The organism is Bacillus sp. 7884-1 (genome assembly GCF_002272245.1).
Classification (GTDB): Bacteria; Bacillota; Bacilli; order Bacillales; family Cytobacillaceae; genus Neobacillus.
Genome location: NZ_NPDD01000091.1, coordinates 1 through 50136 on the forward strand (window position 1 = coordinate 1; position 50136 = coordinate 50136).

49 protein-coding genes, 2 pseudogenes and 2 other annotated features are annotated in these 50136 nt (G+C 38.6%); of the genes and pseudogenes, 10 read left to right on the forward strand and 41 right to left on the reverse strand.

Features of this window, described 5'->3' with window-relative positions; all coding sequences use genetic code 11:
• Window positions 1-58: 58 nt before the first annotated feature.
• Window positions 59-223: pseudogene (locus CHI06_RS31070) on the forward strand (pentapeptide repeat-containing protein); the annotation flags it as partial.
• Window positions 224-392: 169 nt separating this feature from the next.
• On the opposite strand, the pseudogene safA reads toward CHI06_RS31070, so the two are convergent.
• The 4 genes and pseudogenes from safA to nadB all read right to left on the reverse strand — a co-directional run.
• Window positions 393-540: pseudogene (gene safA, locus CHI06_RS31075) on the reverse strand (SafA/ExsA family spore coat assembly protein); the annotation flags it as partial.
• A gap of 160 nt (window positions 541-700) precedes the next feature.
• The gene (gene nadA / locus CHI06_RS11925; RefSeq protein ID WP_095248775.1) at window positions 701-1798 is read right to left on the reverse strand and encodes a quinolinate synthase NadA; all 1098 of its coding nucleotides are present in this window, start codon (window positions 1796-1798) and stop codon (window positions 701-703) included.
• A gap of 2 nt (window positions 1799-1800) precedes the next feature.
• Window positions 1801-2649, reverse strand: a complete 849-nt coding sequence (gene nadC / locus CHI06_RS11930; protein WP_095248776.1) for a carboxylating nicotinate-nucleotide diphosphorylase — start codon at window positions 2647-2649, stop codon at window positions 1801-1803.
• Entirely contained in the window at window positions 2618-4195 is a 1578-nt protein-coding gene (gene nadB / locus CHI06_RS11935) for an L-aspartate oxidase (RefSeq protein ID WP_306453810.1), read from the reverse strand. The genes nadC and nadB overlap by 32 nt, the downstream gene beginning before the upstream one ends.
• A 118-nt stretch (window positions 4196-4313) precedes the next feature.
• Between nadB and CHI06_RS11940 the strand changes: the two genes are divergently transcribed.
• Window positions 4314-5444 carry an IscS subfamily cysteine desulfurase gene (locus CHI06_RS11940; RefSeq protein WP_095248778.1) on the forward strand — a complete coding sequence of 377 codons (1131 nt, stop codon included), beginning with the start codon at window positions 4314-4316 and terminating at the stop codon, window positions 5442-5444.
• Window positions 5445-5488: 44 nt separating this feature from the next.
• Window positions 5489-6028 carry a transcription repressor NadR gene (locus CHI06_RS11945; protein ID WP_095248779.1) on the forward strand — a complete coding sequence of 180 codons (540 nt, stop codon included), beginning with the start codon at window positions 5489-5491 and terminating at the stop codon, window positions 6026-6028.
• A gap of 33 nt (window positions 6029-6061) precedes the next feature.
• On the opposite strand, the gene pheA is transcribed toward CHI06_RS11945, so the two are convergent.
• From pheA to CHI06_RS11995, 10 genes are all read right to left on the reverse strand, one after another.
• On the reverse strand, window positions 6062-6916 hold the full coding sequence (pheA, locus tag CHI06_RS11950) for a prephenate dehydratase (protein WP_095248780.1): 855 nt from the start codon (window positions 6914-6916) through the stop codon (window positions 6062-6064).
• Between the two features lie 46 nt (window positions 6917-6962).
• Window positions 6963-7418: an ACT domain-containing protein gene (locus CHI06_RS11955; RefSeq protein WP_095248781.1), complete on the reverse strand. Its 456-nt coding sequence runs from the start codon at window positions 7416-7418 to the stop codon at window positions 6963-6965.
• A 90-nt stretch (window positions 7419-7508) separates the two neighbouring features.
• On the reverse strand, window positions 7509-8798 hold the full coding sequence (obgE, locus tag CHI06_RS11960; RefSeq protein WP_095248782.1) for a GTPase ObgE: 1290 nt from the start codon (window positions 8796-8798) through the stop codon (window positions 7509-7511).
• A 43-nt stretch (window positions 8799-8841) separates the two neighbouring features.
• Window positions 8842-9372 carry a sporulation initiation phosphotransferase B gene (locus tag CHI06_RS11965; protein WP_095248783.1) on the reverse strand — a complete coding sequence of 177 codons (531 nt, stop codon included), beginning with the start codon at window positions 9370-9372 and terminating at the stop codon, window positions 8842-8844.
• A 213-nt stretch (window positions 9373-9585) separates the two neighbouring features.
• Window positions 9586-9879: a 50S ribosomal protein L27 gene (gene rpmA / locus CHI06_RS11970; protein WP_095248784.1), complete on the reverse strand. Its 294-nt coding sequence runs from the start codon at window positions 9877-9879 to the stop codon at window positions 9586-9588.
• A 12-nt stretch (window positions 9880-9891) separates the two neighbouring features.
• Entirely contained in the window at window positions 9892-10221 is a 330-nt protein-coding gene (locus CHI06_RS11975; protein WP_095248785.1) for a ribosomal-processing cysteine protease Prp, read from the reverse strand.
• A 15-nt stretch (window positions 10222-10236) separates the two neighbouring features.
• Complete coding sequence (gene rplU, locus CHI06_RS11980; protein ID WP_095248786.1) at window positions 10237-10545, reverse strand: 50S ribosomal protein L21; 309 nt, start codon at window positions 10543-10545, stop codon at window positions 10237-10239.
• Window positions 10546-10557: 12 nt separating this feature from the next.
• Window positions 10558-10639, reverse strand: a sequence feature (ribosomal protein L21 leader region).
• 48 nt (window positions 10640-10687) lie between these two features.
• Window positions 10688-12148: an Rne/Rng family ribonuclease gene (locus CHI06_RS11985; protein ID WP_095248787.1), complete on the reverse strand. Its 1461-nt coding sequence runs from the start codon at window positions 12146-12148 to the stop codon at window positions 10688-10690.
• A 45-nt stretch (window positions 12149-12193) separates the two neighbouring features.
• On the reverse strand, window positions 12194-13060 hold the full coding sequence (locus CHI06_RS11990; RefSeq protein WP_095248788.1) for a M50 family metallopeptidase: 867 nt from the start codon (window positions 13058-13060) through the stop codon (window positions 12194-12196).
• Window positions 13053-13844, reverse strand: a complete 792-nt coding sequence (locus tag CHI06_RS11995) for a M23 family metallopeptidase (RefSeq protein ID WP_306453811.1) — start codon at window positions 13842-13844, stop codon at window positions 13053-13055. The genes CHI06_RS11990 and CHI06_RS11995 overlap by 8 nt, the downstream gene beginning before the upstream one ends.
• 173 nt (window positions 13845-14017) lie before the next feature.
• On the opposite strand from CHI06_RS11995, the gene CHI06_RS12000 reads away from it, so the two are divergent.
• The 3 genes from CHI06_RS12000 (at window position 14018) to CHI06_RS12010 (ending at window position 16804) form a co-directional block, all read left to right on the forward strand.
• Window positions 14018-15802: a spermidine synthase gene (locus CHI06_RS12000; RefSeq protein WP_095248790.1), complete on the forward strand. Its 1785-nt coding sequence runs from the start codon at window positions 14018-14020 to the stop codon at window positions 15800-15802.
• Window positions 15803-15947: 145 nt separating this feature from the next.
• Entirely contained in the window at window positions 15948-16328 is a 381-nt protein-coding gene (gene speD, locus CHI06_RS12005; protein ID WP_095248791.1) for an adenosylmethionine decarboxylase, read from the forward strand.
• 29 nt (window positions 16329-16357) lie between these two features.
• Window positions 16358-16804: a hypothetical protein gene (locus tag CHI06_RS12010; protein ID WP_095248792.1), complete on the forward strand. Its 447-nt coding sequence runs from the start codon at window positions 16358-16360 to the stop codon at window positions 16802-16804.
• A gap of 232 nt (window positions 16805-17036) precedes the next feature.
• Here the strand turns inward: CHI06_RS12010 and minD are convergent, their stop codons facing one another.
• The 19 genes from minD to CHI06_RS12105 all read right to left on the reverse strand — a co-directional run bounded on the left by minD (window position 17037) and on the right by CHI06_RS12105 (window position 34416).
• Window positions 17037-17840 carry a septum site-determining protein MinD gene (gene minD / locus CHI06_RS12015; RefSeq protein WP_095248793.1) on the reverse strand — a complete coding sequence of 268 codons (804 nt, stop codon included), beginning with the start codon at window positions 17838-17840 and terminating at the stop codon, window positions 17037-17039.
• 1 nt (window position 17841) lies between these two features.
• Window positions 17842-18522, reverse strand: coding sequence for a septum site-determining protein MinC (gene minC / locus CHI06_RS12020; RefSeq protein ID WP_095248794.1), 681 nt, complete (start codon window positions 18520-18522; stop codon window positions 17842-17844).
• A 124-nt stretch (window positions 18523-18646) separates the two neighbouring features.
• A complete protein-coding gene (gene mreD / locus CHI06_RS12025) occupies window positions 18647-19165 on the reverse strand; it encodes a rod shape-determining protein MreD (RefSeq protein ID WP_095248795.1) in 519 nt (172 codons plus the stop codon).
• On the reverse strand, window positions 19162-20049 hold the full coding sequence (gene mreC, locus CHI06_RS12030) for a rod shape-determining protein MreC (RefSeq protein WP_095248796.1): 888 nt from the start codon (window positions 20047-20049) through the stop codon (window positions 19162-19164). Before mreC ends, mreD begins: the two co-directional genes overlap by 4 nt.
• A 40-nt stretch (window positions 20050-20089) precedes the next feature.
• Window positions 20090-21112 (reverse strand): rod shape-determining protein, encoded by a 1023-nt coding sequence (locus CHI06_RS12035; RefSeq protein ID WP_095248797.1) that lies wholly within the window; start codon window positions 21110-21112, stop codon window positions 20090-20092.
• Between the two features lie 156 nt (window positions 21113-21268).
• Window positions 21269-21958 (reverse strand): RadC family protein, encoded by a 690-nt coding sequence (radC, locus tag CHI06_RS12040; protein WP_095248798.1) that lies wholly within the window; start codon window positions 21956-21958, stop codon window positions 21269-21271.
• Window positions 21959-22002: 44 nt separating this feature from the next.
• Window positions 22003-22572, reverse strand: coding sequence for a Maf family protein (locus CHI06_RS12045; RefSeq protein WP_095248799.1), 570 nt, complete (start codon window positions 22570-22572; stop codon window positions 22003-22005).
• Window positions 22573-22802: 230 nt separating this feature from the next.
• Complete coding sequence (locus CHI06_RS12050) at window positions 22803-23879, reverse strand: SPOR domain-containing protein (protein ID WP_095248800.1); 1077 nt, start codon at window positions 23877-23879, stop codon at window positions 22803-22805.
• A gap of 115 nt (window positions 23880-23994) precedes the next feature.
• Window positions 23995-24420, reverse strand: coding sequence for a type II secretion system protein (locus CHI06_RS12055; protein ID WP_095248801.1), 426 nt, complete (start codon window positions 24418-24420; stop codon window positions 23995-23997).
• 38 nt (window positions 24421-24458) lie between these two features.
• Window positions 24459-25241 carry a hypothetical protein gene (locus CHI06_RS12060; RefSeq protein ID WP_095248802.1) on the reverse strand — a complete coding sequence of 261 codons (783 nt, stop codon included), beginning with the start codon at window positions 25239-25241 and terminating at the stop codon, window positions 24459-24461.
• A complete protein-coding gene (locus CHI06_RS12065) occupies window positions 25238-26014 on the reverse strand; it encodes a PilN domain-containing protein (RefSeq protein ID WP_142300953.1) in 777 nt (258 codons plus the stop codon). The genes CHI06_RS12060 and CHI06_RS12065 overlap by 4 nt, the downstream gene beginning before the upstream one ends.
• The gene (gene pilM, locus CHI06_RS12070; RefSeq protein WP_095248804.1) at window positions 26011-27006 is read right to left on the reverse strand and encodes a type IV pilus biogenesis protein PilM; all 996 of its coding nucleotides are present in this window, start codon (window positions 27004-27006) and stop codon (window positions 26011-26013) included. Before pilM ends, CHI06_RS12065 begins: the two co-directional genes overlap by 4 nt.
• 16 nt (window positions 27007-27022) lie before the next feature.
• The gene (locus tag CHI06_RS12075; RefSeq protein WP_095248805.1) at window positions 27023-27775 is read right to left on the reverse strand and encodes a prepilin peptidase; all 753 of its coding nucleotides are present in this window, start codon (window positions 27773-27775) and stop codon (window positions 27023-27025) included.
• Entirely contained in the window at window positions 27775-28233 is a 459-nt protein-coding gene (locus tag CHI06_RS30920; protein WP_095248806.1) for a prepilin-type N-terminal cleavage/methylation domain-containing protein, read from the reverse strand. Before CHI06_RS30920 ends, CHI06_RS12075 begins: the two co-directional genes overlap by 1 nt.
• 140 nt (window positions 28234-28373) lie before the next feature.
• The gene (locus CHI06_RS12085; protein ID WP_095248807.1) at window positions 28374-29579 is read right to left on the reverse strand and encodes a type II secretion system F family protein; all 1206 of its coding nucleotides are present in this window, start codon (window positions 29577-29579) and stop codon (window positions 28374-28376) included.
• Complete coding sequence (locus CHI06_RS12090) at window positions 29572-30621, reverse strand: type IV pilus twitching motility protein PilT (protein ID WP_095248808.1); 1050 nt, start codon at window positions 30619-30621, stop codon at window positions 29572-29574. Before CHI06_RS12090 ends, CHI06_RS12085 begins: the two co-directional genes overlap by 8 nt.
• Window positions 30622-30633: 12 nt before the next feature.
• On the reverse strand, window positions 30634-32295 hold the full coding sequence (locus CHI06_RS12095) for a GspE/PulE family protein (RefSeq protein ID WP_095248809.1): 1662 nt from the start codon (window positions 32293-32295) through the stop codon (window positions 30634-30636).
• 18 nt (window positions 32296-32313) lie between these two features.
• Entirely contained in the window at window positions 32314-33615 is a 1302-nt protein-coding gene (locus CHI06_RS12100) for a VanW family protein (RefSeq protein ID WP_095248810.1), read from the reverse strand.
• Window positions 33616-33639: 24 nt separating this feature from the next.
• Window positions 33640-34416: a hypothetical protein gene (locus CHI06_RS12105; protein WP_095248811.1), complete on the reverse strand. Its 777-nt coding sequence runs from the start codon at window positions 34414-34416 to the stop codon at window positions 33640-33642.
• A gap of 265 nt (window positions 34417-34681) precedes the next feature.
• On the opposite strand from CHI06_RS12105, the gene CHI06_RS12110 reads away from it, so the two are divergent.
• Genes CHI06_RS12110 through CHI06_RS12120 form a run of 3 tightly spaced genes read left to right on the forward strand, consistent with a single transcriptional unit; the run spans window position 34682 to window position 36958 of the window.
• Window positions 34682-35122 (forward strand): type IV pilus modification PilV family protein, encoded by a 441-nt coding sequence (locus tag CHI06_RS12110; protein WP_142300954.1) that lies wholly within the window; start codon window positions 34682-34684, stop codon window positions 35120-35122.
• Between the two features lie 7 nt (window positions 35123-35129).
• Window positions 35130-35606 (forward strand): prepilin-type N-terminal cleavage/methylation domain-containing protein, encoded by a 477-nt coding sequence (locus tag CHI06_RS12115; RefSeq protein ID WP_095248813.1) that lies wholly within the window; start codon window positions 35130-35132, stop codon window positions 35604-35606.
• A complete protein-coding gene (locus CHI06_RS12120) occupies window positions 35606-36958 on the forward strand; it encodes a hypothetical protein (RefSeq protein ID WP_095248814.1) in 1353 nt (450 codons plus the stop codon). Before CHI06_RS12115 ends, CHI06_RS12120 begins: the two co-directional genes overlap by 1 nt.
• A gap of 93 nt (window positions 36959-37051) precedes the next feature.
• Here the strand turns inward: CHI06_RS12120 and CHI06_RS12125 are convergent, their stop codons facing one another.
• The 4 genes from CHI06_RS12125 to CHI06_RS12140 form a co-directional block, all read right to left on the reverse strand.
• Window positions 37052-38767, reverse strand: coding sequence for a sensor domain-containing diguanylate cyclase (locus CHI06_RS12125; RefSeq protein ID WP_179292608.1), 1716 nt, complete (start codon window positions 38765-38767; stop codon window positions 37052-37054).
• Between the two features lie 70 nt (window positions 38768-38837).
• Window positions 38838-40160, reverse strand: a complete 1323-nt coding sequence (locus CHI06_RS12130) for a bifunctional folylpolyglutamate synthase/dihydrofolate synthase (protein ID WP_095248815.1) — start codon at window positions 40158-40160, stop codon at window positions 38838-38840.
• 72 nt (window positions 40161-40232) lie between these two features.
• Window positions 40233-42878 carry a valine--tRNA ligase gene (locus tag CHI06_RS12135; protein ID WP_095248816.1) on the reverse strand — a complete coding sequence of 882 codons (2646 nt, stop codon included), beginning with the start codon at window positions 42876-42878 and terminating at the stop codon, window positions 40233-40235.
• Between the two features lie 54 nt (window positions 42879-42932).
• Window positions 42933-43170, reverse strand: a binding site (T-box leader).
• An 89-nt stretch (window positions 43171-43259) separates the two neighbouring features.
• Window positions 43260-44582, reverse strand: a complete 1323-nt coding sequence (locus tag CHI06_RS12140; RefSeq protein WP_095248817.1) for an O-antigen ligase family protein — start codon at window positions 44580-44582, stop codon at window positions 43260-43262.
• A 229-nt stretch (window positions 44583-44811) separates the two neighbouring features.
• Here CHI06_RS12140 and CHI06_RS12145 point away from each other — a divergent pair, with 229 nt between their 5' ends.
• Complete coding sequence (locus CHI06_RS12145; protein ID WP_095248822.1) at window positions 44812-45009, forward strand: hypothetical protein; 198 nt, start codon at window positions 44812-44814, stop codon at window positions 45007-45009.
• Between the two features lie 18 nt (window positions 45010-45027).
• On the opposite strand, the gene ysxE is transcribed toward CHI06_RS12145, so the two are convergent.
• From ysxE to hemB, 4 genes are all read right to left on the reverse strand, one after another.
• Complete coding sequence (gene ysxE, locus CHI06_RS12150) at window positions 45028-46065, reverse strand: spore coat protein YsxE (protein ID WP_095248823.1); 1038 nt, start codon at window positions 46063-46065, stop codon at window positions 45028-45030.
• 85 nt (window positions 46066-46150) lie between these two features.
• Window positions 46151-47209 carry a stage VI sporulation protein D gene (gene spoVID / locus CHI06_RS12155; RefSeq protein WP_373558146.1) on the reverse strand — a complete coding sequence of 353 codons (1059 nt, stop codon included), beginning with the start codon at window positions 47207-47209 and terminating at the stop codon, window positions 46151-46153.
• Between the two features lie 521 nt (window positions 47210-47730).
• Window positions 47731-49017: a glutamate-1-semialdehyde 2,1-aminomutase gene (gene hemL / locus CHI06_RS12160; protein ID WP_095248819.1), complete on the reverse strand. Its 1287-nt coding sequence runs from the start codon at window positions 49015-49017 to the stop codon at window positions 47731-47733.
• Window positions 49018-49046: 29 nt separating this feature from the next.
• Window positions 49047-50027, reverse strand: a complete 981-nt coding sequence (hemB, locus tag CHI06_RS12165) for a porphobilinogen synthase (protein WP_095248820.1) — start codon at window positions 50025-50027, stop codon at window positions 49047-49049.
• Between the last annotated feature and the right edge of the window lie 109 nt (window positions 50028-50136).

The following is a 50136-nucleotide window of genomic DNA, read 5'->3' on the forward strand; positions in this document are numbered from 1 at the left end:
TTCTTTGATTGGTGCTTTAACTGGTGCTTCTTTGATTGGTGCTTTAACTGGTGCTTCTTTGATTGGTGCTTTAACTGGTGCCTCTTTAATTGGTGCTTCCTTAATAGGTACTTCTTTTACTGGAATTTCTTTTACAGGTTTTTCTTTAGCTGGTACTGGTACCGGTACTGGTACTGGTACTACTTTAATTGGAGCTTCTTTTTTAGGAACCTCTTTTATTGGAGCTTCCTTTATGGGAGCCTCCTTCTTTGGAGCGGTTTTGATCGGCATTTCTTTTGGTTTCTCTTTGGTAAACGGTTGCCCAGCAATCGGCATTTCTTTCTTGGCGCCTAAGTTGATTGTGGCCCCCGGCTTTGTTCCCATAGGCGCTTCTTTTTTAATATTTCCACCTGAAGTTGGGACTTTTATTTTCATACCGGGCATAATCATATCAGGGTTGCTGAGCTGTGAATTCATCTTTTTCAGCTCTTCAAAATTCACGCCGTACTTCTTGGCGATTTTCCAAAGAGTATCCCCTTTCTGTACGATATGGATCTTCACTCTGATTTCCCTCCTATGCATAAGTCCATATATTCTATGTGATGATAGGCAAAGTGCTAACATTCTTCAGAAAAACTTATGCTTTTTTTCCACAAAATATGAATCAACCCTTCAAATATAAAAATAGATGCAATTTTTAAAAATTGCATCTACCCTATCTTTATGCGTTTTGTAACATACGATCAAGCGATAATTTTGCATTTTCGGCAATTTCCGGAGCTACTTTAATCGTGTTATTTGTATTTTCAAGTGTATCTAAGCTCCAGACTAAATGCGGCAGGTCGATTCGATTCATCGTTAAACAAGGACACATTTGCGGATTTAGCGAGATAATTTTTTTATCAGGATGATTGTTAATTAGACGATTGACGAGATTCATCTCGGTTCCAATCGCCCACTCAGAACCTGGCTCCGCTTTTTCAATCGCATTAATAATATAACTTGTTGAACCAGCCATATCAGATAATTCCACGACTTCACGACGGCACTCAGGATGAACAATAATCGTCATGTTCGGATATTGGCTGCGTGTATCATGGATATTCCGAACCGTAAAGTTTTCATGGACCGAGCAATGCCCTTTCCAAAGAATAACTTTTATTTTTGAAGTGTCACCTTCGTATTCAAGTTTATTGGTAATTGGATTCCAAACAGCCATCTCATCTAAACCAATACCCAAGTCATAAGCGGTATTTCGACCTAAGTGCTGATCCGGTAAAAATAAAATCCGTTCTTTTTGGGTGAACGCCCACTTTACCATTGTATCTGCATTAGAAGAGGTTACGCACGCACCGCCATGAGCACCAACAAATGATTTAATCGCAGCCGTAGAGTTAACATAAGTTAATGGAAGAATACTATCACCAAAGACTCCCTGAAGGATTTCCCATGCTTTTTCAGTCTGCTCAAGGTCTGCCATGTCTGCCATTGAGCAGCCTGCACGCATATCTGGGAGAATAACCTTTTGGTTTTCATCTGTTAGAATATCAGCCGTTTCCGCCATGAAATGCACGCCGCAGAAAACAATAAATTCTGCTTCTTTATTTTCAGCCGATAATTGAGCAAGTTTTAAAGAATCACCTGTTGCATCAGCAAACTGGATGACTTCATCTTTTTGATAATGATGTCCTGGAATAAAAAGTTTTGAGCCTAATTTGTTTTTCACTTCGATTACTCTAGCTTCTAACTCTTCCTTTGACATTTGTTTGTATTTTTCAGGAATCATCTTATTCTTTTGCATGGCCGCTAAAATACTCATCTTTATTCCTCCCCTTTGCTCCAGAGAACTTTGACGCTTATATCAAGTGCTTTATAGGAATGTGTTAAGGCTCCTAATGAAATATAGTCAACCCCTGTATCACGATAACCAGCTAAATTGGACAATTGAATACCCCCAGAAGCTTCTGTAATGAAACCTGCTGGAACTAACTTAATTAGTTCTTTAATTTCATCTGGAGTACGATTATCAAACATAATCACATCGGCACCAGCACTGACAGCTTCCTTAACCTGAGCTTCCGTTTCAACTTCGACTTCCACCTTCATCATATGACCAGCTTTTGCACGTACCGTTTCAACTGCATGTGAAATAGAGCCGGCAAAAGAAATATGATTATCTTTAATCATGATTCCATCGTATAAGCCGAAACGATGATTGTAGCCCCCACCCTTGGTAACGGCATACTTTTCAAGCATTCTTAAACCGGGTGTCGTTTTACGGGTATCACATATTTTGGTATGACCACTGTCAAGTGTTGAAACAGCATCTCGGGTCAGCGTGGCAATTCCACTCATTCTTTGGATTAGGTTAAGAACCACTCTTTCCCCTTTTAGCAAATCAGATATCCTCCCAGAGGCTGTTGCAAGCTTTTGGCCGTATTCAATGTTCTGACCATCTTTTACAAAGACCTTTGTTTCAATATCATTATTTAAAAGCTTAAAACCCGTTTTAATAATCTCTTCTCCACAGAATATTCCATTATCCTTTGAAAGAAAAACAATTTCCCCTTTTGTATCATCGGCAAAAATTAAATCGGATGTAATATCCTGTTCCCCAATATCTTCAATAAAAAATTGCTCAAGTAGCGAGCGCAGTTTCAATGTGTTCATGGTTTCTCTCCATTTCCTGGCTATTTGTATGAGTAATGGTCCTATTTAACCAATGTAGATTATCTTCCACTGGGTAATCACTTCGATAATGACCGCCACGGCTTTCTGTTCGCTTCAAAGCAGATTCAGTAATTAAATTCGCTGTGATAAGCATGAAAATCTTTGTCATCTCTTCAAAAGAATAGGCGTCAAGATTATCGATTTGGTGGACATTAAAACGATTTAACCAAGCTTTTTGTTTTTGAAGATTAACAGCATCTCGAACAATTCCAACCCGCTCCATCATACAATCCTTTATTTGCTGGATGTCTGGTAAGATTACTTTTTCTTTTGGAATAAAAGGAGCTGTGTGTACTTTACCATGGACTTCTTCGGATGCTGACTCATTTAACCATGTAGATAACTTTTCTCCCATATATAAACCTTCTAATAAAGAATTACTTGCCAGACGGTTAGCACCGTGCAAACCTGTACAGGCAGCTTCACCGATCGCGTATAATCCATTTATTGAAGTCCGTCCTGTTAAATCTGTTTTGACTCCACCCATTAAAAAATGACTGCCGGGTGCCACCGGAATTCTTCCCGCTGATAACTGAAGTCCATTTTCCTCGCAAATGGAGGTAATCGAAGGAAAACGTTCCTTAAAGTTTTCTATATTACTAATATCTAAATATACATTGCAGCCATTAGTAAGATATTCATAGATTTTCTGCGAAACAACATGCCTTGGTGCAAGGTCTTTAAGCAGATGTACACCTTCCATGATTGGGCTGCCGTCATCGGTAACAAGGATGGCACCTTCTCCGCGAACCGCTTCTGAAATTAACCCTTTTGTTTCACCATTAAGATATAGTAGTGTTGGATGGAATTGAATAAACTCCATATCAACAATCTCAGCTCCTGCTCGATAGGCCATTGCAATTCCATCGCCGTTGACTGTTGGGGCATTTGAAGTATAGGTGAATAATTGTCCACAACCGCCCGTTGCTAGAATGGTATTAGTGCTGTAGTAGTACTTTATTGTGCCATCTTGTTCCTTCGCTTTTACACCAATGCAGCGATTCTTGGAATCAATCAATAATTCATATGCAAATACATCCTCATCAATGGTGACATTATCCTTCATCCTGCTGATAAGAAACTCAACCACATTTTTACCTGTCGCGTCTCCGCCGCCATGAACAATTCGCTTTTCGCTATGTGCCCCTTCCATCCCTAAAAGCAATTCACCGTTTGGATTTTTATCAAAAACAGATCCTTGTTCAGAAATGAACTTAATTAGCCCAGGTGCAGCATGAATGATTTGTTCGACTGCTCCTTGATTATTGTGATAACTTCCCGCTTCAAGCGTATCAGCAATATGTTTAGCAGGATGATCATGCTCGCCAATAGCCGCAGCAATACCGCCTTGAGCCAGATAAGAATTCGCTGTTCTAACTTTTCCCTTTGTGAGTATCCTCACATTTAAATCCTTATTTAAAAGCGAGGCTAACTGCAGTGCAGCAATCCCACTTCCTAAAATTAATACATCATTATTTGTCATCATATTGCCTCCTGGATTAACAGGTGTCTTGACATCTATATTTACATAGAATTAAACTAAATACAAGAATTTTTTTAGCGTCAGCTATCCATATTCAAAAATACTAATATTGGAGATTACTATGATATATTTTGATTTTGCTGCCACCACTCCGTTAGATCCTGAAGCTGCAGAGGTGTTTGTACAGGCTTCAACTGAGTATTTTGGGAATTCCAGCTCGCTCCATGATATCGGAGGACAGTCACAGGACTTACTAGAGAATTGCCGTGAAGAGCTTGCAAATCTTTTAGGAATTAATAAAAAAGGGCTGTACTTTACAAGTGGTGGTTCAGAGGGGAATTTTCTAGCCATTGAAGCCCTTCTTTCAGCACCGAAAAAAACTGGAAAGCATATTATTGCTGGGTTGGCTGAGCACTCTTCTATCCATGGAGTTCTCAACAGGCTAGATGGTTACAATATTACCTTTTTACCCCTTAATTCTTCCGGTCTTATTGATGTTGAAGAATTGGAGCGCAGCATTACTCCAGAAACCATTTTAGTGACCGTACAGCATGTTAATTCGGAGATTGGAACCATTCAGCCAATTGAAGAAATAGGGAGAATTTGTCTGGAGCATGACATCCATTTTCACAGCGATTTTGTTCAATCTTTTGGTAAAATTAATTTGCGAAATATTCCCCAGCTCGTTAGCAGTTTTTCGTTCTCTGGCCATAAAATTTATGGTCCAAAAGGGGTTGGCGGTGTTTATGTAGACCCTGCTATTTCCTGGAAAGCATTTTTTCCAGGCAGCTCTCATGAAAAAGGATTTAGACCAGGAACTTTGAATGTCCCGGGGATTGCAGCGATGACGGCGGCGGCTCAAAAAATAAATGACCGGATGGGGAAGAATCACGATAAATATTTAGAGCTACGAGCTGCTTTTATGGATTCGCTTAAGCCTATTAAGGACTTTGTACATGTCCATCAGGCGGAGTCTGTGTCACAATTACCTTCAATAATAGGTTTGCGGATTTCTGGGATAGAGGGCCAATGGATGATGTTAGAATGTAATCGATATGGGTTCGCGATTTCAACCGGAAGTGCCTGTCAAATTGGCATGCAGTCTCCAGCTAAAGTGACACTAGCATTAGGATTAAGCACACAGGAGGCAAAGGAATTTATCCGGATTTCGTTTGGAACTTCAACCAAGAGGGAAGATGTAATTAAGCTTGGAGAAACTATTGTAGGTATCGTAAATAAATTTAAACTATAGAAACTGTGCTAAAATATAGAAATAGGAACACCTAGGAGGTAAATATGGCTGAGCAAAAAAAAATATTAGGCGATGAAAGGAGAGCTTTCATTTTAGAGCTGCTTAAGGACAGTCCAGTGCCGCTTACAGGAAGTGAGTTAGCAACAAGAACAAATGTAAGCAGACAGGTCATTGTTGGGGATATTACGCTCCTGAAAGCAAAAGATGAGCCGATCATCGCAACAAGCCAAGGCTATTTGTATTTTAAGCAAAACACAGGCGCACCATTATACGAACGGACCATCGCCTGCAGGCACATACCAGGCGACACGGAAAAAGAGCTAAATTTACTCGTCGATCATGGTGTATTGGTAAAGGATGTAAAAGTTGAACATGCGGTCTACGGAGATTTAACTGCGTCTATTATGGTATCCAATCGCCAAGAGGTCAAACAATTTATGGCTAACATCCAAACGACAAAGGCCTCGTTACTATCGGAGTTAACGGGAGGCATTCATCTCCATACAATTGCGGCATCCACGGTGCAAACCTTGGACAAAGCTGAAGTTGCTTTGAAGGAAGCTGGCTTTTTAATTGAATACTAAATACGAAAAAGTACCGAGCATATGCCCGGTACTTTAGTTTAATTCAACCATTTTAGATGGGTAGCTTCCTAGTAATGTAACCCCGCAGCCTAGTGCTTCAAGCTCTGCCATTGCGCCTGGTATCAATACCTCGTCCAGCTTCATTTCCAAATCAATAATGAAAAAATAATTACCTATTCCAGTTTTCATCGGTCTTGATTCAATCTTAGACAGGTTTATTTTTCTCCAAGCAAAAGCAGATAGGACCATATGCAGCGTTCCGGCTTTATCGGTTGGAAGTGTGACCATCAGGGTTGTTTTGTAATGGGATGAACCGCTAAGCTCCTCATAATCCAGCCCCTTTTCTGATAAAACGAAAAAGCGGGTATGGTTATGATCAAAGTCATGAATATTACGTTGAACAATCGATAAACCATATTCTTCTGCAGCCAATTCATTTGCTATGGCGGCAACATTCAATTCAGGGTGGTCCATCACCATTTTCGCTGCAGCAGCCGTGGAACTGATGCTCTCATGAGGAGTTCCGAGAAACTGAGTATGTAAAAATTTATGGCATTGGGCAATCGCATGGGAGTGACTGTACACCTTCTGAACATTCTGCCAATTTTCTCGATTATCAGGGTGCACCATTAAATGTTGCTTGATTGGAATGGTAATTTCTCCAACAATCGGCAATTGCACCACATGGGTTAAGTAATCTATTGTTATATTTACTGTTCCTTCAAGGGTATTTTCAATTGGAACAACCGCAAGGTCTACTTTTTCACTGACAACTGCATCCATGGATTCAGGAATCGTTCGGTACGGTTCAAGTTCAAATCCACGAAAAACCTTCTTCACTGCTAATTCAGTGAAAGTTGCCTTTGGTCCTAAAAAACCAATTTTCATGATTTCTCACACTCCCTAACAAAAATCTCTCTTGAGCTGCTATTCTTTATGCACCTGTTCCAAGCACTTCTACTTTTTCTACAAATTCAAGCTTGCGTAATTCCGAGAGCAGCTCATCTATATCCGTAGAAATATCGGTTGTGTTTAGCGAAAGTGTAACATTTGCTCTTCCTTGCAGCGGTATAGTTTGATGGATCGTCAACACATTGCATCCAGAAGAAGCAACTACACCCAGCAGCTTAGACAATGTTCCTGAACGATCTTCGAGATGGAAAAACAGTGTTACTAATCGTTCCTTTACCACTGTTGAAAAAGGAAATACAGTATCCCTATATTTATAATAGGCACTTCTGCTTAAGTCCACCTGTTGAACCGCATCCCAAATAGACTCTGCCTTGCCCCTTTCCAGCATTTCTTTTACATCAAGTGTTTTCTTCATGGCTTCAGGCAAGACGTCTTCTCTTATTAAATAAAATTTCTTATCAAATTTTTCATTTTTCATCTCTATACCCCACCTGATCCAAAAGCCTAAGCGCCCATTTGAGACGTATCTGGGCGCTTCAGCTAGAATTCCCCAAATTCCTTTTATTCCCTATTCAACAAATTCAAATTCGAATTCTAATAATTTAACAGTATCCCCATCTTTTGCACCTTTTTTCCTTAAGGCCTCGTCTACCCCTAGACCACGAAGCTGTCTTGAAAAACGGCGAACAGATTCTTCCGTTTGGAAATTGGTCATCTTAAACAGTTTTTCAACTTTTTCTCCTGAAATTACAAACGCTCCATCTGGTTCTCTTGTAATATAGAAGGCCTCAGGATCTGCCTCATGCTTGTAAAGAACTCGATTAACACCTGTATCTTCTTCTTCATGATCAAGAGGAAATTCTGGAGTTTGCTCGATTTTGTCTGCAATTGCAAATAATAGCTCTCTCAAGCCTTTTCTTGAAAGTGCAGAGATCGGGAAGATCGGGAAATCCTCTTCAAGCTGCTCTTTAAACTTTTTCAGATTCTCTTCCGCATCCGGCATGTCCATTTTATTGGCAACAATAATTTGTGGACGCTCGGTTAAGCGGAGATTATATTCTTCTAACTCTTTATTGATGGTTAGATAATCCTCATAAGGATCGCGGCCTTCTATTGCAGCCATATCAATGACATGAACGATTACTCGTGTCCGTTCTATATGCCTTAAGAATTGATGGCCAAGTCCAACACCTTCACTTGCACCTTCAATCAGCCCTGGAAGGTCTGCCATTACAAAACTTCTGTTATCCTCTGTTTCAACCATTCCAAGGTTTGGAACAATCGTAGTGAAATGATACTCAGCGATTTTTGGCTTTGCTGAAGAAACGACTGATAATAAAGTTGATTTTCCAACACTAGGGAATCCAACAAGTCCAACGTCAGCAAGCAGCTTTAATTCTAGAATAACATCGCGTTCTTGGCCTGGTTCGCCATTCTCAGCAAGCTCTGGCGCAGGATTTGAAGGGGTCGCGAAACGGGAATTTCCTCTTCCACCTCGTCCACCTTTAGCAATAACGGCACGTTGACCATTCTCAACAAGATCGGCAATGACCTCTTTTGTTTCTGCATCCATTACGACTGTGCCTGGTGGTACCTTAACAATCATATCTTTCGCATTTTTACCGTGCTGATTTTTGGACATGCCATGCTCACCACGCGGGGCTTTCCAATGGCGTTGATAACGGAAATCCATTAACGTACGCAAACCCTCATTTACTTCAAAAACAACATTGGCACCTTTACCACCGTCTCCGCCAGCAGGTCCGCCCATTGGTACATATTTTTCACGGCGAAACGCGACCATTCCGTTACCGCCGTCTCCACCTTTTACGTATATCTTCGTTTGATCGACAAACATGTGAATCCTCCTGATTTGACTGATAAACGAATGGAAAACAAGCTTATACCATCGACATAAAGACTTCTAAACCCAATTCGTTTTCTGAGAATTCCTTAACTACACACTGTATTTCAGAGGAGTTCAGGAATTGTTCAATCAGTTCTTTTTTTATTATTATTCCGCTAAAATCAAAAAAGAAACGAACTCCTTCTGATTGCGGTTGAATTGTTATTGATAAATGATTTTCCTGAAATGCCTCAATCGCTTGATCTAAGCAAATAAAGAAGGATTTTGTCCAATTTGACAGAATGTCATCATTTATTTTCACAGCTTGAAAGTCAGTAAGGACCTCATATTCTAGCTGAAACAAATGATTTTCCCAATTTGATTTTAAGAGCAAGGAAGAAAACTTTGGCAAATGAAAATTAGAGAGGTTTGACTCATGCTGTGCCTCAATTACAATTTCATTTATATATTCTTTTGCCCGGTCAATTCTATTTAAATCCAAGTTGCCTTTGATTAACTGCAGCCTATTCAGCCAATCATGCCGTGAGTGCCGCAGCACTTCAACGATATCCCATTCTTTGTCCATAATCGCACTCCTAGCTAGGGTCTCGTAAAACTATTTGATGTTAGTATATCAAAAAAGTTCACATGAGTAAGCAATTTTGCGTGAATGTTTTCCAATTGAGGTATTATGAGGCTTTTCCTAGGAGGTCAAATTAGAGTTTATTATTGGATATTTTTCCCTATATAGTTAAAAAAGAAAACTCTAACCAATCAGGTTAGAGTTTTCGCTGAAAGCTTACGCTTCTTGAGCTACTGGATAAACGCTCACTTTTTTACGGTCACGACCAAAACGTTCGAATTTCACAACGCCGTCGATTTTTGCAAAAAGAGTGTCGTCTCCGCCACGGCCTACGTTTTCACCTGGGTAAATCTTTGTACCGCGTTGACGGTAAAGGATTGAACCACCAGATACGAATTGACCATCTGCACGCTTAGCGCCAAGGCGTTTTGCTTGAGAGTCACGGCCGTTTCTAGTCGAACCTACTCCCTTTTTAGATGCAAACAACTGAAGATCTAATTTTAATAACATTTATTCCACCTCCTACTTTTTGAAGGTAATTTTTATGTGCTTCCCGTATTCTTCTTCAATCGTCCGTAATGAAACGATCATACCTTCTAGAAGGAGTTGTACTTTCTCATTTATGTCTTCCGTAAGTTTTTCTGGAACAACACAGCGGAGAAAGCCATCTCCATGCTCAATCTCTGGAGTGACACCAGTTAAGGCGTGCACCGCATTGATTGCGCCGACGGATACTGCGGATGCGCCTGCACAGACGATATCCTTTCCCCGGTCAGCGAAAAATGCATGACCACTTATCTCAAATGATTGAATCGATTCGGATTCAGTACGATTAATTGTAATAGATATCATCTATTGACCAACACCTTACGCGTTGATTGCTTCAATCACAACTTTAGTGTATGGCTGACGATGACCTTGCTTTTTACGGTTGTTTTTCTTCGCTTTGTATTTGAAAACGATGATTTTCTTAGCGCGACCTTGTTTTTCAACTTTAGCTGTAACAGTAGCACCTGGAACGACCGGGCTTCCTACTTTTACATTTTCACCGCCAACAAAAAGAACCTTATCAAATGTAACTGTTGATCCTGCTTCAGCGTTAAGCTTTTCAATGTAAATAGCTTGACCAGCTTCAACTTTGATTTGCTTACCACCTGTTTCGATAATTGCGTACATAACTGCACCTCCTTATAAACTCAGACTCGCCATATACAGGCGCAAATGCATAAGCATCCAGCTTAATACCTGTCCTGTGCGGTTGTAGCACGGGTGCTACAAACATAACATTGAAAATTTTATCATGATATAGGCGTTAGTGTCAATAGGGTTCGCCAGCTTTTTGTGCTATCTCTGCATGATTCCCAAATTGTTTTACTACATAGTAATGAGAGACAGATGACTGGATTAAAAAATACACTTTGAATTTCAGCCATACTTCTAACATATCAAGATGTGGTGCGATTTCATCTTTTACAGGTTGTGTTGTTTCAACTAATACTGCTTCAGCATCTGAATTGCGGTTTTCTAATAACTCACGTTCTAGGCGGAATGCTATCGTCTCTGCACTTAAGATTCTTCCTGTCCCAACGCAAACAGGACATTTTTCCTGAAGGGCTTCTGAAAGTGAGACCTTTGTTTTCTTCCTGGTCAGCTGCAGGATTCCAAGCGTTGTAAAACCAATTATCTTAGTCCTAGTACTGTCCTTCTGAAATTCTTCCTCTATCGTTTCTTGGATGTAACGTTTTTCTTTTTCATTTTGCATATTAATAAAGTCTATCAGGACAATCCCGCCGATATCGCGTAGCTTTAACTGGCGGGCAATTTCGATGGCCGCAAGTGTATTTGTTTTTACCACAGTATCCTGATAATCGTTTTTACCGGAAAACTTCCCCGTATTGACGTCAATAATCGTTAAGGCTTCCGTCTCGTCAAAAATTAAATAGGCTCCATTGTCGAGCCAGACAATTCTCTTAAGTGCTTTGTCAATTTCATGCTCAATTCGATGGTGTGCGAATATATTTTCTTTTCCATTATAATAGGTAATTCTTAAATTAGGATTTCTTGATAGTATTAATTTTTTTAAGGAAAGATCATCAATAATTACTTCACCAGATGCCATCCCAGTAATCGAATCAAGAACTAGTTGTGTAAAGGTATCTTTTTGAAATAGTACTCCAGGCTTTTTAAGAGATGCAGCTTTTTCCAATAGTTCTGTATACTGTCTTCGTAAGCTGTTTAGTTCATTCTCCATTTCCTCTTGGGTTGCGGAAGTACTGGATGTTCGAAAAATTAGTCCTTCATCTTCCCTTTTTAATTTCATGCCAACACTACGGAGATTTTCCTTTTCATCTACAATTTTTTTAGAAACTGCCACATAGCGTCCTTGTGGCATATAAATAAAATTGTCTCCAGTTAGCTCAATAATCCCTGTGACTCTAGCCCCTTTAACTCCAGTCGCATCCTTATCCACTTGCACTATTAACTTTTCTCCCTGATGCACAAAGGATGATACACTTTTCTTCTCTTTATCGATACTGCGTTCAGGGGATAAGACAAATGAAGCAAGTACATCACGATGCAAATAGGCATTTTTCTCCTCGCCAATATCGATAAATGCCGCGTTCATACCCTTCAGAACCTTGGTTACGGTCCCATAATAAATATTACCGACCAAAGATCGCTGCTCTGGTCGGTCAAAAATAATCTCTTCAACTGTATTATCATGAACAAAAGCAAATCTCTTTTCTCTCGACACTGCATTTACAATTAACTTTTCCAAACCAACATCCTCACTTTTCTTGCTAATTGACTCTATTATACCTAATTAGTAAGAAAAGAGAAGGTCACTGATTTTATCAGTTAACCGTTTTTCAGTAAAATAGGCATGTAGTAGTTCATTTTCGTCTAACATCCCTTTTTCTTTACCATCACTCTCGATGATAATCGGGTGCTTGCAGCCTCGTTGAAATTTTTCCAATACATCTATTAGCAAGTCTTGCTCATCCGCCTGAATTGGTTTCAGAGCTTGGAGATCACTCTTTTTCCCATAGTAACGCTCGAGTAAAAACCTCATAAAAATATATCGTCGCTGTTTCCACTCATGGTATAGAGAAAACAGTAAAAAGCCTACGATTATCCAGACATTTATTTGCTTCGGAGCGGCTAGGAGTGTAACCACCGAAAAGATTCCAACGCTGAAAAAAGAAATGATTAGGGTTAACCGGTGAGCTATGGGGAACGATTTTTTCAAGGAAAGTAGCATGAAAATAAGCTTTCCGCCATCTAGCGGCCAGACTGGAAACATATTGAAGATAAAGATCATAATGTTGTAGTTGATAAATAATAGAAACAAATCCCCAGACATTAAATCAAAGGAAAATAGTGCGTAAGCTACTGCTACCATCCAGATGTGCTGAATAGGTCCTGCGAGAACAACAATAGCCTCTTCCTTTAATGGTCGGTTTCCATGTTCCTCCATTTCAGCCACCCCTCCAAAGGGGAGGAGGGTGATTTTTTTAATTCTCCAAGAAAAAAAAGAAGCCGCAGCAGCATGCCCCATTTCGTGAACAAAAATGATGGCGATTAACAGGCAGAGCTCGAGGAAATGTGCTGTGGCAATTGATATCGCGATGACAATCCATAACAAGGGATGGATATATACATGTTGTAATAAATAAATGACTCTATTCAAAGCGTATCACCTGTATCGGGTCGATAAAATCATCGCCTTTTTTTATAGAAAAATAATACCTTCCCTTCGTTTTGTCTTCACCCGTTGATTCTGAGGCAGTGCCCACGACAGTTTCAGTTTCAATAAACTCGTATAAACTAACCTTAATGTCATCGAGATTACCATAGGTGGACTGTGTTTGGTCTGCATGCTGGATAATGACGGTTTTACCTGTATCTTCCTTAACGCCCGCAAACATGACATTTCCCTCTTTCATCGCTTCAACGGTTGCGCCCTTTGTTGTTTCGATCATGATTCCCTGTCCATTTTTCTCGAAATTTTCGAGGACTTTCCCTGAAAAAACAGGAATATCATTGTCTTTCTCAACTACGTTATTCGTTCCTTGTTTATCTTCTTCCGCAAACGGCAGGAGGGCTAAGGGTTTACCAAATTGATCTTCGTACCATTTTGATACTGTGGCAAATTTAAAATCCTGCTCCATTGTTTTCAACACAAAGTCCTTTGCTGGAGCAAAGGTTGCTGTGTTTTCTCGAAACATAATGGCAATCACGAGAAATAAAACAGCGGAAGCCAAGATCTTAAAGATGAAAACTTCCTTTTTAAATAAAGGATGTATGGCATCATCCTTACCTGGGTCATAGGAGGAAAAATTGTTAAATCCATATTTTTCATCGTCCCCCGGCCAACTTATTTCTCTTTCAGGACCTTTTTCTGATGAACCACCATTTTCTCTTTTTCGCTTTGCGATTCGTCGTCGTATTTCTTCAGGAGTAGACCGCATCATACCCACCAACCTTTAGACAGCTTTTTGTACAATTCTATGTGGTTGTCCTACAGAGTATGACTTTTGGGGAAATTTTTTAAAAGATTTTGGCTTTATAGATTTGTGGATAAGCCACACACTTTAATTGCTTATCCATATAATAGCTGTAAGTTAATAAATAGAGGTGAATAATTTTGTCAACCAGTGACAAACATGAGACTTTTCGTGGTGATGTTTACGATTTAATTGAGTTACAACAATTATTAAAGGCCCCTCACAAAATTCTCTTTAAGGGTAAGAGTCCATACCAGGACGTCCTCTTGATAGAATCGAAGAATATACGGTTATACCTGAACGATCAATTAGTATGGAATTCACTGGATGAGCGAATCTATCATGAAGCTCTTGTCCATCCAGCTTTTGGTTTTTCAGACAAGCACGAACGTGTCTTAATTATCGGGGATGAATGCGGTTTGGCTTTGCGCGAAGTTCTTAAATATCCTCAGGTATGCCACGTAAGTCGAGTGTCCCTATCACCAGCAACCCTTTTTGCTGCCCAGAAAACACCTGAAATCTCCGAAATTAATGGTGGTTCATGTTTCGATAAACGTGTTCATAACATTCATAGCAGTCTACAAGATTTTCTAATGAAAGAAAAGCAGCAATTTGATGTGATAATCACAAATCTTCCTGATCCCGAAACCAAGGAAAATAGCAAGCTGTATTCAAAAGAATTCTTTAGAAAATTGTCCACTCTCCTAACCGACAGTGGAATATTGGTTACCAACTCCGCATCGCCTGAAGACACTCCGGTGGTATTCTGGAGTATTGATAAAACATTACAAAGTGCTTCACTTCATACCCTCAGCTATCATGTCAATGTTCCTTGGTTTGGAGATTGTGGATTTCATCTCTCTGGGAAGAAATTTATAAAATGGAATGAAGAGAAAAAGCCGTGTGTTCAAAATCATTCTCTCCCTGAAAATCTAAAAACATGGTTTACTTTTTCGCAGCGGGTGAAGTCAGTAAAAAAACAAGCAGGTGTTAACTCCATAAAATCATTAAACCTATACAAACTTTATTCAGCAAGTTCTCCGAATAAAGAGCAAGACCCAGGAGACACGCAAGAACTTCATCATCTGCTCTCCAATTCCCACCGTATCCTATACGAAGGTGGAGCAAAGGGAGATCATGTACTGGTTTTGGAGGCAAGAGATGTTCGGCTATATCTAGACAAGCAACTTCAATTTAGTTCATTAGATGAACAAATTTACCATGAGGCTCTTGTTCATCCAGCCCTTTCAATGGTCCAAAAACGGGATCGTGTGCTAATTGCAGGTGGCGGTGATGGGTTTGCTATTCGTGAAGTACTTAAATACCCAGACGTGAAGCATATTGACCTGGTGGACCTTGACCCTTTGATGATTCATATGGCCAGTCATATCCCGGAGGTTGTTTCACTTAATAAAGGCGCCCTTAATAACAGACGGGTATCCGTCCATCAAAAGGACATCCAGGTATTTCAAAAAGAACAAAAGGAACAGTATGATGTCATCATTGTGGATTTACCAGATCCGGGCGATAAAATATTGAGCCAATTATATACGGTAGAATTTTTCAGCCAATTATCCACTCTCTTAACTGAAGAAGGCATTCTTGTCTGTCAATCTCATTCACCAGAGTATGCTCCATTTGTATACTGGAGCATCGGATTAACACTTAGGGGGACTGGTATGCATATCCGGAGCTACCATACCGAAGTTCCTTCATTTGGAGATTGGGGGTTTCACCTGGCTTCTAAAAAGGCACTGCAAGTGCTGAATAAAAAAATATCTGTCCCGTGTCAAACACTCCCTGAAGATTTGTCCAGTTTATTTGTCTTTCCATCTAAGTTCCGTTCAGTCCGGGAGAATTCTCATATGAATACCCTGTCTAACCTTAAATTACATGAAATATATAAACATGAACTGCGAAATTAACATGCTCTAAAAATAGGCTCTACTCTTTATGAACTGCTTAATGAGTAGAGCACCAATTATTATTTCTATAAAATATGGACAACCGTACAATTTATTTTTTATAAATCCCATACCATAAAAGGAAAACGGAGGGAATGATGAGACTTTGACGAAAGAAGGAAAGCATATTATCATTGATGCTTTTGAGTGCAATTCTACCCATTTAAATGACATCAATTTTTTAGAAGAAATGTGTAAAAAAGCTGCTCTTGATGCAGATATGGAGATTTTATACTCTTACTTCCACCAATTTCATCCACAAGGTGTAACAGGGGTGCTGGTTTTATCCACATCTCATTTATCCATTCATACATGGCCAGAAGAGAGGTATGTGTCATTAGATTTTTATACCTGTGGAACGCTGGAACTTACACCACAGGTTGAATTTCTTATTAAAGAGTTGTCATCAAAGCAAGCCATGGTCTACTCCATTTCTCGAGGCGTATCATATCCTCAATCGATCAATTGTGAAGAATTAGGCAGTTGATATTGCCTATTTAACCAAGGTGGAAATATATGAGAACCAAAAACGTAAAGCCATTTACCTATGGATCATTATATAAACAAGACACCCCTGATGGGAAAATTATTCCTCTAACGACTGGGAACCTAATAGATTTTACAATAGCAGGGCCCTACCAAAATACTAGACCAGATATTGCTGCGAATTCAATTACAGTTTACAAGTCAGGTGTATATCAAATCACTGCAGATGTATCCGTTATTCTGGAAGAAGACCAATCGGTGGTGTTCAACATTATCCGTCTACCTGATGGGTCCGACCCACTGATAGGTTCTACCTTTGAGGCAAACGGGATAAGCACCGTAACAGGAATAAATGTGCAGGCTTACTTGTATGCCGGGGAAGCAATTGGAATATTTATTGCTGATGCGTATGCTCCTAGAGGTAGACTGCCACGATATAATAGAGCCGCACTTACCGTACATTTACTTGGATATTAAAAGATTCACGTGGAGAACTTACAGATGATAAAAAAAGCTCGTCCACTTGCTATTTGGACCTTTTTCATGAGGTTATGGACCTTTTTCATGTGGTTTTGGACTATTTCCAAGAGGTTTTGGACCTTTTCCATAATGTTTTGAACTATTTTTATTAGGTTCTGGACAATTAGACATATATTACCAAATCACCACGTAAAAAAGCCTATCCACACCAGGTGGATAGGCTTTTTTATTATCTAACACCAAAAAACTGTTTAATTTTCCCAAACACACTCTTGTTTTTATCTTCTAACGGCTGCAATGGAATGGATTCCCCTAGAATACGTCTAGCAATATTTCGGTAAGCGATGGACGCTTTACTATTAGGATTCAAGGCAATCGGTTCGCCGTGGTTAGATGCTTTTATGACTTCCTCGTCATCTGCGACGATTCCAATTAACTCAATGGATAAATGTGTGGTAATTTCATCTACATCCAGCATATCGCCGCTCTTCATCATATGATTTCTGATCCGGTTAATCACTAATTTAGGTGCCTCAACGGTTTTAGCCTTTTCAAGAAGTCCAATGATTCTATCAGCATCACGGACAGCTGAAACCTCAGGTGTGGTGACAACGATTGCACGGTCAGCCCCGGCAATGGCGTTTTGGAAGCCTTGCTCAATTCCTGCAGGGCAATCAATAATGATATAGTCATAGTCTTGCTTAAGTTCATTAATTAGTTTGTGCATTTGTTCTGGCTTAACAGCTGACTTATCAACTGTTTGAGCGGCTGGCAGCAAATACAATAAATCTTCGAATCTCTTATCCTTTACGAGTGCTTGGTGGATTTTACATCTTCCTTCTACTACATCCACAAGATCGTAAATAATTCGATTTTCCAGCCCCATTACGACATCTAAATTGCGAAGGCCAATATCTGTATCTACTAAACATACTTTTTTTCCTTGAAGGGCCAATGCTGTACCTATATTAGCAGAAGTCGTGGTTTTTCCGACGCCGCCCTTACCGGATGTAATTACTATTGCCTCTCCCACATTAATGTCCCCCTTCTAATCTCGTTAAATTAGGCCTTAAATTTATTAAAACTTGCAATCTATCTACGATGATTTGATGGTTATCGTCGATGTACGCACATTCCATTTCACGTTTTTCATTATTTTGAGCGTTATCAGGGGCACGGTTTAGACAGTCACTAATCCTTAGCTGTGATGGCTTCATGCTAGATGCGGTAATAACCGCTTGATCATTACCAAAAACGCCTGCGTGCGCTATACCCTTTAAAGATCCCATGATAAAAATATTGCCGCCAGCTATCACAGTTCCACCTGGATTTACATCGCCAATGAGCAGTAAATCTCCTGGAACTTCTAAAACTTGTCCTGAACGGATGATACGAGCAACGGTAACGACTTCGTTTTCCGCTTTAAGCTTATCTACTTCTGCTCGTGTGACGACATTCGATTCAATTTTATCAACCACTAAATTCTTTTTCTGACGGATAAGGTCTCTTATTTCTTCAAGCTGAGCGTCTGTCAAATACCTGTTACCCACATCCACTTTAACAGGTGTTAATTGACTCTCAGCTTGAGTTCTTTGATTTTCTGATAGTTTTTCATCGAGCTCTTTTTTCAGCTCATAATAGGAACAGCTATCGTCAAGATGAAGGACAATTCCATCCTTCGTACCTTTAATCGTAACATTTTGTCGCTTTTTCATGGAGAAAACTCACCTCAAATAATAAGAACCACATGCGTGCCAAATAATCTATCCAAAGACACACTTCTATTATACAATTCGACACGCTTTGTGTATTCTCCTTTTTTAAAAAGAAATACAAAAATCATTCATCTCGCAAGCTTTCCGCAAAACTTTCAAAATGACGCTTGAACGGGTAGGCCGCAATCAAAAGAAAGACTGCATTTAGAATGAGGGAAGGATAAAAACGCATCTCCATATAACTCATGAATTCAAGAGTAGTGATATGGATTAAAAAGTCCATTTCATAAACTCCTAATTCAAGTAAGGCAATCCCTACTAAAGATACTAAAAATGCGACAATTATATTGGTCTGCAGCACATGCATAATTTTTGAAATAAGGTACGCAATGAATGGAAATAAGAATAGATAAATACCAATAATCTCGATCCAGACAATATCAAATAGCAGACCAAAAATGGCTGCATAAATGATTCCATATTTTCTGCTTGTATAAATGGTTAGAAACAATATTCCTGCGAATAGAAAGTGAGGCGCTAAAATGTAGTTGTGCCCGAAAACCTCTGGCGGGATATATTGGACGAATAAACTCTCTAATAAGAAAAGGAATAGAAACAAAAGAGGAAGTAGGAATTTCTTCACAAATCCTCCTCCTTCCCTTCGCCTTCGCCCATATCCGTTACATTAGGCTGAGCCATTGATCGTGTGATCACGATGATATTTTCCAAATCATAAAAATCCGCACCCGGTTCGACTAACGCCGTTTGATTCAATCCATATTGGTCTGGCTTTACCTCAATGACTTTCCCAATTTGCAAGCCCTTAGGAAAGACTCCACCTAAGCCGGAGGTGATGACATTTTGCCCTTTTTTTATTTCCACCCCTGAAGGGATCGCTTTTATTAACAACGCTTTTTTCTCTTTATCGTAACCTTCAACCAGTCCAAACACATCCGTCTCGCCTTGGACGATTGCAGAAATCCGATTTTTTGGATCCATTGCACTTAACAATTGAACCGTTGAACTAAATTGATTGACTGTTTTTACCTTGCCAATTAAGCCATGGGCAGTGACAACCGCCATATTTTTCTTAATTCCATTTGTTTTTCCTTTATTGATAATAATCATTTCATGCCAACGATCAGGGTTTCTACCTATTACTGTTGCCTGTAAAGGTTCAAAATCACTCAGGGTTTCTTCTTCACCAAGAATATCACGCAGCTCATTATTGTCCTTTTCAAGCTCATGTACCTGTGCTTCAAGGCTAACAAGCTTCTCTAGCCGTGATTTTAATTCTTTATTCTCTTCATATGTATTTTGCAAGTCCTGAAGATTTTCAAAGAAACCTGCAACTAAATGAGCAGGCTTTGAAACCAGGGATTGAACCAAGCCGGCAGTATCCTTTAAGAACTGCTCCGGCCAGGATAGTTTACTTCTCTCCCTTAACGAAAACCCAATCAATGCCACGAGAACAATAATGCTTACCAGCAAAACGATCAATCGTTTATTCAAAAAGAACTGTGGCATGATTATACACCTCTATTTTTATATACTTAGTGCTCTATAGTTATCTTGATTCTTTTGCTTTGTTTTTGAATAGTTGGATATGGTCTAGGGCTTTTCCAGTACCGATAGCCACACAATCAAGTGGATTTTCTGCAATAAGAACAGGCATATTGGTTTCTTCACTTATCACCTTGTCCAGATTTCGAAGCAGTGCTCCTCCGCCTGTTAAAACAATTCCACGGTCCATAATATCTGCAGCAAGCTCTGGTGGTGTTTTTTCTAATGTGTTTTTTACAGCCTCTACAATTGCGTAGACTGTATCTTTTAAAGCAACACCGATTTCCTTCGCTGTGATTTCAATCGTTTTCGGCAAACCAGTTAATAAGTCACGACCGCGGATTTCCATATTTTCGATTCCCTCAGGGTCACCTGCAGAACCAACTTCCATTTTAATGGCTTCCGCTGTACGCTCACCAATCATCAAGTTATAATTTTTTCGGATAAAAGAAACGATTGATTCGTCCATTTCATCCCCGGCCACGCGAATTGATATGCTCGTAACGATACCGCCTAAAGAAATAATTGCTACCTCCGTAGTACCGCCGCCAATATCGACCACCATACTGCCCGTTGGCTCCCATACAGGAAGGTTTGCTCCAATGGCCGCAGCAAATGGCTCCTCAATCGTATAGGCATCCTTAGCACCTGCTTGACGTGTTGCATCTATTACAGCTCTTTCCTCAACAGCGGTTATCCCTGATGGTACACAAACCATTACATAAGGCTTACCTGAGAAAATGCTCTTACTTTTTAACGCCATCCGGATATGGTGTTTCATCATCGCAGCTGTAATCTCAAAGTCCGCGATGACACCATCCTTCATTGGTCTCATTGCGACCACATTTCCTGGTGTACGTCCAATCATGTTCTTGGCATCATTACCAACTGCCACAATCGACTTCGTGTCTGTCTGCATAGCCACAACAGATGGCTCTCTTAATACAATTCCTTTACCTTTTACATAAACAAGGGTATTTGCGGTTCCCAAGTCAATCCCAAGGTCTCTTGTCCCAATTCCAAACATAGTTGTATCTCCCTTTCTGATACGAAAATTGCTAAAGGTAAGTGAATATACCTTCAAATCATGTATTTTTCTAGTAAAATTTATATAGTAATCACGAAAGATGTCCTAAAAAATCATAAACATTATTATATCCCAACGACCTAAAAAATCATAGTATTATAAATATCCTTTTTCCTTGAGAGAGACAAATTTATTTTCGCCAATGATGAGGTGGTCGAGGACGTCGATGCCTATCATTTTTCCGCATTCCACAAGCCTCTTTGTGACCTCGATATCCTCACGGCTCGGCGCCGGGTCGCCTGAAGGGTGATTATGGAGGCATATGATGGAGGCGGCTGATCTTTTTAGGGCCTCACGAAACACCTCTCTAGGGTGTACGATCGAGGCATTTAAGCTTCCAATAAAGATGGTTTGTTTATGGAGCACTTGATTTTTTGTATTTAAATATAAGCAAACAAAATGCTCTTGTGATAAAAAGCGCATGTCGTTCATCACATAGTTGGCGCCATCTTCAGGTGAGCGTATCACATAGCGATCTGTATAATTAAGGTTGGCAATCCTTCTGCCAATCTCAACAGCAGCTAGAACTTGAATGGCCTTTGCCTGACCGATTCCCTTAATTTCCGTCATTTCTTCTAACGTGGCTGCTTTTAAAAGCCGTAAACCTTCAAAATTTGTAAGCAGCCGGTTGGATAATTGTAAGACACTTTCATCCTTTGTACCAGTTCTAAGCAAAATTGCAATGAGTTCGTGGTTGGATAAACTCTCAGGACCATTTTGTATAAAACGTTCTCTAGGTCTTTCATCTTGAGGAAAATCACGGATCATTAATGAATTAGTCGACATTCTATTTCCTCCCTATTTTAGGGAGTTAATGAACTATCTAGTTGTTACGACAACTGGTAGCCTAGCCTTTTCAACTCACGATAGGTCTTTGAGACAGGCAGGCCGACAACCGCAAAATAGTCTCCATTAATTTTTTTGACAAGCATGCTTCCCAGCTGCTGAATACCATATGCACCTGCTTTATCAAGCGGTTCACCACTTTGTACATAGAAATTGATTTCTTCGTCCGTTAACTCCCAAAACCAAACTTCTGTTCTTTCGAAAAATCGAGCGGTTCCATTTGGAGACAAAATGGATACACCTGTGTAAACATCATGCCTTTTTCCAGAAAGCAATTTTAACATTTCTCTGGCGTCTGCTTCGTCAGTCGGCTTTCCTAAAACCTGACCATCCGCAACCACAATCGTGTCGGAACCAATAATAAAAGCATTCGGGTTTTCCTTAAAAATAACCTGTGCTTTTCGCTCGGCAAGATCCATCACTACATCCTCTGGAGAAAGCGTTGGATCAAAGCTTTCATCTACTTCACTGCTTGAGATTGTGAATGTTAATCGGAGGTTTTCTAGAAGTTCTTTTCGCCGTGGAGAAGAAGAGGCTAAAATGAGGTTCTGCATACAATCACCTTACCTTTTGCATCAATTAGGGAGATACATGTTAATCCTATCAGAATTTGTTGAAGCAAACAATTTTTATATTAATAAAGTTCGAAGAAATTTGTCAGATTATGCAAATTATACCTTTGATTTAAGTTCAGAATATTTTGGTTTTATTAGAAAAAGCCTGTCCAATTTAGACAGGCTTACTTTATTAAAATAATTTCCCGGAAAATATCAGCTTTTGTCGACTACATGGAATAATAAATGCTTAAAAAGTTTAATAAATGCTGCTGGGCTTCAATTAAACTATCTTCGTTCTTCTTTTCTTGAAAGGCTTTGACTTTATCAAGTGCACTTGATAATTCCTCGTTTAGATTCTTTACCTTATCATTTTTCAGGTCTGAGGATTGTTTCAATTGCTCACCTAAACTCGTGACTTCTTTACCAGCTTCAGATGATATACTTCCAGAAACAATGGCATTGGATGTGACCTTTGAGAGCTGTTGATAGATAGCTGGAGCAGCCTCTAAAAACCCTTTTTCACTTACATTTATATCCGACACTGTCTTTTCAGCAATGGGGATTTGTTTTGGTAGAACGTCATCAAAGCCATTCGCTTCATAATGACTTTCCATTTGTTTTGCTGTTTCAATCGAGTCTGCCACACCTAAAAACATAAATTCTTTATCATTCAAAGTTAGTGTTTGAGCTGGTGCACCTTTGCCTTTCGCCTCGTTTGCTGCCCCTGACGCTGCATCTTTGGAAGAGAAGGCACCACCTTGAACAATATACGCAGTTTGAGCACCTATGACAATAGAACTACTCTTCCCTCCGGTTGTTTCTGAACTTTTATCCGACCCCTTTTCTTCGACTGCAGGTTCAGTTACAGCTGGTTTACTATTTTCAGATATAACCAGCTTAAGCATTAAAACCCCAAAGCTCGTCCCAATCAAGATAGCAAAAACTGCCGTTACTAAGATGGATTTAAAAACTCCACCATTCCGCTTAGTTGAAAACGTTGAGAACGAAACAGGCTTCTTTTTCCCACCTTTTTTCGGATTCTGGCTGCTGACAACTTTATATTCCTTGATGTCATTATCTGAGGATTCAGGAATAATCCAATCAAAGCTTTCATCAATCGACTCCTTGGCGGCAGCAGTCTCTAGGAAACCATCCTGCCCGCTACTATCCTCATCGATCGTTATCACTTTAGTAAAAGAATCCTTACTAGATTCTTGATCCTTCTTTACGGGTTCATCTGAAAAGGTTTGGGTTTCTCCATTTAACTTTATTTTGATGGTGTTGCCACGATTCGGCTTGTCCACTAACTTGTACTCCTTCCTCTACCAATAGCAATTTCCCCCATCCTATCACAAAGACAAAAAAAAATAACAAGACTTTTGTCGTCTTGTTATACAATGCTTTCGCCAATTTTTTTACTTATTTTATTTTTATATGTTCTACTGAGATTTTGTCAATCTCAGAGCAGAGGTTTCGGTTTTCTCCATCTAAACAAACTTTAGTAATTTTCCCCTTAGTTACTTGAACATAAGTTTCCTCTGATGGAGATAATACTTTACCTGTATAAGGATCGTGGAATTCATTAATAAAATTTAATTTATATAATTCCTTATAAGTGATTTGAGTTAGGCTGTTTCTATCCGCAACTTTTTCATCATTAAGATATAAATCAGCTGCTTGTACAATTGTTAATGCATTATTAACAAATGTCTTATCTTTTGATTTAGCGATTACATTCGAAATCGAAAGAAGTCCAATTGATGCAATAAAGCCTAGGATAACAATTACTGCCAGCACTTCTACAAGTGAATATCCTTTTTCATTAAAACAACTTATTTTTTTCATGTAAAAATCCTTTTACTTGGAATTAAGAAAAGTAATTTCTAATTATTTTCTAATACATCTGAAAATGCGCTTAGTGGATTTTTCTTGTTAGCTGGTCCTGGTGCATCAATCTTCGGCAAATCAGCAATTAAATCATTCAAAGTAGGCAGATAATAGGCAGAAACAGATAGACTGTAACTTAATTTATCTGCTGCTGGCTCTTTTTCCAAACTAGTAATTTCCTGGCCGCCACTATAGTTAATAGATTCCACTACAACAATCCTGTTCAAAGACTCAAGAGTACTAATAAACTTTTCCAAGTCTTCATATGTTGGTGATTCGACATTCAAGCTAATGGTTAGCTTCTTTAAACCAGTGACGGTATTTGCCATTTGTGCTTCTTTTTCTGCCTCAACTTCCTGTACAGTCTTGACCTCTAGTGATTCATCAGTGCTAGTTTCACCATTCGAGGCGGAATTTTCTTGTACAGGTGGTGCAATCGTAACATCAACGTCTTTAGAGAAGCTCATAGATTTAACCAAACTATTTGAAACGTTTTCTGCTCTTTCAAGATCCAAGATAAACTGCTCTTGAAGTGGAGTGACAGGTACCTTCTTTTGTAGTTCTCTAGTATCTTCTACAACCTTATTCGTTTCATCTGTTTTTTTCTCTATAATGCCATCCAAAAGCTTTTGTTCTGATTGAAGTGACTGCTCTTTCATTTCAAGGTCAGACTTCAAAGGTGAGAGCATTATGAATTGAGCAATCGCAATGAGTAATACAACTAGGAGAATGCCGACCAACAGTATCAGCTTTTCTTTTTTTGAAAGTTTAAGCTTCATGATGCTGTCTCTCCCTCCTCATCACTGTTACCTTTGTTTAGAAGCTGTTTAATAGTATCTTTTGTAAATTTAACCTCGAACTGACCTATATATCTTGGAACATATTTATTAGTTGGAACGGCAACCTTAGTTGTTTCTGTATCACTTGTTCCCGTCGGATTAGCCGGGGTAAAGATAAATCTGGTTGGATCATTCGGGTCTATAGTAACGATAAAGCTATCATTAATATTCGGCTGGTTATTTTCAGTTTGAGTACCAGTGGCATTAGGAGCTGGTTCTTTCGCTTCTTCCACCTCTTGAGCATTTAATGAGCTGAGACTAGCTTCATTAATCCAATCAGATTCATTTAAATTATCAAGGAAGTAAGCAGCCTCCCTAGCACTATCAAATTGAACTGAAAGTGAAACCGTTCCTGCTTCAGTATAGCTAAAGGATTGAATAAAACCTCGTTCAGGTAATAAACCTGTTAAGTGCTGCATAACAGGAACTGTTTGTATTGGATAATTATTTGCCCAATCCACTGCACTTTTTAGTACGGTTATAGACATCTGTGATTCATTTTTGCCAATATTTTTTTGCTCAATTTCAGCAAGCTTTTTAGTCGATGATATTTGTTCTTCTACAGCAGAAATATCAGACTTTACTAATTGGATTTGCCAGAAATAAACTCCTCCAACTAATAATAATACTGCAACAAAACTTACTAACATAATCACTAAACTCTTTTTACCACGTTCTTTTTGGGGAAGCAGGTTAATTTCTACTAGCATCATTTCACCTCTTTTAAAGCGAGACCTAAAGATAATAATAGATTAGCCGGTACGCTTCCTGTTTTACCATTACCATCTGCTTCCTGCTCAATTCTCTCAACAGGAATATCAAATCTTTCGTTCATTTCATCAAAAATCGCTTCTAGCATTGGATGGTCACCGTTTAAAAGAAACTTGGTAACATCCTTTTTTTCATTTGATAGTGTATAGCGATAAAAATCCACCAGCTTGTTGATTTCATTCAAAATATCTTCAATCTGCATCGCTAACTCTTCCGTTTCACCAGTGTATTTAAATAGCATGGTGCCGGCAATGTCTTGTTTGATTTCCCATTTTTCCATATCAAAAGGTAATGGAAACTGTCGCATGACTAAGGGAACGGTTTCTTCAAAGATGCACAAATTAACACTTGTTAAGTCAAACTGCACTGTAAACAATACTTCATTTTCTCTTGCTAATTCTAGTTGATGATATAAACGATACAGTGCAAGCGGAGAAATTTCTGCTGCAATTGGTTTTAGCTTAAGACTAGAGAATAATTCTGCATATTCCATTACATATTGTTCCGGGGCAGCAAACAAAAGTAAATCCTTTGTTTTCCCGTTATTAGCAAGTGGAAAATAATCAAAGACTGGTTCTTCAAATGGTAAATGAATACTCGATCCAAGTTCCAAATACAGATATCCCTTGATTTCATCATCTTGAATATCAGCAGGAATAGAGACTTTACGAATGATTACAAGTGGATCGGGGACAATGAAGCGCACCTGACGACCTTTTATTTTCCATTCATCAATACACTCTTCGAGTATATTCGCTAGCGAATCAATATCAGTAATCTTCCCATCGGTTATTAAACCTGGGGGAAGGAAGCGTTCGCACCATTTTTGTGCAGCAGGGGGGTTCGCTTGTTTTAATTCAACGAAACGAACCGAATGATCATTTACTACTAGGTTAACTATTCGATTTTTTGATGAAAAGAGGGAAAATGCCATAATAATTACCCCTTGCTTAAAAAGCTGTATTAAGAAACTGTAAGTATAAATCGATGAGTTCCGAACCCCAATAATAAGCCGTCAATGTCCCGGCTGCAATAAATGGTCCGAACGGAATCGGCTGTTTTCTTTTTACAATTTTAAAAAGAAGCGCCAAACCGCCAATGACGGCTCCAAATAATGTAGAAAAAAAGAAGGATAAAAGTACTAGTTTAAAGCCTAATACGAAACCGAGTAACGCATAAAGTTTAACATCACCAAAGCCCATTCCACCTCTACTTACCAGTGCAATGACAAGTAGGAGAACAAAACCAGTAACGGCACCTAATAGGCTGTTCCACCATGGTGTGAGTGGGATAAAAATCCGTTCCAATAAAAAAATCCCTGCAAACCAGATTAAGATCTTATCAGGGATGATCATATAGTGAATATCAGAAACAACAATTATGATAAACATTGAAATTAGTGTTAATGCTATTACTAATTCTCCGGACCATCCAATCACAAGTGGAGCTGTTGCAAACAATATGCCAGTCAGTAATTCAAAAAACGGATAGATAGGAGAAATCCGCGACTGACAGCCGCGGCATTTCCCTTTTTGGAGCATATATGAAATTACAGGTATAAGTTCATATGATCTCAATTGATGCCCACAGGATGGACAAGCCGACCGAGGGGTAACAATAGAGTGTTTTAATGGTACTCGAAGACCAATCACGTTATAAAAGGAGCCTAAGAGTAAACCATAGATTAATAATAAAATGAACATTACTTGGCTATTTCAATAAGTTCTTGTTCAGTTTTTCCATTTTCATCTGTTGTACCATCAGCTAATTTAAGTTTCGAAGAATCGTGTGATGTTAAATTATAATCGAATCCACCATTTGTTGTATTTACAGATACCGTAATTGTGAAATCTTTATCATCAGTACGATCAAGATATGCTGTTAGATCAGCTTCAGTTAAATCCCCTGCAAAACCATTTGCCTCAACTAGACCAGCATCAACCTTTTTATCATCAGATTCATTAGCCATAAACATTTTTGCTGCACTAATAATTTGTAACCCTTCTTGTGCTTTTGACTTTGTTTCAGATTTACTGATAACACTAGAAATAGCAGGAATTGCAATTGCAGCGATAATCCCTAAAATAACGATTACTGCTAGTAATTCGATTAATGTGAAACCTTTTTGTTCCTTAAGTTTTGCACCCAATTTTTTTAACATTTTACATCTCCCTCTGGTTCTATGAACCTAGTAATATTTCTCTATGAGTATACAATAATTGTAAGCTTAAGAAAAGAGAAATTTATCATAATTTGTCATATTTTTAAAGCATTTGTAATATTTACTAGTATTCCGTTACATTAACTCATCTGGTCAAACATTGAGAACAAAGGCATCATAATCGAAAGTACAATTACCCCGACTACACCAGCTAGGAATACAATCATAATTGGTTCAATTAAGGATTTTAGCCTATCTGTTCCTTGCTCAACTTCTTTCTCATAGAACTCTGCAATTTTAGACAGCATCGAATCTAAAGCTCCTGTACTTTCACCTATGGATATCATTTGTGTCACTAAAGGTGGAAATGCCCAGTGGTCCATCATTGGTTCAGTCATTGATCGACCTTTTTCAAGAGAATTCCGAGATTCTCTTATTACTCTTGCGATAACCTCGTTTTCTACTACCTTTTCAACAATCGACATCGCTTGCAATATTGGAACAGAACTAGAGAATAGAGAACTAAGTGTTCTCATCATTCGAGCCAGTGCAGCTTTTTGCAGCATATTCCCAAATATCGGCATTCTTAAGAGAAAGTAATCTAAATAATATTTTGTTTTCTTATTTTTCTTCATATAAATAATCGTAATCACAAAACCTAATACGATGAGGAGTATCATCCACCAGAACGATTGCATAAACCCACTAGCATTTAATACAAATTTTGTAATCCCGGGAAGCTCAGCCCCCATATCTTCAAACATTGTAACGAATGTTGGAACAACGCCAACTAATAAAAAGATTACTGCTCCAATTGCAAGAATCCCGATTACTGCCGGGTAAGTCAAGGCAGATTTTACTTTTGCTACAGTATCATGCTGTTTTTCAAAATCGTCTGCCAGCTTCTCTAGTGTTTCATCCATATTCCCTGCAACTTCTCCAGCCTTCACCATATTAATAAACATCGAGTTAAAAATCTTCTTATGTTTCGCAACGGACTCTGAATAAGGATTTCCTTCACGTAAATCCTGTTCAACAGCTTGTAATGCCTTTTTCAGGGCTTTACTTTCAGTTTGGACCGCTAGAATTCCTGTGGCCTCAACAACGGTTACTCCTGCTTTTATTAAAGTTGCAAATTGCCTTAAATATATGACAAAATGCTGAAGCTTAACCGGATTTCCAATTGTTAATTCCATGGTCATAAGGGTTTCAGGTACTTCGGTCATTTCAATGACTCGAATTCCATCTTCTTTTAGTTTAGCCATTGCCTCTCTTCTGGAAGCAGCAGTTACAGTTCCCTCTTTTTTCCCTCGTCGGTCGCGTCCTAAATATTTGAATCTAGCCATCCAGCATCATCTTTTCTTGTAGATATTTGGTTGCCGCTTCTCTTTGAATTACATTTCGATCAATCAAGTCTTTTATACTCATTTCAAGTGTATGCATTCCTTGAGCACGTGAAGTTTGCATTGTACTCTGGATTTGATGGATTTTTTCATTTCGAATTAAGTTGGCAATGGCTGGGTTATTAACAAGAACTTCTGTAGCAGCCTTCCTCCCCTTTTTATCAAGCGTAGGGAATAACCGCTGCGAAATAACCCCCACTAAAACAGAAGCTAACTGGACCCGAATTTGCGGCTGTTGTGCTGGTGGAAATACGTCGATAATCCGGTTAATGGTGGATGGAGCACTGGATGTATGAAGTGTCCCTAATACAAGGTGACCTGTTTCTGCAGCAGTAATTGCAATTCCGATTGTTTCTAAATCACGCATTTCCCCCACTAGAATAATGTCTGGGTCTTGACGAAGTGCACCTTTTAAACCATTTGCATAGGATTTCGTGTCAAAACCAACTTCTCGTTGGTCAATAATCGAATTTCCATGTTTGTGTAGATATTCGATAGGATCTTCTAAGGTAACAATATGCTTCCGCATAGTACGGTTCACGTAGTCAATCATTGAAGCAAGTGTGGTTGATTTACCACTACCTGTCGGACCAGTGACCAGAATTAACCCTTGTGGTTTCTCGCAAAGTTCTGGGATAATTTTTGGCAAATCTAGTTCTTCGATGGTTGGAGTTTTGGAAGCAACCACCCTTAGTGCTAATGACACACTTTTCCGTTGGTGATAAGCATTAACACGAAAGCGCGATACTCCGGGAATACCATAAGAGTAATCGAGCTCCCCTTTTTCCTTAAATAACTCATACATATTTTCTGGTATGGTTATTTTCGCGATTTCTTCTGTGTCTGCAGGAAGTAATATATCCTTCCCATAACGTTTAATATCCCCATTTATACGAAAGATAGGTGGGACGCCAACGGTAAGATGGATGTCAGATGCCTTAAATTCCAACGCCGCCCTTAATATATTCTCTATTTTTTCTCTCATAGTGTTTTTCTCCTACTCCAAGATGGCTACACGCAATACTTCTTCTGTTGTAGTTAGACCTTGTTTAACCTTTAATAATCCATCGTCAATCAAAAAGATGGTTTTATTTTTTATCGCATGTTCCTTTAATTTATGAGTTGAATCTTCATTCATAATAATCCTGCGCATATCATCGTTCAGGACGAGTACTTCATGAAGGGCAACCCTTCCCTTATAACCAGTCATATTACAAGATTGACAGCCTTTACCGCGCGTGATTTTTTCAATTTTCATTCCCCGGCGAGCAAATATATCAATTTCTCGTTTGGTCGCTTCTTGAACCTCTGCGCAATCGCGGCACACCTTCCGCACTAACCGTTGTGCAACGATTCCAGTTAAGGAGGACGCGATTAAAAACGGTTCAACTCCCATATCAATTAACCTCGTAATTGTACCTAAAGAGTCATTGGTATGTAGTGTACTAAGTACTAAGTGCCCCGTCAAAGAAGCACGTACGGCGGTTTCGGCGGTCTCTTTATCACGAATTTCCCCAACCATGATAATGTTTGGATCTTGGCGAAGAATTGATCGTAATCCAGCTGCAAAAGTCATTCCCACATTCGTGTTTACCTGTATTTGATTAATTCCTTCTAGCTGATATTCAACTGGATCCTCAATGGTAATAATGTTCACTTGTTCGCTGTTTAAACGATTAAGAGCGGCGTAAAGGGTTGATGATTTACCAGAACCCGTTGGACCTGTAATCAAGACAATCCCTGTAGGCTGCTCTATCATTTCCGAGAATCGCTTAAGATTTAAGGCATTGAAACCAATTTTGTTTAAATCATTTAGGGCCGCTCCCATGTCCAATATCCGCATAACAATTTTCTCGCCGTAAACCGTCGGGAGGGTTGAAACACGAAGATCAATGGGGTGGAAATCCAGATTCATTTTAATCCGGCCATCCTGCGGAATACGGTGTTCAGTTATATCAAGATTGGACATAATCTTAACCCTTGCTGTTAGCACACTTCTCATATGCCTTGGCAATACACGTTCCACTCGCAGTACTCCATCAACACGATACCGAACGACCACTTTTGTTTCCTGAGGATCAATGTGAATATCACTTGCCTTTTGGATTACTGCATTGGTGAGAATCTGATTAACTAATCTTACAATAGGTGAATCAAGGTCGTTTATATCATCGTCACGGCCCCTATCACTTGACGAAAGATCATCAAACAACTCTTCAAGACCTTCATCAACATTGTAATATTTATTAATTGCCCTTAAGATACCTTCTTTTGTCGCAATTGCGGTTTCGATTTGAAATCCTGTTGAAAGACGTAGGTCATCGATAACGATAAAATCCATTGGGTCAACCATGGCTACAAAAAGTTTATTGCCTTCTTTTTTTAGGGGAACAATCAAATTACGCCTTGCAGTTTCTTTTGATATTAGTGAAAAAAGATTCGTATCAAAAGGATAATGCATCAGGTTGATATTCGGAATTCCTAATTGAACCTCCAATACCTCTGCAAGCTGCTGATCTGTTATATAACCTCTTTGTAGCAGGGCATCCCCAATTTTTTGATTTTGCGCCTTTTCCTCTAATGTTGATTGAAGCTGCTCAGGAGTTATTAACCCTTCCGCAATTAACAAATCTCCTAGTCGTCTACGTGTTTGTTTCATTTATCATCACTACTTAGATTATTTTGCTGTCTCATTTGGTTTCCCCCAAAGGTCATCATCCAAATTTTGTTCAATATTCGTAGGAGGTGGTGTTGTTGGATTTCCAGTAGAATCACCCTCATTTGCAGCTGTAGCAGGTGTTTTGGTAGTAGCACCCTCCTGTGTTCCTTTTAAACCATGTACTTCAACACGGTAAACAGGTGGATAGTAGTCCTCAAATAATAATTCACTGTTAATCATTTGTACGCCTTGATAGGTTTCTCGATAAATTTTTACGATTTGCCCATCTCCACCATTAGAAAGGACCTTTAAGTTTCCTGTGAGTAGTAATGGACTATATTGAACAATGGTTTTAGGCTTTAATTGCTGAGCCTCTTTTTTGCTAATTTTATAATCGTAAAGGAACTTTTCTCCCTTAAGCGTAACGATTAGATCTTTATTATCTAATTTAAGTTCTACGGTATATGGTGTTGTATTCGGATTAACGATAATGAAATCTGCACCAGTGGCTGAATTAACCTTCGCTTCAAATCCTACAGCTGAATAATTCGGAAGCGAACTACTAATATTTCTTTCCACAATCTTAAAATTCGTTGGTAATATCGACTGATAGATACCGGTCGCGATAATACTTAAAGCAGTAGGATTTTCTATCTTCTGCAGCTTGGCAAATTCAAGTAAGGAAAAATTAGCACCTTCAGCAATTTGTATTTCAGGATTTGCAGTAACTAGAGTCGCTAAGTCCTTCGGGACTTCTGTTAACATAACAATAGCAGTACTTATGACATTATCTTTTTTACTAGCTTCAGCAATAAGATATTCCTTATTCAAATTGTATTTATAAGAGCCTGTTTCAAACTTAGCGGCTGTATTGGATAAATCTGTTATTAGCTTTGTGAGTTCAAGTTCATTTAAGTCAATCTGTGGAAATTGTAATTGGATTTGATCCTCAACGGGCATTAGATCAATTGTCATCGAAACTGTATTGTTTTGTCCGTCCTTTATTGAATAGACTGACTGGGTTGCATCAAACCTAAATAGGTTACTATCAAATGGTGCAATTTTTTCACTGTACTGAAGTTCAAACTTTGTATTTTTTACCCATTCCACATACTTCTCCTCTAACAAAGCAATCGTTTCACTTTCTGTTTTCCCAGAAACATCTATAGAACCAACCGTAGTCCCTTCTGAGTACATGCCGTCAGAGGAATTCGTTATATTTTCAAATGCTTTGGCTCCAAAATGGGAAGAACTAAAAATAACAACCGTGCTTAAAAAAAGTACAACAAATAATTTAATGAATGGTTGGTACTTACTCAAAATTTATGCCCCACTTCTTTTAAGTTATTTTTGTAATTCAAGTACTTTCATTGGTTTACTTTCATCATTGTCAGTTGATCGTGCTGCTGCAACCTCTTTATCAGCAAATAATTCTTCTAATTCAAAATCTTCTAGGTGAGATTTTTTATTTTTGTTTTTTTCTTCATCGATGCCTAATGTTAATTCTGCAAGCTCATCCAGCCAGCCTTCCTCATCGAGGGAATCTACCTTTTCCTCTAGTACTTCTACCTTCTCTTGGGTACTTTCCTCTAGTAAACTTTCAATATCAGATAAGTAACCAACTTCAAGTTCTCCACCCTCTAAGTCTTCCTCTGGCTCAATTTCAATCTCTCGTTCTTGTAAAAAGGATATATCTTCGTCTAAAGATTCAGCAGAAAAAGTCTCTTCATCTTGTTTAGATAATGATGTAGAAGCAGTGATTTCCAATTCAGATAAATCCATAAGCTCTATGTCAGTAGTTGACTCAGATTGTTTTGTTAACATAATTGATGAGTCACTATCCGGAATCTCATTTTCTTCAATGAACTGCTCTTTAGTCATATACATAACCTTTCCTAGGCGACTATCCATTATAAATGCCGCAAAAAAGGAAAGAACCAGTAAAATCAATAACGTTTGCCAAAGAGGAATAACTGAAACTGCTGCAAGTCCACCCAATGCTAACAACCCACTAGATATTACAACGACAAACTTTCCTTTAGTCGTATACCCAAGTGGTAATAAAAAATGAATCAATAACATCAAAAGCATAGAACCTAATACCCAAATAACTGTTAGCATTCATTCACATCCCTTTTACTAGTTCATTCATACTATAAAACAACATTTTTTAACAAAAATTTATATTTTTTATCATCTAATACAATAATTAGACAAAATTCGTCTACTAGATATTGTATAATACTTTGGGATAGTTTAAAAGAAGATGGAAAATATTTATAGGTATTAATTACCGAAATTTGTTATTTTTTGTCTAAATAATTTGTTAAAATGTATCTATGAAAATAGAAATATAATATTTTCTGCCCAGAAGGGAATGAATTATATGAATTTTTTCAAGAGTGAAAAGGGTGTTACCTTAGTAGAGGTACTGGTCTCAATTACTCTTTTGTCTATCATACTAATTACATTAATGAATATTTTTCCACAAATGGGAATGATGAATAATCATACTAAACTTAAAGCCCAGGGAATAAATACAGCAAAAGAAGTTCTTCTTAAATGGCAAAATGATAATGACAGATTAAAGCTTTTTTTTGATACACCAGATGTATCGGTTATTCCAGAGTATAAACCAATTAACGGTAACTCTTATAACTTCGAGTATGTAAATGGAGATTTTTTAGTAAACGTTAAAATCAAAAAAAACTCCAGTAAAGAATCTGACCTATATAACGCACATCTTATTAGTGTAAAACTATATAACATAAAAAAAACAGATAAAGTCGTTAGTGAAACATACGGCTACGTAAAAATTAGGAGATGAGTTTTTAATGCGTGATGAACGCGGCTTAACACTAGTAGAGGTTTTAGCTACATTAACCATCCTCTCAATTGTCAGTTTAATCATTTGGAGTATTTTCTTCCAAGGTATTAATTTTTCAAAAAAAGCAACTTCAAAAAACGTTATGATTCAGGAATCCAATATTGTTATTTCCAATCTTACAACACTCCACCGCGGAAAAAATAAGTATGAGATCACCAGCACTGGAACAAATAATTGTGAGATAACGGTTACAACAGATATTAGTAACACAGAAAAACAAACTCAGACCTTCACCCATCCTCAGATGTGCTTTGAATTTACTTCCGATATTAAGAATAAAAAAGTAGGTGCACCCGAACCAAATAAAATTGATCCAAATGAGAATGATGTCAGTCTCACACTTACCATTAAAGACAACAATGATCCTACTAACAAAGTAACTACGAGTACTTATCTCTATCGAATGAAGGGAGTTGGATATTAGTGAATAATTTTAAGAGAGAACAAGGATATGCTCTTATTACCGTTATGCTTATTATTACAGTCTTTACTGTTTTAGGTTTCACCTTCACCGCGATGGCTTTTAATAGCGTTAAGCAGACACAAAAAGTGGAGAAAACATCTCAATCAGTAGCTTTAGCAGAAATGGGAGTATCCTATTTAGATGTTGCCATTCAAGAGATCTTTAAAAATACTAAAATTGAGATTGAGGAAAAAGTAGCGAGGAAAGATCTAACATCCGTACCACAAGTAATAGATTACATGAAATCATCTATAAAAAATGGAATTAAAAATATTACACCCGAAACGATAGATTCAACCTCTTCTTATTCCATCATTAAGGATGATGATAAGATTGACATTATATCCATAGGCAATTTGTTGAAAATAAAAGTTAATGTTACGGGTAAAAAAGTTAATCCAAATAGTACGGATGATTCTGTTAGTACTCTTTATGTAGAAATGGCAATTGACAATCTTGATGATATAAATATTATAAAAGCAGATGATGCAGCTACCCCAGAAATTACTTTTGGAAAAGTAACAAGACCAGATGTAGCGGTTGCCGCTCAATGTACAAATCCCTTATCTTTTGCTGATATCGGCCAAAGTAATGGGAACAATGGTAATGGGAACAATGGTAATACGAATAATAATATCATTTGCGCGGATGTCATCATTGATCAGCCAGTAGGTGGAATCAAAACTTATACTGGTAGTAATGATGTAAGTGTCGAGAAAGTCTATTCAACAGTTGGTTTAAATTTTACTGGTAATCTTAACAATAGAGCAGGATTAGAAATGTATGCTATTTCACTACAACTAGGTACAAACTTTAATAATTCAAAGGACGTAGTTGTTGAAACGAAACACAACTTCACAATTGGTAGTAACGTTCAGAATACTGATCATACTAGTTTTTATATTGGTGGTCTGCTTGATATTAATGGTCACCTCGACCTAGAAGATAGTTCTAGAGTGTTTATTCGTGGAAAAAGAACTCCAACAGAAATTTCTACAAATACAATGTCTAATATTAATGGGCAATTAAACATACTTAGTGGTTCTAGAATGTGCGTTAACGGGGACTTGAAAGTAAAAAATGATTTAACCATACCTCAACAATATGGGCTAATCATTAAGGGAAAGGTTTATGACTACTCTTCACCTGCTGGATACAAAGAACATGCCAATATCTATTATGTAACGGAGTCTACGAATAAAGATTGGTTAAAGTCAATGTGTGGAAATACCTTTGACGAAGCCTCCACATTAAACAGTATTGAATGGGGGGAATTAACGAACGCAGTAATTAATGATGTTACTTATGATTAATAATAGAAAAGGTGAAAGAAACTAGTGTTAATAAGCACTAAAATCTTTCACCTTTTTTAATTGAATTATCTATAATCCTCAAAGCTATTTTTGTTAACATGACGAATACTCCGCCACCCGATTTCTTCCAGCCCTCTTCGCCCCAACATACAACGCTCTATCAGCATGTCGAATCAATGCCAGTGGATCTTCAGCATCCTCAGGTGCAGTTGCAACCCCAATGGAGGCTGTTATTTTCACCTGGTGTTGAGTTAGGTCTAATGATTGTTGTAATGTAAATGGCCAATTGGCGATTGCTTGTCTGATCATTTCTGCCAACTGGTAGGCTTCCGTTTTATTGGTATCAGGAAGGAGAACTACAAATTCCTCGCCACCGTATCGCGCGACTGTGCCCCTCGAACCTACAAGATTAGTTAATCTTGCTGCCAATTCACAAAGAATTTCGTTTCCGCTTTGGTGACCATACGTGTCATTGACTGCTTTAAAATGATCAATATCCATGATTATTAATGATAAGACCTTACGTTCGAATTGAAATAATTTATCAAATTCCTCTGTTAATAATTTTTCAAAGTAACGATAATTATATAATTTCGTTAACGCACAGCGTTCACTCTGCGTCTTGGTGAGTTCATAATGCTTCGCATTTTCCATTGCCACTGCAAAATAGGAACAAAGAATATCGACAATCATTAACTGAGATTTTTCGTATGCTCTTTTTCGCTTTGAAGCGAGCATTAATACCCCAATAACTTTTTTATTCCTAACAATTGGTACCGCTAATATACTTTCTGCACCCGCTGGGAGAATACCTTTCGAAAAAGTCTGCCACTCTTTTTTTGTATTATATAAGTAGCCTTTTTGCTTTTCCCAAACAAAACCGCTTATTCCCTCATTTTTTCTAACCCTTACTATTTCACTGGTTAACACAGCACTGCCTTCTATCCGCCGGGATAATTGAAGTTCTTCTTCATTTACTACTTCCAAGATATAGGCGTAGTCAACCGGAAGCATTTCACTTAGCTTTTGGATGAAAAGGTCAATAACCCCATTAACCTCTAGCCGTTCTGCCATTTGGTGACCAATTTCAGCTGCATTTTGTAAATATTCGTTTATTTTTTCAGTAGAGTAATAAAGATTAAAAATGATAGACAAACTTGCAAACGGAACGGCCACAATTAATAATGCTAATAACCCTTGTTGGTTATAAAACATATATATTACAAAGCCTAGAGGCAAAGTAAGAAATGTAGTAATGGTCTCAACCATGAAATCCTTCCCAAAATAGGATTCCTTACTCTTATAAATAACATATAAATAAAATGATATAATGACCTGATTCAAAAAGTAATTTACTATTGCATATATAGCTGCAAACCAAATAGAGTTAGGGTCATTTATTAAGCTAGGTCCTGTTTGTCCCCCAAGTGAGTAGTAAACCACTCCGCTTACTAGTGATACAAGGAAAAACATAATTAAATTAAGTGGAATACGAAAATACTGCTCCCTTTGTATCCGCAGCCTTAGCAATAACACGATAACAGCGACCTGGGCAAATACCATTTCAACAAATAAACCAAAGCTTAAAAATGTTGCAAGGGATACCCATTGAATTAAAAAGATAGGAGTATTATTGATAACCATTGGCATAAAGGCAACAAAAGAAGTTAACGTCAAAAAGGCTAATAAATCTAACCATTGTCCTGAGAAGTGAGGAGGGAAAGTTTGATAGGTAAACCACATTCCTGCCGGAACTAACAACAACCAAACAAGAAAGATAGCTTTTTTTGTTTTTGGTTGAACTGCCATTTAACTCCCCTCCCACTTACATTATTTTGAAATCGAGATGTATTCATTTTATCAAAAATACTTTAGCTTGTCATAGTGAAATTGTATTGTTTTTCAAAAATTCACACAAGTAAGGTTTGGCCTCAGAGATGAAATACAAAGAGCCTGTAACGACTAGCACGGAATCTGGCTGCAAATTCTGGATACATTTGGCAAGATGAGAATCCCAATTCTGACCAATACCTTTATTTTTCGAATGACTTAGTGAAAACAAATCAATGGCTGCAGCTGCACGAGGAAAGTCAAAAGAAACAAAGGAGATTTCATCTGCAACTTGATCCAGTTGTGAGATCATTTGGTCTAGCTTTTTATCTTTTAATGCTGCGAATACAATATGAATATTTAAGTTAGAATAACGATTTGATAGTTCATGGACTAGCGCCGAAATACCCTCGTCATTATGTGCACCGTCAATAATAACAAGTGGATTATGTGATAGGACTTCAAACCTTCCTGGCCAATAAGCTTTCTTTAAACCAGTCCTAATAGCGTACTCAGAGATTGTGAATTCTTCATGATGATTGATAGACTGAGCAGCCATAACTGCTAATGAAGCATTCTCTGTTTGATGCTTGCCAATCATGCTGATTTCTAATTGTTCTAATGTCAGATTGCCATACTTTAATGTAAATACCTCGCCACTTGCTTGCGGGCTGTGTGAGGTAATGGTGATCTCCTGATTCAGCCTATAGAGCGGTGCATGCCTTATTTCAGCCTGTTCTTCTATTACTTTAAGTGCATTTGTGTTTTTAACAGCTGTAAAAGTAGGAATACCTTCTTTGATAATTCCTGCCTTTTCAAAAGCAATTTCCTCATAGGAATGTCCTAAGATATTTGTATGATCAAGTCCAATATTTGTTATGACAGAAGCAATTGGTTGAATAATATTGGTTGAATCAAACCTTCCTCCTAAGCCCACTTCATATATAACAATGTCCACCTGATTTACATTCGCAAAATAATAGAAAGACATCGCAGTGATAACTTCAAACTCTGTTGGTCCGCCAAGCTCGGTTTCTTCTAATTCATTTGCAAGAGGTGCAATTACATTGGTCAATTCCAATATTTCTGCATCACTGATTGGCTTCCCATTTCCTGAAATCCGCTCATTAAATTGTTCAATGTATGGTGAGGTAAATGTACCAACGGAGTAACCACCCGCTTCAAGAATCGAACGGAGAAAGGTCACAGTTGAACCTTTTCCATTTGTACCGCCAATATGTACGGTTTTCATTTTCAATTCTGGATGGCCCAGTTTCTCCATCATCCATTCCATACGGGCAAGGCCTGGTTTAATACCGAGCCTTAATCTTGCATGAATCCAGTCAAGGGCTTCACTATAAGTCGTAAACATCCTGACACCCCTTATCATTTTCTAAAAGAAGACGAATCCTAGAGCAGGACTCGTCTTAACTTACTTATCTTATTATAAACCTTTTAGCTCATTTAAACGTGCTTCCACTAACGCTCTTTTCTCGCGGTAATCTTTTTCTTTTGCACGCTCTTCGGCAACAACGCTTTCAGGCGCCTTTTTCATAAAGCCTTCGTTGTTTAGTTTCTTTTCTACTCTTTCAACTTCTTTTGTAAACTTTTCGTATTCTTTTGTAAGACGGGCAATTTCCTCTTCAATGTTAATCAAACCTTCCAGCGGAAGAATGATTTCCAATCCAGTAATCACGGCTGTCATAGCTTTTTCAGGTGTTTCAAGATTGATTCCTATTTGTAATTCTTCTGGGTTACAGAATTTTTCAATATAGGCTTGATTCTTTTCGATTGCCTTTAACACTGAATCATCCTTCGCTTTAACAAGCATTTTAATTTTCTTGCTCATTGGCGTATTTACTTCAGCACGGATGTTTCGAACAGAACGTATCATTTCCATTAGCATTTTCATTTCTTGCGCCGCTGTTTCATCTGAATAAGCTGGATTTACCTCTGGCCACTTGGCGGTTGTAATCGATTCACCATCATGTGGAAGGTTCTGCCAGATTTCCTCGGTAATGAATGGCATGAATGGATGTAACAAACGCATCGTCTGATCTAGTACATGTGCAAGAATGGAACGAGTGGTTTTCTTTGCCGCTTCATCTTCACCATATAATGGAAGCTTTGCCATTTCAATATACCAATCACAGAAATCATCCCAGATAAAGTTGTATAATGCACGCCCAGCTTCTCCAAATTCATAACGCTCTGAAAGCTTTGTAACTGTTTCTATGGTTTCATTTAATTGAGTGAGTATCCATTTATCTGCAACAGACTTTTCTCCGCTAAAGTCGATTTCTTCATAGGTCATGCCATCCATATTCATTAATGCAAAACGTGAGGCATTCCAGATTTTATTAGCAAAGTTCCAAGTGGATTCAACTTTTTCAAAGCTAAAGCGTAAATCCTGACCAGGCGAGCTTCCAGTGGATAGGAAGTAACGCAAGGCATCCGCACCGTATTTATCGATGACATCCATTGGGTCAACACCGTTACCTAGCGATTTACTCATTTTACGACCTTGTTCATCGCGAACTAAACCATGGATGAGAACATCTTTAAATGGTCTCTCACCGGTGAATTCAAGGCTTTGGAAAATCATTCGAGAAACCCAGAAGAAGATGATATCATAACCGGTTACGAGTACATCTGTTGGGAAAAAACGCTTAAAGTCTTCTGCTTCAACATTTGGCCAGCCCATTGTTGAAAATGGCCATAATGCAGAGCTGAACCATGTATCCAATACGTCCTTATCCTGTTCCCAATTTTCACTATCTGCAGGTGCTTCGTGACCAACAAATACTTCACCAGTTTGTTTGTGATACCAAGCAGGAATTCGATGACCCCACCAAAGCTGTCTAGAGATACACCAGTCACGAATATTTTCCATCCAGTGCAGGTACGTTTTTTCAAAACGCTCTGGAACAAAGTTAACTTTATTTTCTTTATTTTGCAGGGCAATAGCTTCATTCGCAAGTGGCTGCATTTTAACAAACCATTGTGTAGAAAGGTAAGGCTCAACTACTGCCCCGCTGCGCTCCGAATGACCAACAGAGTGCAAGTGCTCTTCGATTTTGAACAGAATACCTTGTTCTTGAAGATCTTTAACTATTTGCTTGCGACATTCGAAACGATCCATGCCTTTATACTTGCCAGCTCTATCATTCATCGAGCCATCTTCGTTCATAACAAGAACACGCTCTAGATTATGACGATTGCCAATTTCGAAATCGTTCGGGTCATGTGCAGGTGTAATTTTTACCGCCCCAGAACCGAATTCCATATCTACATAGTCATCGCCAACAATTTTGATTTCACGGCCAACGATTGGAAGGATTACCGTTTTACCGATTAGGTGCTTATAGCGCTCATCCTCTGGATGAACGGCAACGGCTGTATCACCCAACATGGTTTCTGGACGAGTAGTCGCAACTTCAATATGTCCTGAACCGTCTGCTAACGGATATTTCATATGATAGAATGCACCTTGAACATCTTTGTAGATAACTTCGATGTCCGATAATGCTGTCTTTGTAGATGGATCCCAGTTAATGATGTACTCGCCGCGATAAATAAGGCCTTTTTTATACAGAGTGACAAACACTTCACGTACAGCTGCTGATAAGCCTTCATCCAATGTGAAACGCTCACGGCTGTAATCTAATCCTAAACCTAACTTTGACCACTGCTGGCGGATATGAGAAGCGTATTCTTCCTTCCACTTCCATGTTTCCTCAACGAACTTTTCACGACCTAAATCATAACGGCTTTTGCCTTCACTACGAAGCTTTTCTTCTACCTTCGCTTGTGTTGCGATACCGGCGTGGTCCATCCCAGGAAGCCAAAGAACATCGTAGCCCTGCATTCGCTTCATCCGGGTAAGGATATCCTGTAATGTTGTATCCCAAGCATGCCCTAAATGGAGCTTCCCAGTTACGTTTGGCGGCGGAATAACGATGGTATAAGGCTTTTTCCCCTCATCGTTCTGTGCTTCAAAAAACTTTCCTTTTAACCACCACTCATATCGTCCTTGCTCAATCGACTGTGGATCATACTTCGTCGGCATGGTAATTTCCTTTGTTTCCATTTGACCATCTCCTTTATTTCTCTTTTAAGTCCAAACAAAAAACCCCATTCGTCATAAAAGGACGAATGGAGTTTGCTTCGCGGTACCACCTTTTTTCCAATCATAAAGAAAATGATTGGCTCTTAAACGGATAACGGATTTGATCCGTCTTCAACTAATGGGATTCTAAAATCCGTTCACTGAAGAAGCTCGAGGGCGACCTTCCGAGTGTCTGCTTAGGAAACCTTCCAGCTAGTGGCCTCCCTCTCTTTAAGCAGGTGAACATCGTACTCTTCCCTGTCTATGCTTATGTTTTTTATTATATTGTTTATACTACCCAAAAAGTGTTCTAGACGTCAATAATGATAGCCAAAATTTTTGTTTTTTATACTATATGGGAGATTAAGCGGTTTGGTCTTTCATTTCAACCTGTTCCAATTCCCAATTTTGTTTTGTTGCATTTTTAATGACAAAAGTCGATTTGGCTAAAGTTATACCAAGGATGGACCAAAAAATAGGTGCAACTGGAACTGTACTAATATTAAAAAATGCTTGAACTAGATATCCAATTATCGTTGCAATTAACCCATAAATGATAATCTTCTCATTTCCTTCTGCCAGTTTAACAGACTGGACGGCTCTTCTAAGAATTAAAAAAAGAAAACATAAATAGGTCATAAGCGCTGGAACACCAAGTGTAATGGCAATCTGTAAATATTCATTATGTGCTTTATCAACAGTCTGACCATTCATAAAAGCTCGTGTCTCTTCGTTATCATTTGGATATGCATATTCAAATGAGTCAGGACCGGAACCTATCCAAAAATACTCTTTTACTAAAGGCAATGATTGTTGCCAAATGAAAAAGCGTGCTGAACCTTCATGACCCGTTGTTTGATTCGTTGCAACACTATAAGAGTCCTTAACCACAGAATTAATACGTTGCGCGTAATGTCCTTGTTCGGCATTGTTAATAAAATATAAAAGTATAATCATTGAAACTGCTAATGTAATCCATTTCTTCCAAAGGTGTTTGCGTTTTATTACTACAAACATAGTAATGAAAATTAATCCAAAAAACACACCAACATATCCACTTCGTGTATTGGAATAAATGAGAGCCACAAAAGCTAAACAAAGTGAAACAAAATAAAGAGCTGTGTATTTTTTAGTTGTAGCATTCAAGTAGATTGGTATGGTTATCAGCAAAACTAATACTAGATACGATCCAAAGAAGTTAGGATTATCAAAGAATGTATACGTCCCACTGTAACCTCTCATCGCACTATTCCTTGGAAGGATGTCTAATTGATAATGCTGCAATATTCCGTAAATGGAGACTAGCATCGAAACATAGGCTATTCCAGGAAACACTTTATTCATTTTCGCCTTATCTATTAAGCGATAAGAAAAAAGGAAAACGCTTAAATAGCAAAAGTATGAGATGAGTCCTTCTTTTCGATCAATCAAGCCATACACAGAAGTATAGTTATTTGGAGAAAAAGCTGTTGAGAGTTCTATCAAAGTTAAAAATAGGAACAACATAATGACTATAGAAGAATCAGCCTTGTCTGGCATTAACATCTTGTATTTTCGCTTAAACAGTATGTATAGCCATGTACACAGTACAAATGCATATAAATATCCTGTCTTTGTTGACGTATAGTAAGGATCAAAGCCCCATGGATAAATTAATAGCGGAAAAAGAATGATAAACCAATACATTTTTTACTCCTTATATTGCTTAGACTAGATGATTATTTTTTAGGAAACACAATTTTCTAGGACTTTATTATTATTTCATTTTTCCCCTTCTGATTCAATAAAAGATTTATTCCAATAAGAAAAAATGCGAAATGGACATTTTTTTCTAAGAACTGGTTGATTTATGGGGAATTTACCCTGCATGAAGAATATACATATAAGAAATGCCATTTTGGAGAGGAAGGATGTTATGAAGCGGAGGAAGTTCATCACCAAATACTCCTATACTCCCTGGTATCGAACCTGCAGGAGAGTATGTGAGCAGCTGGTTTTACCGTTTACGATTTTTCAATTAATCCGGACGTTGTTTATACCCACTGTCTTTGACGTCTTGTTATTAAGTATTTTTATTGCGATTGCCGTATCTATCTATTTTGAAATTGTTTAAGAGCCCAAGGAGCATTCGTTACTGCTGCTGGGCTCCTTCTTTTGCCTGCCTCGCTTGTTCATCAATTTCTGTCATTCTCATCACAACATATTCGGAATTCTTTAAATGCCAGTATTTACGCTGGAGCATCCGCACAAATTTCAGTTCATTTTTTGGCTGTTCTTTTTTATAATACCGCTCGACCACCTGGATAATCGGAATGGGATAAGCTAAATAACTGAAGAAAAGAAGTTTTTCGTCGGTTTTAAAGGGAAAGTATTTAAAGTAATGATATACCCACTCGACAGCCTCATCATTCCGTGTTGGCTGTGTATTAAAGGTACGTGATAGATATGGTAATAGATCATGAATCGGTGAGCCGTAACGGGCATTTTCAAAGTTTATAAAATAACCGTAACCCTTATCGTCGTAAAGGAAATGCTCGGATGATAATTTCCCATGGGTAATCACCATTCGTGCTTTTTCTGCTTCCTTTGTCTTTTCATACCATTCTTCGAATTTCGTTTTTGAAAATCGAAGCGCCTGGCTTATTTCGTTATAGTACAAGCAAAACAAAAGTTCAAAAGGAGACATGTAGGTCTTTTTTTCACATTCATCGATAAACCCATCCAGAAACTCCTGATTTTTATCGAGCAGCGCAATGGTTTTATCATAATGTTCTTCCCGTTCTTCTTTATTCACAGCGATCTCTTTTGCAGATAATGTGTGGAGCCTGGCTAATTCACGAAATAGCTGCTGGTGTTTATGAGTACGGTCTTCCTTTATTTCATTGGACATCCAAGGCATTAAGTAATATAGGTTTTTATCATGGAGGACCGCATACCTTCCGTCCATTGTCGGATAAATGGGCACAATCCGATTGTAGCCCTTTTGGTAAAGAAGATGGACATGGCGAATAAAATCTGTCCCCGTAGTTGGAACGATTTTCTTCAATGCAAACGTCCCTTTATCGGAATAGATTTTTTTAATATTGCCGTGTTCCTCAACGAAATAGGGCATTACTTGATAGTTATTTAATATGGGTATAAGTGGTTCCACCAGGTTCGAATCACTCATCAACATTCAACTGCCTTTCGCTCATGGAAAGTCCTTAAAAGGATGTGAGCAGGTTTTGAAACCCGCTCACACTGCTTTTGGCTTATTATTTTTTTGCAAAGGCAACCGGTACATATAATACTTGACCCTCATACACATCTTGATTGAGTTCAAGATTATTGTAACGCAGCAGATTTGGTACGGAAACGTCATAACGGTCGGAAAGACTGTCGAGCGTATCGCCCTTTTGGACAATACACACTTTTAATCTAGCTTGATCGGAGCTATCTTCCTTGCGGGCAAAGAACTCCGTTAGTGTCATGGTTTTCTTCTTTGTATTCTTCTTTTTCGCTTGTTTTGGCGGTGCTTCTGGGGAGGATGAACTTTCTTCTAAAACTGGCTCTTTTGGTTCTGCTGGGACTTCTATTTCTTGTTGAATTGGTTCTGCTGGAGGTTCCTCGACGATTTCCTCCATCTCATCGACGGGCTCACTAACTTCACTTCTGGCATGCTCAAAAACTAGAGGTCGCTGAGGCACTACTTCAATCTCTTCCTCTTCATCTTCCTCTGGCTCTTGATACGAAAAGGTTGGGAATTTCGGAAAAGCTTCAACCTTTTCCTCCTCTGGCTGCTTTCTTGCTTCAGCCTCAAACAAGAAAGTATCCTCAAATTGATTTTCTTCTTGGTGTATTTCTTCTGGTTCTTCTACTCTTGGAACCTCAACCTGATAACGATGGAGTACTTCATACTCTTCTTCTTCCTCAACTACTTCTTCTTGCTGAGTAGAATCATACAAGCCGCTGATGGTTAGTTCTGCAGATAGTTTTAGACAGCTGCGTTCCGGAATAGAATAATCAAAGGACTCCACAATAACATCGATATCATAAATGCTCTGGATTCGATTATTTGGTATGGTAATATCAACTGGAAAACGATGTGAAAATTCACAAATGCCTTCCTCTTGTGGATCTACTCTTTCCACATACTTCTGGTTAGGTACATTGTCTTCTTCTTCCACTGCACTTTCTTCGTCATTTCTATATTCGCCTGTTAATTCCAGCGAACCACGTATGGTTACGTATTGATCATTTTCCTGGATGGTAATATCCGGGTCTAGAGAAATCGACACAAATTCAGCTACTTCCTGTCCCTTTCTAAACCACAAAGATTCCTCCAAGGAAAATCGCAGGCACGATTGATTCTCCTGAGACAAAGCGACTCCTCCTTTCGTTTCCTTTTACGCAAAAAATCACTATGTCACTTACACAATATGAACCATAGCCATTAAATATGATAAAAAAGCCTTCCTACGCGAAAAAGTTTAAGATATGAGGGTTCTTTGAATTGGAATAGGAAGGAATCACGCGGAGTTTTGAGAACCGGCAAAAGTAAAATAGGCGGAGATTTTCCGGTTAAATGCATAATGGAGCTCGTTTCGGGGTAAATAAGCGGAGGTTTTCCGCTTAATCAAAGAATTATCTCCCATTTTCGAGTTTTTCAAGTCAATAGGCGGAATCTCTCCGTCTATTTAAGCCACTTTTAATAACAATTATGAATTAAGCGGAAATTTTCCGTCTATTTATCAACTCGGGTTTTAAGTGCAGAATTTTTAATTTATGTTCCATAATATAGTTCAAATCCATAAAAAAACACTCACGTATTGAAGGTGAGTGCCTGAAAAGGGTATTATTTTAGTTTTGAAAAAGCAATTTCTACTGCTTTAATGGTTTTTTCGATGTCTTCATCGGTATGAGCAGTTGATAAGAACAATCCTTCGAATTGAGATGGCGGAAGGAATACTCCTTGTTCAGCCATTTCGCGATAATACTGAGCAAAAAATTCTAAGTTAGAGGTTTTTGCTGTTTCATAGTTAATTACATTTTCTTTAGTAAAGAAGAAACCAATCATGGAACCTGCACGGTTGAAGGTTACCGGAATATCGTATTTTTCAGCCGCTGCTACAATTCCTTTTTCAAGTAAATCTCCCAAACGTTTGAACTCTTCATAATGCTCTGGTGTTAATTGACTTAATGTCTCATAACCAGCCGTCATCGCAAGTGGATTTCCGGAAAGTGTTCCTGCTTGATAGATAGGTCCGGCTGGAGCGATTTGATGCATGATTTCGGCTTTACCGCCGTAAGCACCAACTGGCAGCCCGCCGCCAATTACTTTTCCAAGACAAGTGATATCAGGCATGATATTGAAATAGCCTTGTGCGCAATTGTAGCCGACCCGGAAACCAGTCATCACTTCATCAAAAATCAGCAATGCTCCGTTATCAGTCGTAATCTCACGAAGACCTTCTAAGAATCCAGGAAGCGGCGGTACAAGTCCCATGTTCCCTGCAACCGGTTCAACGATAATACAAGCAATATCATCACCAAATTGTTCGAACGCGTATTTAACGCCTTCAAGGTCATTGTAGGCTACTGTAATCGTGTTCTTAGCCACTCCTTCAGGTACGCCAGGGCTGTCTGGCAAGCCAAGTGTCGCAACACCAGATCCTGCTTTAATCAATAAGGAATCGCCATGTCCATGGTAACAGCCTTCAAATTTCAAAATCTTGTTACGGCCTGTATAACCGCGTGCTAAGCGGAGTGCACTCATGGTCGCTTCTGTTCCAGATGATACCATCCTTATCACTTCGATCGATGGCACACGTTCAATCACTAGCTTAGCCAGTTCATTTTCCATTAAGGTCGGTGCACCATAGCTTGTACCAAGCTCAGCTACCTTTTTAATGCCTTCAACCACACGATCATTTGTATGGCCAAGTATTAGCGGTCCCCATGATAATACGTAATCGATGTATTCATTGCCATCGATATCATAGATTTTTGAACCTTTTCCTCTTTCCATGAAAATCGGATCCATATTGACTGATTTAAAGGCACGTACCGGGCTGTTAACGCCGCCAGGCATCATGTTCTGGGCTTCTTTAAATGCTTCTACTGATTTTGTATATGAGCGCATTTTGAGTTCCTCTTTTCGAGTTGTTGTAATTAGTTGTCTTCTTTTAACCAGCGGCATGCGTCTTTAGCTGCATAAGTAATAATAAGGTCTGCGCCTGCACGTTTGAAGGCGATTAACATTTCCATAACGGTTTGTTTCTCGTCAATCCAGCCGTTTGCTGCTGCTGCTTTAATCATCGAATATTCACCGCTTACGTTATAGGCAACAACAGGAAGATTGTAGTTGTTTTTAACATCACGAACAATATCAAGGTAAGGCATACCTGGTTTCACGATTAAGAAATCTGCCCCTTCTGCTACATCGGATTCTGCTTCTCTGAAAGCCTCCATCCGGTTGGCAGGGTCCATTTGATAGGTTTTGCGGTCACCGAATTGTGGTGCACCTTCAGCAGCCTCACGGAAAGGTCCGTAAAAGGCAGAAGCATATTTAACGGCATAAGACATAATTGGTATTTCCTTAAAACCAGCTTCATCTAATCCAGCACGAATGGCTGCCACAAAGCCGTCCATCATATTCGATGGAGCAATAATATCAGCACCAGCTTCAGCTTGAGCGATTGCTGTTTTTACCAATAATTCAAGAGATGGATCATTTAAGATTTGATCGCCTTCCACCATTCCGCAGTGGCCATGGCTGGTATATTCGCACAAGCAAGTATCCGCGACAACAATCATTTCTGGGTAATGTTCTTTTATGTAACGAGTGGCCACTTGGATAATGCCGTGGTCATGAAACGCTTGTGTACCACATTCGTCTTTTGTGGCTGGAATTCCGAATAATAAAACGGATTTAATTCCATGTTCAACGATATCATCCATTTCAGCTTTTAGATTGTCCATTGAAACTTGGAATACACCTGGCATAGAAGATACTTCTCTGCGGATGTTTTCACCTTCATAAATAAATAATGGATAGATGAAATCCTCTGGTCTTAAGTGGTTTTCACGGACAAGTGCACGCATATTCACACTTGAACGTAATCGGCGATGACGTGAAAATTGAAGTTCCATTTATATTTACCCCCAAATTTTGTTAGAAATGCTATGTTAAATGAGTCTGTTGATTGTAACGTAAGGCGCTTCGCTTTCCGCAGGCGTTGCGGGAAGCCTCCTCGGCGCT

Coding starts and splice junctions, on each gene's coding strand:
- nadA (WP_095248775.1), bottom strand. CDS start 1,798: ATGAGTATTTTAGCGGCCATGCAAAAGAATAAGATGATTCCTGAAAAA.
- nadC (WP_095248776.1), bottom strand. CDS start 2,649: ATGAACACATTGAAACTGCGCTCGCTACTTGAGCAATTTTTTATTGAA.
- nadB (WP_306453810.1), bottom strand. CDS start 4,195: ATGATGACAAATAATGATGTATTAATTTTAGGAAGTGGGATTGCTGCA.
- CHI06_RS11940 (WP_095248778.1), top strand. CDS start 4,314: ATGATATATTTTGATTTTGCTGCCACCACTCCGTTAGATCCTGAAGCT.
- CHI06_RS11945 (WP_095248779.1), top strand. CDS start 5,489: ATGGCTGAGCAAAAAAAAATATTAGGCGATGAAAGGAGAGCTTTCATT.
- pheA (WP_095248780.1), bottom strand. CDS start 6,916: ATGAAAATTGGTTTTTTAGGACCAAAGGCAACTTTCACTGAATTAGCA.
- CHI06_RS11955 (WP_095248781.1), bottom strand. CDS start 7,418: ATGAAAAATGAAAAATTTGATAAGAAATTTTATTTAATAAGAGAAGAC.
- obgE (WP_095248782.1), bottom strand. CDS start 8,798: ATGTTTGTCGATCAAACGAAGATATACGTAAAAGGTGGAGACGGCGGT.
- CHI06_RS11965 (WP_095248783.1), bottom strand. CDS start 9,372: ATGGACAAAGAATGGGATATCGTTGAAGTGCTGCGGCACTCACGGCAT.
- rpmA (WP_095248784.1), bottom strand. CDS start 9,879: ATGTTATTAAAATTAGATCTTCAGTTGTTTGCATCTAAAAAGGGAGTA.
- CHI06_RS11975 (WP_095248785.1), bottom strand. CDS start 10,221: ATGATATCTATTACAATTAATCGTACTGAATCCGAATCGATTCAATCA.
- rplU (WP_095248786.1), bottom strand. CDS start 10,545: ATGTACGCAATTATCGAAACAGGTGGTAAGCAAATCAAAGTTGAAGCT.
- CHI06_RS11995 (WP_306453811.1), bottom strand. CDS start 13,844: ATGATGCGGTCTACTCCTGAAGAAATACGACGACGAATCGCAAAGCGA.
- CHI06_RS12010 (WP_095248792.1), top strand. CDS start 16,358: ATGAGAACCAAAAACGTAAAGCCATTTACCTATGGATCATTATATAAA.
- minC (WP_095248794.1), bottom strand. CDS start 18,522: ATGAAAAAGCGACAAAATGTTACGATTAAAGGTACGAAGGATGGAATT.
- mreC (WP_095248796.1), bottom strand. CDS start 20,049: ATGCCACAGTTCTTTTTGAATAAACGATTGATCGTTTTGCTGGTAAGC.
- CHI06_RS12035 (WP_095248797.1), bottom strand. CDS start 21,112: ATGTTTGGAATTGGGACAAGAGACCTTGGGATTGACTTGGGAACCGCA.
- radC (WP_095248798.1), bottom strand. CDS start 21,958: ATGTCGACTAATTCATTAATGATCCGTGATTTTCCTCAAGATGAAAGA.
- CHI06_RS12045 (WP_095248799.1), bottom strand. CDS start 22,572: ATGCAGAACCTCATTTTAGCCTCTTCTTCTCCACGGCGAAAAGAACTT.
- CHI06_RS12055 (WP_095248801.1), bottom strand. CDS start 24,420: ATGAAAAAAATAAGTTGTTTTAATGAAAAAGGATATTCACTTGTAGAA.
- CHI06_RS12060 (WP_095248802.1), bottom strand. CDS start 25,241: ATGAAGCTTAAACTTTCAAAAAAAGAAAAGCTGATACTGTTGGTCGGC.
- CHI06_RS12065 (WP_142300953.1), bottom strand. CDS start 26,014: ATGATGCTAGTAGAAATTAACCTGCTTCCCCAAAAAGAACGTGGTAAA.
- pilM (WP_095248804.1), bottom strand. CDS start 27,006: ATGGCATTTTCCCTCTTTTCATCAAAAAATCGAATAGTTAACCTAGTA.
- CHI06_RS12075 (WP_095248805.1), bottom strand. CDS start 27,775: ATGTTCATTTTATTATTAATCTATGGTTTACTCTTAGGCTCCTTTTAT.
- CHI06_RS30920 (WP_095248806.1), bottom strand. CDS start 28,233: ATGTTAAAAAAATTGGGTGCAAAACTTAAGGAACAAAAAGGTTTCACA.
- CHI06_RS12085 (WP_095248807.1), bottom strand. CDS start 29,579: ATGGCTAGATTCAAATATTTAGGACGCGACCGACGAGGGAAAAAAGAG.
- CHI06_RS12090 (WP_095248808.1), bottom strand. CDS start 30,621: ATGAGAGAAAAAATAGAGAATATATTAAGGGCGGCGTTGGAATTTAAG.
- CHI06_RS12095 (WP_095248809.1), bottom strand. CDS start 32,295: ATGAAACAAACACGTAGACGACTAGGAGATTTGTTAATTGCGGAAGGG.
- CHI06_RS12105 (WP_095248811.1), bottom strand. CDS start 34,416: ATGCTAACAGTTATTTGGGTATTAGGTTCTATGCTTTTGATGTTATTG.
- CHI06_RS12110 (WP_142300954.1), top strand. CDS start 34,682: ATGAATTTTTTCAAGAGTGAAAAGGGTGTTACCTTAGTAGAGGTACTG.
- CHI06_RS12115 (WP_095248813.1), top strand. CDS start 35,130: ATGCGTGATGAACGCGGCTTAACACTAGTAGAGGTTTTAGCTACATTA.
- CHI06_RS12125 (WP_179292608.1), bottom strand. CDS start 38,767: ATGGCAGTTCAACCAAAAACAAAAAAAGCTATCTTTCTTGTTTGGTTG.
- CHI06_RS12130 (WP_095248815.1), bottom strand. CDS start 40,160: ATGTTTACGACTTATAGTGAAGCCCTTGACTGGATTCATGCAAGATTA.
- CHI06_RS12135 (WP_095248816.1), bottom strand. CDS start 42,878: ATGGAAACAAAGGAAATTACCATGCCGACGAAGTATGATCCACAGTCG.
- CHI06_RS12140 (WP_095248817.1), bottom strand. CDS start 44,582: ATGTATTGGTTTATCATTCTTTTTCCGCTATTAATTTATCCATGGGGC.
- CHI06_RS12145 (WP_095248822.1), top strand. CDS start 44,812: ATGAAGCGGAGGAAGTTCATCACCAAATACTCCTATACTCCCTGGTAT.
- ysxE (WP_095248823.1), bottom strand. CDS start 46,065: ATGAGTGATTCGAACCTGGTGGAACCACTTATACCCATATTAAATAAC.
- hemL (WP_095248819.1), bottom strand. CDS start 49,017: ATGCGCTCATATACAAAATCAGTAGAAGCATTTAAAGAAGCCCAGAAC.
- hemB (WP_095248820.1), bottom strand. CDS start 50,027: ATGGAACTTCAATTTTCACGTCATCGCCGATTACGTTCAAGTGTGAAT.